The organism is Pseudomonas sp. JAI120, from assembly GCF_014207255.1.
Classification (GTDB): Bacteria; Pseudomonadota; Gammaproteobacteria; order Pseudomonadales; family Pseudomonadaceae; genus Aquipseudomonas.
On sequence record NZ_JACHCZ010000003.1, the window covers coordinates 1 to 57,671 of the forward strand.

The following is a 57,671-nucleotide window of genomic DNA, read 5'->3' on the forward strand; positions in this document are numbered from 1 at the left end:
CAACCGAGGCGCGCATTCTACAGCAGCCTCATTTGCTGTCAAGTGATTATTTTCAGAAGCTTTCGAAGATTTCTTCAACAACTTCAACCACTTGCACTTCCGATCTCTCGTCAGCGGGAGGCGAATTCTACAGCGTTACACGCTGCTGTCAACACCTCTTTTTCTCCGCTTTCGACCGAGAAGATCGAATCGTTAATAGCGCCAAACAACACGACTCTATCAACTCCTTCTGGGCTTCGATGAACTGAAGCAACTCGCCGCCTAATCCTGCATAACTCTTTGTTTACCAAGGAGTTTTACGTTTCGACTGCGCCGGAAGTGGGGCGAATTATAGACAGATACAATTCGCCGTCAACACTTAATTTCAGGTTTATTCGGATTTGAGCGTGATACGCGCAAATGCCTTCTTCCCTGCCTGACAAACGTGGGTAGCACCCAGCTCGTACATAAAGGTGCGATCCACCACCTCACCATCTATACGCACACCGCCAGACCCCAGAAGGTCACGCGCAACCGCCGAGTTCTTCACTAGGCCCGCCTTATTAAGGACAGCAGCAATCGGCATGGCTTCAGCGGCAGTCAATTCAATCTCGGGAAGATCATCCGGCAGCTCGCCATCCTTCATGCGGTTACCCGCCGCACGGTGAGCACTGGCCGCAGCCTCTTCACCATGGAAACGCGCCACGATCTCTTCCGCCAGTTTGATCTTCACGTCCCGCGGATTGGCGCCCGCCTCTACATCCGCACGCAGCGCGCTGATCTCATCCATCGAGCGAAAGCTCAACAGCTCGAAGTAGCGCCACATCAGGGCATCCGGGATAGAGACCAGCTTGCCGTACATCACACCCGGAGCTTCCTGAATGCCGACATAGTTGCCCAGGGACTTGGACATCTTCTTGACACCATCCAATCCTTCCAACAACGGCATGGTCAGGATGCATTGAGCTTCCTGACCATAAGCACGCTGCAACTCACGCCCCATCAGCAGGTTGAATTTCTGGTCGGTACCACCCAACTCAACATCCGCGCGCAGCGCTACCGAGTCATAACCCTGAACCAGCGGATACAGGAATTCATGAATCGCGATCGGTTGATTGGTTGAATAGCGCTTGTCGAAGTCATCACGCTCAAGCATGCGCGCCACGGTGTACTGGGAAGTGAGGCGAATGAAGTCCGCCGGCCCCATCTGATCCATCCAGGTGGAGTTAAACGCCACCTCGGTCTTGGCCGGATCAAGAATCTTGAATACCTGGGTCTTATAGGTCTCGGCATTATCCAGAACCTGCTCACGGGTCAGCGGCGGGCGCGTAGCACTCTTACCGCTCGGATCGCCGATCATCCCGGTGAAATCACCGATAAGGAAGACCACCTGATGCCCCAGCTCCTGGAACTGACGCAGCTTATTAATAAGCACGGTATGCCCCAGATGAAGGTCCGGCGCGGTCGGATCGAAACCAGCCTTAATACGCAGGGGTTGGCCACGCTTGAGCTTTTCGATCAGCTCGGCCTCGACCAACAGTTCTTCCGCACCACGTTTTATCAGCGCTAGCTGCTCTTCAACCGACTTCATAACAGACCCGCAAGGCTCAGATTCAAAAGGGAACCAACCATACAAGATCAGGGACTAATTACAAGTTTTGCCCTGCGCACGGACACCGTTCAGCAAGCCCAGCGTTCGCGAGCTTGCGTCACAGATGATTTGGTTATATTTTATACAGTTATTTCATCTTCATCATGTCATTCATCTTTTCCATTTCATCTTCAAAGTCAAAATTACCTATGACCACTGAACCGTCTAAAGCGCCGCCGCTTTACCCGAAGACCCACCTGCTCGCTGCAAGTGGTATCGCCGCCCTTCTCAGCCTGGCACTCCTGGTATTCCCTTCCAGTGACGTAGAAGCCAAACGAACATCCCTGAGCCTTGACTTGGAGAGTCCGGTTGAACAACTGACACAAGATCAAGACGCTTCCGACGCACAACAAGCCACAAATGCTCCAACTGAATCGCCGTTTGTCCAGATCGAAAACACGCCGGAAGATACCCAGCAAGCCGCTCAAGAGCAGCAAAAGCTCGTAGCAGAAACCGCCAAGAACCCTCAACACCGCGAAGTGATCGTGGCGAAAGGCGATACGCTTTCTACCCTGTTCGAGAAGGTAGGCCTTCCCGCAGCCACCGTTAACGACGTGCTGGCCAGCGATAAACAGGCCAAGCAATTCATCCAACTCAAACACGGCCAGAAACTTGAGTTCGAACTGACACCAGACGGTCAGTTGAACAACCTGCACACTAAGCTCAGCGATCTCGAAAGCATCTCCCTGACCAAGGGCGCCAAAGGCTTTGCCTTCAACCGCATCACCACCAAGCCAGTCATGCGTTCCGCCTACGCTCACGGCGTGATCAACAGCTCACTGTCACAATCTGCCGCGCGCGCCGGCTTGTCCCATAGCATGACCATGGACATGGCCAGTGTGTTTGGTTACGACATCGACTTCGCCCAGGACATCCGCCAGGGCGATGAGTTCGACGTGATCTACGAGCAGAAAGTCGCCAACGGCAAAGTGGTCGGCACCGGCAACATTCTCTCCGCACGCTTCACCAACCGCGGCAAGACCTACACTGCCGTCCGCTACACCAACAAGCAAGGCAACAGCAGCTACTACACCGCCGACGGCAACAGCATGCGCAAGGCCTTCATCCGCACCCCGGTGGATTTCGCTCGTATTAGCTCGCGTTTCTCCATGGGTCGCAAGCATCCAATTCTGAACAAAATCCGCGCCCATAAAGGCGTCGACTATGCCGCCCCACGCGGCACGCCTATCAAGGCGGCCGGCGACGGCAAGGTCCTGCTCGCAGGGCGACGCGGTGGCTACGGCAACACGGTGATCATCCAGCACGGCAACACCTACCGCACCCTGTACGGCCATATGCAAGGTTTCGCCAAGGGCGTGAAAACTGGCGGCAACGTGAAGCAGGGCCAGGTGATCGGTTATATCGGCACCACTGGCCTGTCCACCGGCCCGCACCTGCACTATGAATTCCAGGTCAATGGTGTGCACGTTGACCCATTGGGCCAGAAGCTGCCGATGGCCGACCCGATAGCCAAGGCCGAGCGCGCGCGCTTTATGCAACAGAGCCAGCCGCTGATGGCGCGCATGGACCAGGAGCGCTCCACCCTGCTTGCTTCGGCGAAGCGTTAAGGTATGCCGCTCTATATAGGCGTGATGTCCGGGACCAGTCTCGATGGCCTGGATATCGCCCTGATCGAACAGGACTCGGCGGTCAATTTGATCGCCACCCACTACACACCCATGCCGGACACCCTGCGCGCAGAGCTGTTAAGCCTGTGCGCCAGCGGCCCGGATGAGATTGCCCGCTCAGCGATTGCCCAGCAGCACTGGGTCACCCTCGCCGCCCACGGCATCCACACGTTGCTCGACCAGCAAAACCTCAAGCCTCGAGACATACGTGCGATCGGCAGCCATGGCCAGACCATCCGTCATGAACCCGCCCGCGGGTTTACCGTGCAGATCGGCAACCCGGCATTGCTTGCGGAGCTGACGGGCATCACCGTAATCAGCGACTTCCGCAGCCGCGATGTTGCCGCTGGCGGCCAGGGCGCGCCTCTGGTGCCCGCATTTCATGAAGCGTTGTTTGGCGAAAGCACCGGCAACCGTGCGGTGTTGAATATTGGGGGCTTCAGCAATCTTAGCCTGATCGAAACCGGCAAGCCCGTAGCTGGCTTCGACTGCGGCCCAGGCAATGTGCTGCTGGACGCCTGGATTCAACAGCAGCGCGGCGAACACTTTGACCGTGACGGGCAGTGGGCGGGTAGTGGCAAGGTCGAGCCTCAACTACTCGCGGCACTACTCAGCGATCCATTCTTCCTGACCAAAGGCCCGAAAAGCACCGGCCGTGAAGTGTTCAACCTCGGTTGGCTGCACCAGCACCTTAGCCGCCTGCCCGCCTTTGCCCCTCAGGACGTACAGGCCAGCCTGCTGGAACTGACCGCACTGACCATCGTCGAGGCCCTGCAAACCGCACAACCCCAGACAGAAACGCTACTCGTCTGTGGCGGCGGCGCCCATAACACCACAATGATGAACCGTCTGGCAGCGTTGTTGCCGTCCACTCAAGTCAGCAGCACCACCACCCACGGCGTAGACCCGGACTGGGTCGAAGCCATGGCCTTCGCCTGGCTGGCTCACTGCTGCCTCGAAGGCATTACCGCCAACCGGCCCAGTGTCACCGGCGCACGCGGGCCGAGGGTACTTGGCGCGATCTATCCCGCCTGACAACCACCTCGCCAGAATCGCAGAAAGCAAAACGCCGCTTGGCCGATCAAAGCCAAGCGGCGTTTTTTATTCGTTGAGGATCAGGCTGTCGATCAGATCGAGAACGAAGAGCCGCAACCACAGGTGGTGGTAGCGTTAGGGTTCTTGATCACAAAACGCGAACCCTCCAGACCTTCCTGGTAATCCACCTCAGCACCTGCCAAGTATTGGAAGCTCATCGGGTCCACGACCAGGCTTACGCCCTCGCGCTCAACGATGGTGTCATCGTCGGCCACATCTTCATCAAAGGTGAAACCGTACTGAAACCCTGAACAACCGCCGCCCGTAACGAATACGCGCAGCTTCAAACGATCATTACCCTCTTCATCGACCAGGCTCTTCACCTTGTGCGCAGCACCGTGGGTGAATTGCAAAGCCGTGGGGGTGAAGGATTCAACGCTCATGCTGATAATCTCCCGGCGTAGCGCCGCCATATGCGTAATGACGGGCATTATCCGCTTCTCCTAGAAAAGCGGTCAACTATTGTTACGGTATATCAATCTGCATCGCCGCCATTAGAAACACAAAAGGCCCGATCAACGGGCCTTTTGCACACTCTACCAATCTTCTTAAGGCAACATGCCGGCGTGGGACAGACCGAGTTTTTCGTCCAGACCAAACAGGATGTTCATATTCTGCACAGCCTGGCCCGACGCGCCCTTGACGAGATTATCGATCACCGACAACACCACCACCAGATCACCATCCTGCGGGCGGTGCACAGCAATCCTGCACACATTAGCGCCGCGCACGCTACGGGTTTCCGGATGGCTGCCCGCAGGCATTACATCGACGAACGGCTCGTTGGCATAACGTTTTTCAAACAACGCCTGCAGATCTACCGAACGATCGACCACGGTGGCATACAACGTGGAATGAATGCCACGAATCATCGGCGTCAGGTGTGGCACGAAGGTCAGGCCCACGTCCTTGCCCGCGGCGCGACGCAGCCCCTGGCGGATTTCCGGCAGGTGGCGATGCCCTTTTACTGCGTAGGCCTTCATGCTTTCCGACGTCTCGGAGTACAGCGAACCTACCGCTGCACCACGGCCCGCGCCGCTGACACCCGACTTGCAGTCTGCGATAAGGCGCGAAGCATCCGCCAGCCCGGCTTCGAGCAACGGCAGAAAGCCCAGCTGCGTCGCCGTCGGATAGCAACCCGGCACCGCGATCAGGCGCGCCTGCTTGATCTGCTCACGATTGACTTCCGGCAGGCCGTACACCGCCTCTTCCAACAGATCCGGTGCACCGTGAGGCTGGCCGTACCACTTGGCCCATTCGTCGGCGTCTTGCAGGCGGAAGTCAGCCGACAGGTCGATGACCTTGGTGCCAGCCGCCAGCAGTTCGCCAGCCAACGCATGGGCAACGCCATGCGGGGTGGCAAAAAACACCACATCGCAGGCGCCAAGGGTGTTGATGTCCGGAACGCTGAACGCGAGGCCGTCGTAGTGGCCTCGCAGGTTCGGGTACATATCGGCCACGGCCAGGCCGGCCTCGGATCGAGAGGTAATGACCACCACCTCAGCTTGCGGATGCTGAGCCAACAGACGCAGCAATTCGACACCGGTGTAACCCGTGCCGCCGACGATACCGACCTTGACCATAAACCTGCCCTCAACGAACCCACTGGAAAGCCGTCGATAATAGGGGCCGTATCGTCCTGCGACAACCGTCAGCGTGACGTATGGCTGCATGAGCCACTACTATCTTCGCTACCGTGAACCTGGGAATAACTAAAAATGCTTTATCTATGGGTCAAAGCCTTCCATATCGTCAGCATCGTCTGCTGGTTTGCCGGGCTGTTCTACCTGCCGCGCCTGTTCGTCTACCACGCTCAAAGCGAGGACACCGTCAGCAAGGAACGCTTCAGCGTCATGGAGCGCAAGCTGTACCGCGGCATCATGGGCCCGGCAATGCTGGCCAGCCTGGTGTTCGGTATCTGGCTGATCGCCCTTAACCCCGGCATCTTTCAATCGGGCGCCTGGATCCACGCCAAGTTGACCCTGGTAGTGTTCCTGATTGGTTACCACCACATGTGCGGCGCGCAGGTAAAACGTTTCGCCCGTGGCGAAAACACCCGCAGCCATGTCTTTTATCGCTGGTTCAATGAAGTCCCGGTTCTGATATTGCTGGCTATCGTAATTTTGGTCGTGGTCAAACCGTTCTAACTTCACTTACTCGGGGTACCTCCAATGTCGCTGCCCGCTCTGCTTGAACAACGTCTGCGCCTGCCCGTGGTGGCTGCGCCGATGTTCCTGATTTCCAATCCGCAATTGGTGCTGGCCTGCTGCCGCAATGGGGTAGTCGGGAGTTTCCCGGCGCTCAACCAGCGCGAGAGCAGTGGCTTCAAGGCCTGGCTGGAGGAAATCGAAGCGGGCCTGGCGCAGTTGGACAATCCCGCGCCCTACGCCGTCAACCTGATCGTGCACAACAGCAACCCTCGTCTGCAGGCGGACCTGGCGATCTGCGTCGAGCACAAGGTGCCAATCGTGATCACCAGCCTGGGCGCGGTGAAAGAACTGGTGGATGCCGTGCACAGCTACGGCGGCCTGGTATTTCATGACGTCACTACCCGGCGCCATGCCGAAAAAGCCGCCGAAGCCGGCGTGGATGGCCTGATCGCCGTGGCCGCAGGCGCCGGCGGCCATGCCGGTACCTGGAGCCCATTCTCGCTGATCGCAGAGATTCGCCAATTCTTCGACAAGACCCTGCTGCTGGCCGGCTGCCTTAACCACGGCCATGAGATACTCGCCGCCCAGTTGATGGGAGCAGATCTGGCCTATTTCGGCACACGTTTTATCGGTACCACTGAAAGCCACGCCCCGGATGCGTATAAAGAGATGCTGCTCACATCGCGCGCTGCCGACATCGTGCACACTCCCGCTGTCTCCGGCGTACCAGCAAGCTTTATGCGCCAGAGCCTGGAAAATGCCGGTTTCGACCTCGCTGCCCTGCAAGGCAAAGGCGAAGTAAACTTCGGTTCCAAGCTCAAGCCGCTGAGCGACGAAGCCAAGGCCTGGAAGACCGTATGGTCCGCCGGCCAAGGTGTCGGTGAAATTAATGATTTACCCAGCGTCGATGAACTCGTTGCCCGCCTGGATGCCGAATACCGCAAGGCGCGCGAGCGGGCGACACAGTTGCGCTGGCCACGTTGACCCAACCGCAAGGTCTGCCGATCGAGCAGTCCTGCATTACCCCCACTGATTCAGTGACAAGGATGCCCGCATGAGCGACAACCGTTTCAAGATTGTGTTTGATGGGGCCTTGCTCCCGGGTGTCGAAAGCACCACGGCCAAGCTGAACCTGGCTGAACTGTTCAAGAGCACAGTCGAGGACATCGAGAAACTCTTCACTGGCCGCCCGGTTGCACTGAAGCGCGACCTGTCGCGCCCCGACGCCGAAACCTACCTCACCGCGCTGAAAAACGCCGGGGTCGATGCCCGCATCGAAGCAGAACAACCCGTGGCCTTCAGCCTCGCCGAAACCCACGAGACAGATTCCGACGCTGCGGACCTCTCCCGCCCTGTCGCTTCACCGTACGCACCACCGCGTGCTGCCGTAGGTGAAAGCCTGCCGGAATACGCCACCCTCAAGGTCTTCACCATCAATGGCCGTATTGGTCGTCTGCGGTACCTGGCATGGACGCTGGTACTGACCGTCGCCATGCTCGTCGCAGCAGGTATCCTCAGTACTGTGGGCTTTGCCATCGCGACCGCGTCGCCGACGATAGCCATCATCCTCGGCTCGCTGCTGGGCTTCGCGCTGTTCGTCGCGGTTGTGGTCGTGAGCGTGCAGATCGGCGTGCAGCGTCTGCACGATCTGGGCTGGTCCGGCTGGTTGTACCTGCTGAACCTGGTCCCGCTGGTGAACAGTATTTTCCCGCTGCTGCTGTTGGTAGTGCCAGGTAACACCGGTGCCAACCAGTACGGCGCACCGCCACCGCGCAACTCCACCGCGGTGAAGGTCCTGGCCTCACTGTGGCTGGCATTCATTCCGCTGATGCTCATCATCGTGGTGTCGCTGGGGATGAACGGCTATCTGGATCAGCTCGAGGCCAATGTGGATAGCAGCTACGAAAGCAGCTCCATCACCTCTGACGAAGACGCGGATCAACGCGCCACCGTCGAGGAAGACGAAGCGCAAAGTGCTGACGAAGCGGCCGAACCTGTAGACTCTCCAGAACAGTAAAAAACGCCCGCCGCCTGTGATGCCTCCGTCACAGGCCCGGCGGCGTTGTGATGGAGAAAGGCATGACCCGTTACGCTCTGATCACCGGCGCCTCCAGCGGCATCGGCCTGGCTTTGGCCGAAGCCCTGGCACGTCGCGGCCGCAGCTTGATTCTGGTGGCCCGCCAGCGTGATCAGTTGGAAAGCATTGCAATCGAATTGACCCAGCGCTTCGGCGTCGAAGTGCTGTTTCGAGCGTGCGACCTGGGCGAGCCATTGCGCTTGTCCGGGTTCCTGCTGGAGCTTGAAGAAGGCGAACGGCAGATAGATTTACTGGTGAACTGTGCCGGCATTGGCACCAGCGGGCCATTCCTGGCCCAGGACTGGATGACCGAGCAGGACCTCATCGAAGTCAACATCCTCGCCCTCACCCGCATGTGTCACGCCCTGGGCAATAGCATGGCGCTGCACGGCGGCGGGCAGATTCTCAACGTCGCCTCGGTCGCCGCGTTCCAACCCGGTCCCTGGATGAGCAGCTACTACGCCAGCAAAGCCTATGTACTGCACTTCTCCGAAGGCTTGCGCGAAGAACTGAAGACCTGTGGTATCAAGGTCTCGGTGCTTTGCCCCGGCCCTACGCGCACCGCCTTCTTCGGTACAGCGCAAATGGACACAGCCAAACTCGACCGCAGCGAGCAATTGATGAGCCCGGAAGAAGTGGCGCTCTATACCGTGCGCGCACTGGAAAAGAACAAAGCCATCATCATTCCTGGACGACGTAATCGCTGGCTGGCCTTCAGCCCGCGTTTCAGCCCGCGCTGGCTGACCCGCAAGATCGCCGGCGCCATCAACAAGGCCTATTGCCCACGCTGATCGCCTGAGTACACTCACCTTGCACTTTCATAATGGAGAAACAGCTGTGGATACTCTGTTCACCAAGATCATCAACAGAGAAATACCCGCGAAGATTATCTACGAAGATGATCAAGTCCTCGCCTTCCACGATATTGCCCCACAGGCGCCGGTACATTTTCTGGTTATCCCGAAGAAGCCCATCCGCACATTGAATGACCTGACCGAGGACGATAAGGCCCTGGCCGGCCATATTCTGTTCACCGCCCAGCGTTTGGCGGTGGAGCAAGGCTGTGAGAAAGGTTTCCGTGTGGTGATGAACTGCAATGAAGACGGCGGGCAGACTGTTTACCACATCCATATGCATGTACTGGGTCAGCGCCAGATGAATTGGCCACCGGGCTGAACTAGCCCGCAACAAGGGGCGCAGTCCGAGGCTGCGACCCCATGCCCTTGACTCGGGGCAAACGCGTTCCTCTCTCTTGCGGTAAACTGGCCGCCGAGATTCCTCCCGGAGGTCAGCATGACTACCCAACGTCACTACTCGCCGATAGACCGTCTGTTGCTGCAAGCCGACACGGCCATGCGCACGTTGCTGCCCTTCAGCGGCCAACCTTACCGTCCATCACCCGCCATCGTGCAGCCTGATGCGCAGATGAGCGTGACCGAAACCCGTCATGTGGCCGGCCTCATGCGCATCAACCATACCGGCGAAGTCTGCGCCCAGGCGCTGTACCAGGGCCAGGCCCTGACCGCCAAGCTGCCACAGGTACGTGCAGCCATGGAGCACGCGGCCGAAGAAGAAATCGACCATCTTGCCTGGTGTGAACAACGTATCCGTCAGTTGGGTAGCCATCCCAGTGTGCTCAATCCTCTATTTTACGGATTGTCATTCGGCATCGGCGCGGCTGCCGGCCTGATCAGCGACAAGGTCAGCCTCGGTTTTGTCGCCGCGACTGAACATCAAGTCTGCAAGCACCTGGATGAACACCTGGAACAATTGCCGGCCGACGACGAAAAGTCCCGGGCAATTCTTGAGCAGATGCGTATCGATGAAGCGCACCACGCCGAGAGTGCATTGGATGCCGGCGGTTTCCGCTTCCCGGCGCCAGTGCGATTTGGCATGAGCCTGCTGGCCAAGGTCATGACCAAAAGCACCTACCGCATCTGACGAAACCTGCAGCTGCAAAAAAGGGCGCTATCGAAGCGCCCTTTTCTTTTGCCGATTGGCGGTCAACCCAACTCGATGATCTCGTAGTCATGGGTGATGGCCACACCCGCCGCGCCGAGCATGATTGACGCCGAGCAGTATTTCTCGGCCGACAACTCGATAGCCCGCTTAACCTGAGCTTCTTTCAACGCCCGGCCCTTCACCACGAAATGCATGTGGATCTTGGTAAACACCTTGGGATCTTCAGTGGCGCGCTCGGCTTCCAGGAAGGCTTCGCAGCTTTCCACGGCCTGGCGAGATTTTTTCAGGATGCTGACCACGTCGAAATTGCTGCAACCGCCCACGCCAAGCAGGAGCATTTCCATCGGGCGTACGCCCAGGTTACGGCCACCGGCTTCCGGCGGGCCATCCATGACCACCACATGGCCGCTGCCCGATTCACCGAGGAACATGGCTTCGCCCGCCCATTGGATGCGTGCCTTCATCGCCCAGACTCCACTGCTAAAAAAGGGTCGCCAGCTTAGCACAGGGCCCGGGCGCAACCGCGCTTCTCATCAAAGCGATCAATAACCGGGCTGACTCGGTAAATTCGCTAATCGAGTCAGAATGTGTCTGTTAAGCTGGCGCCAAATGAGTGGCGTATTGCCACCCTTTATACAACGTGTATCAATGCCGATACCGCTGAGTACAACAAATCCAACCACCTCGCGCTGCCTTTCGGGATACAACCATGGTTGCTCTTACGCCCATACCCAAGATCAAGAATCTCGACAAGTTGCTGATGCACTGCCAGCGCCGGCGTCATCCCGCCAAGCACAACATCATCTGCGCCGGTGAGCGCTCCGAAACCCTGTTTTTCATTATCAAGGGGTCAGTCACCATCCTGATCGAGGATGAAGACGGTCGCGAAATGATCATCGCCTACCTGAACACAGGGGATTTTTTCGGCGAGCTGGGACTGTTTGAACAAGCAGGGAAGGAGCAGGAGCGCAGCGCCTGGGTGCGGACCAAGGTCGAGTGCGAAGTGGCCGAGATCAGTTACGCAAAGTTTCGCGAACTTGCCCAGCAGGACCCCGACATCCTCTACGCCCTCAGCGGTCAAATCGCTCAGCGCCTGCGGGATACCACCCGCAAAGTCGGCGACCTGGCGTTCTTCGACGTCACCGGGCGTGTGGCCCGTTGCCTGCTGGAACTGTGCAAGCAGCCCGATGCAATGACTCACCCCGACGGCATGCAGATCAAGATCACCCGCCAGGAAATCGGGCGCATTGTCGGCTGTTCACGGGAGATGGTCGGCCGCGTGCTCAAGGATCTGGAAGAGCGCAACCTGGTGCACGTCAAAGGCAAGACGATGGTGGTGTTCGGTACCCGTTAACCCGGCAGGAAGCTGGCCAGCATCTGACGGTACAAGGTGTCCAGCCGGCTGATTGCATCCGACGCGGGGAAAGCTTCGTGCAGCGCGATATGGCTGTCGGCACGAACCCGCTGCTCCAGGCCGCAGGCTTCGTTGAACCGATTGACCGCCGCGATCAGTTCTTCGCGATCGTTATCCAGCAACAACGCACCGTGCACCAACCCCACCGGGCGGCCCCCGCTTTGCCGCCAGCGCTGGGCAGTGCCGACCATTTTGCGCCCGTTGAGGTTGACGTTGTAACGACCGTCGCAGAATGCACCTTCGATTTCCCCGACAGAGGCATCGCCGCCCAACTCGATCAGCAAGTCGCAGATGGGTTGGCACAAGCGCAAGTAGCCAGTTTCGATACGATTGTGATCACCTTCACTGCGCGGCGGTGCGTAGACCAAGGCGATATTGACCGTAGCGCTGGACTGCGGCACTGGTTCGCCGCCAGTTTCGCGCAAGAGCACCGGCCAGCCGGCATCCGCAGACACGCGGCTGGCGACATCGAAAGCAGGCAATCGGCTCAAGCGGCGTGGCATCACCAATGCCTGATCGCTGGGCTGCCAGAACAACAACCCAAACACCTGCTCACCCGCGCAAACGGCGGCCAACAAGGCTTGCTCGGCGGCAAGGCCTGCTTCAACACGCATCGATACTGGCTGGATCAATCGGCACCTACCTATCTGAATAAACACAAACCCAAATGTGGAAGGGGGCTTGCCCCCGATAGCGGTGTGTCAGTCAAGGATGCTCCAACTGAACCGCCGCCATCGGGGCAAGCCCCCCACATTTTGATCGCATTTCAAATCAATCGAGAGTGGAACCGCTGACCGCCACGCCACGCTCCGGGAAGAACAGACGCTGCAGTTCCGCCCCTGGGTTCTCGGCGCGCATGAAGGTCTCCCCCACCAGGAACGAATAAACGTCACTGATTTCCATCAGTTCCACATCGGCACGGTTGACGATGCCACTTTCGGTAATCACCAGGCGGTCGCGCGGAATACGCGGCAGCAGGTCGAGGGTGTTTTCCAGGCTGACTTCGAAGGTGTGCAGGTTACGGTTATTGACCCCCACCAACGGTGTGTCGAGGGTTTTCAGTGCGCGCTCCAGTTCATCGCCGTCGTGCACCTCCACCAGCACATCCAGGCCGACACTTTTGGCAACGGCCGCCAGCTCAGCCATCTTCACATCATCCAGTGCGGAGACGATCAACAACACACAATCGGCGCCCAAAGCACGGGCTTCAACGATCTGGTACGGATCGACCATGAAATCCTTGCGGATCACCGGCAACTTGCACGCCGCACGGGCCTGCTGCAGGAACAGGTCGGAACCCTGGAAAAAATCGATATCGGTGAGTACCGACAGGCAAGTCGCCCCACCCTTCTCGTAACTGACAGCGATTTCCGCCGGTACAAAGTTTTCGCGAATCACGCCCTTGCTCGGCGAAGCTTTCTTGATCTCGGCAATCACGGCCGGCTGCTTGAGCTTAGCCTGTGCAATCAGTGCCTTGGCAAATCCACGCGGTGCGTCAGCGGCTTTCGCTTGGGCTTCCAATTCAGCCAGGCTCACACGGGCACGGCGTTCGGCAACTTCTTCAGCCTTGCGGGCCAGGATTTTTTCCAGAACGGTCGGCACACTCATCCTTCATTCTCCATCTTGAATACAGCGGTGAATGCTCCCAGCTCTTCGAGCTTTTCACGAGCCAGACCGGTGTGCAGTGCATCGTGGGCCAATTCGACACCTTCCTTAAGACTATAGGCATGATCGGCTGCGTAAAGTGCCGCGCCAGCATTCAGAACAATCATTTCTGCAGCTTTTTGACCGTTCTCAGTCTTGCGACGCCCCAGGGCATCGCGAATCAGTTCCAGCGACGCCGCCGGGCTTTCCACCGCCAGGCCGTGCAGGCTCTGGCTCTTCATGCCGAGGTCTTCCGGCTCGACCCAGTATTCGGTGATCTGGTCATTCTTCAGCTCAGCCACAAACGTTGGCGCCGCCAGGCTGAACTCGTCCAGGCCGTCTTTGGAATGCACCACCAGCACATGCTTGCTGCCCATGCGTTGCAGCACTTCAGCCAATGGCCGGCACAGCGCCTGGCTGAACACGCCCACCACCTGATGCTTCACACCGGCCGGATTCGTAAGCGGGCCGAGCATGTTGAACAGGGTACGCAGGCCAAGGTCTTTGCGCGGGCCGGCGGCGTGCTTCATCGCACCATGATGGGACTGGGCAAACATAAAGCCGATGCCGACGTTGTCGATGCAGCGCGCCACTTGTACCGGTGTCAGGTTCAGGTAGATGCCGGCCGCTTCCAGCAGGTCGGCACTGCCGCTCTTGCCGGATACCGCACGGTTACCGTGCTTGGCCACGGTGCAACCCGCCGCCGCGACCACAAAGGAAGAGGCCGTCGAGACGTTGAAGATGTTCGCACCGTCACCGCCGGTGCCGACCACGTCGACCACGCCGTCGAGGGTCTTGAGCTCGACCTTGTCCGCCAGCTCACGCATCACCGAGACGGCGCCGACGATCTCGTCGATGCTTTCGCTCTTCATGCGCATCGCCATCATGAACGCGCCGATCTGCGCGTCGGTGCATTGACCGGTCATGATTTCGCGCATCACATCGCTCATTTCAGCGGTGCTCAGGTCCAGATGGCCGACGATACGGCTCAGGGCAGTCTTGATATCCATGGAAAGTCCTTAGCGCGTGCCGCCGCTCTGCTTGAGAAAGTTGGCGAACAGCTCGTAGCCCTGCTCGGTCAGGATCGATTCGGGGTGAAACTGCACCCCTTCGATGTTCAGTGTCTTGTGACGCAGGCCCATGATCTCGTCGACGGAGCCGTCTTCCAGTTGGGTCCAGGCGGTCAGTTCCAGGCATTCCGGCAAGGTTTCGCGCTTGACCACCAGCGAGTGGTAGCGGGTTACGGTCACCGGGTTGTTGAGCGCCTGGAATACGCCCAGGTCCTTATGGAATACCGGGCTGGTCTTGCCGTGCATCACCTGGCGCGCGCGTACCACGTCACCACCAAAGGCCTGGCCGATGGATTGGTGGCCCAGACAGACGCCCAGGATCGGCAGCTTGCCGGCGAAGTACTTGATGGCTTCAAGGGAAATACCCGCCTCGGTCGGCGTGCAGGGGCCCGGCGAAACCACGATGCGCTCCGGGTTGAGGGCGGCGATTTCGGCCACGGTCAGTTCGTCATTGCGAACCACCTTGACCTCGGCGCCCAGCTCCCCCAAGTACTGCACAACGTTGTAGGTAAAGGAATCGTAGTTATCAATCATCAGTAACATGGGGAAACCTCAAGAATTGGGGGTCTGTTCAGCCAGCGCTACGGCGCGGAACATCGCGCGGCGCTTGTTCAGGGTTTCTTCCCATTCGAGGGCCGGCACCGAGTCGGCGACAATCCCGCCACCGGCCTGCACATGCAGCTCCCCGTCCTTGATCACCGCCGTGCGAATCGCAATGGCGGTGTCCATGTTGCCGTTCCAGGCGAAATACCCCACGGCGCCGCCATAGACACCCCGCTTGACCGGTTCCAGCTCGTCGATGATTTCCATCGCACGGATCTTCGGCGCGCCCGACAAGGTGCCCGCCGGCAGAATCGCCCGCAATGCGTCCATCGCAGTCAGCCCGGCTTTTAACTCGCCGGTGACGTTGGACACGATGTGCATCACGTTGGAGTAGCGCTCAATCACCATCTTTTCGGTGAGTTTCACCGAGCCGATTTCCGAAACTCGCCCGGTATCGTTACGGCCCAGGTCGATCAGCATCAGGTGTTCGGCAATTTCCTTGTCGTCGCTGAGCAGGTCTTCTTCGAGCGCCAGATCCGCTTCTTCGGTCGCGCCACGCGGGCGTGTGCCGGCAATCGGGCGCACGGTGATCAGGTTGTCCTCGACACGCACCAGCACTTCCGGCGAGCTGCCCACTACGTGGAAGTCGCCAAAGTTGAAGAAGTACATGTACGGCGTCGGGTTGAAGCAGCGCAGCGCCCGGTACAGGTCAATGGGCGCAGCCTTGAAGTCGATGGACATGCGTTGCGACGGCACCACCTGCATGCAGTCACCGGCGAGGATGTATTCCTTGATGGTGTCGACCGCACGCTCGTAGTCATCCTGGGTAAAGCTGGAGCGGAACACCGGGTCGGCTGCCGGTGGACGGGTAAGGTCCAGGCCGCGACGCGGGGTGATCGGCTGGCGCAGTTTTTCCAACAGCGCTTCGAGGCTGGCCTGGCCTTGCTCGAAGGCGTCGGCCTGGGACGGGTCGGCGAGCACGATCGCGTGCATCTTGCCGGCGAGGTTGTCGAACACCACCACCGCGTCGGAGACCATCAGCAGAATGTCCGGCACACCCAGCGGGTCCGGGTTCGGGCATTTGCCCAGGCGTTTTTCCACATAGCGCACGCAGTCGTAGCCGAAGTACCCCACCAGGCCGCCGTTGAAGCGCGGCAGGCCAGGGATGGTCGGCACGTTGTAGCGCGCCTTGAAGGCTTCGACGAAGGCAAGCGGGTCTTCGACGTCATGACTTTCGATCTCGACGCCATCATGGGTGATGCTTACATGATGGTCATGCACACGCATGACGGTGCGGCATGGCAGGCCGATGATCGAGTAACGGCCCCACTTCTCCCCGCCCTGTACCGATTCCAGCAGGTAGGAGTTGGGCTCGTCAGCCAGCTTCAGGTAGATCGACAGCGGCGTGTCGAAGTCGGCCAGGGTTTCGCAGGCCAGGGGGATACGGTTATAGCCGGCAGCGGCCAAACGCAGGAATTCTTCGCGGATCATGAGGTGCCTCGTGGCGTGAGGGTCTAACAGTCAGGTATGCAAACGTGCCGCAGGGTGCGGCCAGGATCAGTCAGGCGCGCCAACGCCAGCGGGCCAGGGCCTTGATGACTTTCATCCAGAGTTTGCGAGTGACCACCACGATGGAATTTCCAGAAGAGGACGGATCGATGTCGGGCAACGTTATCTCAGCGCCAGCTCCCAAGCAACCGGGGATTAGCAGTCTCAGGTCATCAATCACCAGCGACGGCGACTCTTCGGCGATCGGACGGCCATGGTTGTAGCCGTAACTCAGGGCCACGCACTGCACGCCGGCCGCTTTCGCCGCCAGCACGTCACTGCGCGAATCGCCGACAAACAACGACTGGGACGCCGGAATATTGGCCATTTTCATCACGAAAAACAGCGCCGCCGGGTCGGGTTTCTTCTGCGGCAAGGTATCGCCCCCGATGATCCAGCGGAAATAACGGCCAATTTTCATCTGGTCCAACAGCGGCGCGACGAAGCGCTCCGGCTTGTTGGTGATCAGGGCCATTTCCACGCCCTGCTTGCTCAGCCATTTGAGGGTGTCGCGCACGCCAGGGTAAACCACGGTCAGTTCGTGGCTGCGCTCATAGGCTGCGTTGAACAGCTCCAGGGCGTGCTCGGCCTCAACCTCATCGACACCTTCGGCATCGATCTGATTGGCCAGGGCCCGGCGCACCAGCATCGGCGCACCATTGCCGACCCATTCGCGTACTGACGCAAGCCCCGCCGGCTTGCGCCCCAGCTTGAGCAGCATCTCGTCCACCGCCGCCGCCAGGTCTGGCACCGAGTCGATCAAGGTACCGTCCAGATCGAACATCACCAGCCGTGGCAGTTTGCCGGGGAACAGCTGCTCAAAGCCGCTCATGGACGCGCCAGCGCCAGTTCGGCGCGCATCTTGGCGATGACTTCCTGATAGTCCGGGGCGTTGAAGATCGCCGAGCCGGCCACGAAGGTGTCGGCACCGGCAGCCGCGATTTCACGGATATTGTTGACGTTGACCCCACCGTCGATTTCCAGGCGGATGTCGCGGCCGGACGCATCGATCAGCGCACGGGCTTCGCGCAGCTTGTCGAGGGTGCCGGGGATGAACTTCTGCCCGCCGAAGCCTGGGTTGACGCTCATCAGCAGCACCATGTCGACCTTGTCCATCACGTACTTGAGCACGTCCAGCGGGGTGGCCGGGTTGAACACCAGGCCGGCCTTGCAACCGCCTTCACGGATCAGTTGCAAGGTGCGGTCGACGTGCAGCGAGGCTTCCGGGTGGAAGGTGATGTAGGTCGCGCCGGCTTCAACGAAGTCACCGATGATGCGATCCACCGGGCTGACCATCAGGTGCGCATCGATCGGCGCGGTGACGCCGTACTTGCGCAGCGCCGCGCAGACCATCGGGCCGATGGTCAGGTTGGGCACGTAGTGGTTGTCCATGACATCGAAGTGCACGAAGTCGGCACCGGCGGCCAACACCTTGTCCACTTCCTCACCCAGGCGGGCGAAATCGGCGGAGAGAATCGATGGAGCAATAACGAAGGGCTGCATGACGCACCTTTTTTGAGCTAAATCACGATGGCGCGCATTGTATACCTCATGCTTTGCCCTGCGCACCGTGACCTAACTCAACGGCTAGTACGCCGCCCGATAGATTTTCTCGATATCGGCCGCGCTGAGCTTGCGCGGGTTGTTACGCATCAAGCGCTCGATACCCGCCGCTTCCGTGGCCATCGCCGGGATGGCGTCCTCGGGAACCCCGAAACTGCGCAGGCCGGAAGGAATCTCCACGGCGGCACACAATCGCGTCATCGCCTCGACGGCCTGGTCGGCGGCATCGTTGACACTCAGGCCGCTGACATTCACGCCCATGGCCTGGGCGATGTCCTGCATGCGCTCGACACAGGCCAGTTTGTTCCAGTGCATCACATACGGCAGCAACAGCGCATTGCTCACGCCATGGGCGATATTGAACCGTCCTCCCAGCGGATACGCCAGCGCATGCACCGCGCCCACCCCGGCATTCCCGAACGCCATGCCAGCCATCAGGCTGGCGGTGGCCATATCATCGCGGGCCTGCAGGTTGGCCGGGTTGGCGTAGGCTTTGGGCAGCGCCTTGGCGATCAGCTTGATCGCACCGATGGCCAAGGCATCCGTGATCGGCGAGGCGTTCAGGGATAGGTAGGACTCAATGGCATGCACCAGCGCATCCACGCCACTGGCGGCGGTGACACTGCGTGGGCAGGTCAGGGTCATTTGCGGGCTGATCAGCGCGACGTCCGGCAGCAGGTAGTCGCTGACGATGCCTTTCTTCAACTGCGCGACCTTGTCGGAGAGGATCGCCACATTGGTCACTTCCGAGCCGGTACCGGCCGTGGTCGGGATGGCGATCAGCGGCGGGCCTTTGCGCGGCACCTGGTCGACGCCGAATAAGTCCGCCAGGGCGCCGTGGTAACCGGCATAGGCGGCAACGCTTTTGGCAATATCGATGGCACTGCCGCCACCCAGGCCGATCAGGCCGTCGTGGCCACCGTCGCGGTACGCCTGCATGCAGTCTTCGACGATGGAGATTTCCGGGTCGGGCAGCACGCGGTCGAAAATCTCGTAAGGGCGTTCACCCAGGTGTTCGAGCGCCAGCGCTACCGTGCCGGACTTGACCAGCGCCGCGTCGGTGACAATCAACGGGTTATCCACATCCAGGCGCGTCAGTTCAGCAGCGAGTTGCTCAATGGCGCCAGCGCCAGTCAGCAGTTTGTGGGCGATCTTGAATGAGGAAGTACTCATGTGCGCGGCCTCTTATCGGTGATGGGCTGGCACAAGAGTAGCTGACTGGATCGGGTTGTCTTCCATTCAGGCGCTGAATGGTCACAGCCCCCCTGTGGGAGGGGGCTGTGCTGGGCTTTAGACCTGGGCTGTGCGCAGTTTCTCGCTACGCCCACGTAGCCACTCCAGGGTCAGCAACAGCAACACCGAGAAGGCAATCAGCAAGGTCGCCGCCGCCGCAATCGTCGGACTGAGGTTTTCGCGGATGCCGCTGAACATCTGGCGCGGCAGGGTCGCTTGCTCGGGGCCGGCGAGGAACAGCGTCACTACTACCTCATCGAACGAGGTGGCGAAGGCAAACAGCGCGCCGGAGATGACCCCCGGTGCAATCAGCGGCAAGGTCACCCGACGAAACGCCGTCAATGGCGAGGCGCCCAGGCTGGCGGCGGCCCGTACCAGGTTATGGTTGAAACCCTGCAGGGTCGCAGACACGGTGATGATCACAAACGGCACCCCAAGCACGGCGTGCACCACGATCAGCGAGAAGAAACTGTTGCCCAGGCCCAGCGGCGCAAAAAACAGGTAGCTGGCCACACCGATAATCACCACCGGCACCACCATCGGCGAAATCACCAGGGCCATCACCAGCGCCTTGCCGGGGAAATTGCCGCGGGTCAGGCCGATCGCCGCCAGGGTGCCGAACACCATGGCCAGCACCGTGGCCGCCGGGGCGACGATGATGCTGTTCTTCAACGCACGCATCCATTCCGCCGAGGCGAAGAAATCCTGGTACCAGTGCAGCGAGAAACCTTGCAACGGATACACCAGGAAACTGCCGCTGTTGAACGACAGCGGGATGATGACCAGCACAGGCAATATCAGGAACAACAGGATCAAGCCGCAGAGGATCCGCAAGCTGTAGAACCACACCCGTTCTACTGGTGACATATAAGGGCTCAGCATCGCAAGGTCTCCTCAGCTCAGGCGCAGGCGGCTGGCGCCCACCAGCCAGTTGTAGATCAGGTACAGCACCACGGTCGCCAGCAGCAGCAAACCGCCCAACGCCGTCGCCATACCCCAGTTGATGCTGGTGTTGGTGTAGAAAGCCACGAAGTAGCTGACCATCTGGTCGTTCGGGCTGCCCAGCAGCGCCGGGGTGATGTAGTAACCAATGGCCAGGATGAACACCAACAGGCAGCCGGCGCCGACACCGGCATACGTCTGAGGGAAGTACACGCGCCAGAAGCTGGCGAACGGGTGACAGCCCAGGGAGATGGCCGCACGCATGTAAGTGGGCGAGATGCCTTTCATTACGCTGTAGATCGGCAAAATCATGAACGGCAGCAGGATATGCACCATGGAGATGTAGACCCCGGTGCGGTTGAACACCAGCTCCAGGGGTTTGTCGATCAGGCCGATGCCCATCAGCGCGCTGTTGATCAGCCCGCCGGATTGCAGCAGCACGATCCACGCCGCCACACGCACCAGGATCGAGGTCCAGAACGGCAGCAGCACCAGAATCATCAGCAGGTTACTTTTGCGCGCCGGCAGGTTAGCCAGCAAATACGCCAGCGGATAAGCCAGTAACAGGCAGATGGTGGTGATCACCAGGCCCATCCAGAAGGTGCGGGCGAAGATGTCCAGGTAGATCGCCTGGTCCGGGGTGGCCGGGGCCACTTCACCAAGGTCGTCGATGCGGTGATCGACGGCCGCCAGCAGGTAGAACGGTGTCAGGCTGCTGGTATTGCGCCGGATCGCCTGCCAGTACGCCGGGTCGCCCCAGCGTTCGTCGAGGTTTTCCAGCGCTGCTTTATAAGAGGCAGGCGCTTCGGTAAACGGCAGCGCCCGCGCGGTTTTGGTCAGCAGGCTGCGATAGCCGGCCAGTTCCATGTTCAAGCGTTTGGACAGATCGCCCAGGGTCTGGTTTTTGCGCGCCTCGCCCAGGTCCTCACTCAGAGCCTGATACACCGGTTCACCCGGCAGACCACGACCGTCCCAGGCCGTCACCGCCACCACGGTGCGCGGCAGACCGCCCACCACTTCCGGGTTGCCGACGCTTTTAAACAGCAGCGCAACAATCGGCACCAGGAACACCAGCAGCAAAAACAGCACCAGCGGCGCAATCAAGGCCTGGGCCTTCCAGCGATTGAGCCGCTCGGCACGCGCCAGGCGCTGCTTGAGGGTGGGGCTGTTGACCTCGTTCGAGGGAACGGCGATGGCCATGGCTGACTCCGAAACTTGAAAATGAATGCAATCTTTCACACGCAAGAAATCCCCTGTGGGAGGAGGTGGCCCCCCACAGGGTTATGCGGTGTTACTTGGCAGCCCAGGAGTTGAAGCGCTGCTCCAGTTGCTCGCCGTTATCGGCCCAGAAGCTCACATCGATCTGTACCTGATTGGCGATGTTCTCTGGCGTAGTCGGCATATCCTTGAGGATGTCCTTGGCCAGCAGCGGGACGGCTTGGGTGTTGGCCGGCCCGTAGGCGATGTTTTCCGAGTAGGTCTTCTGCTGCTGCGGCTGCACCGAGAAGGCGATGAATTTCTTCGCCGCTTCGGCACGGTCCTTGGCCAGGCCTTTAGGGATGGCCCAAGCGTCGAAGTCGTAAATGCCGCCGTTCCACACCACTTTCAGGTTGCTTTCTTTTTGCACGGCGGCGATGCGGCCGTTGTAGGCCGAGCTCATCACCACGTCACCCGAGGCAAGGTATTGCGGCGGTTGTGCGCCGGCTTCCCACCATTGGATCGACGGCTTGAGTTCGTCGAGCTTCTTGAACGCACGGTCCTGGCCATCTTTGCCGGCCAGCACTTTGTACACGTCCTTCGGCGCCACGCCGTCGGCCATCAAGGCGAATTCCAGGGTGTACTTGGCGCCCTTGCGCAGGCCGCGCTTGCCCGGGAATTTCTTGGTGTCCCAGAAATCCGCCCAACTGGTTGGCGCAGAAGCCAGTTTGTCCGCGTTGTAGGCCAGAACGGTCGACCATACGAAGAAGCCCACGCCGCACGGCTGAATCGCACCCTTCACATAGTCGGCGCTGTTACCGAACAGTTTCGGGTCCAGCGGCTCGAACATGTCTTCGTCACAGCCGCGGGACAATTCCGGCGATTCCACTTCCACCAAGTCCCAGGACACGCTCTTGGTGTCGACCATGGCTTTGACCTTGGCCATCTCACCGTTGTACTCACCGGCGATAATCTTGCCGTTGCCCGCGCTTTCCCACGGTGCATAGAAAGCCTTGACCTGTGCAGCCTTGTTCGCGCCACCAAAGGATACGACGGTCAGGTCCGGACCGGCCATGGCCTGTGTCGCGCCCATCAAGCTCAGGGCCAGGACGGAATATTTCAGGGATCTCAACATTGTTGTTCTCTCCACGTGCAGGGTTGGTGAAGCCATGGGGGCGATCAATTCGCCTCTAGAAGTGGGTCGAGTGCGCGAACGTGCTCGACTTGCCAGCCAATCGGTACCACGTCGCCGACCGTCAGGGCCGGGTCCAGCTCGGCGATCGGTTGTTTCACAAAAAAATCGGCCTTGCCGCAGACTTCCAGGCGCACACGCACGTGGTCGCCCAGGTAGATAAATTCCGCCACCCGTCCGGAGAAACGGTTGACGCAGCTTTCGCTGGAGCCATTGAGGCTGACACGCTCGGGGCGCACCGACAGGGTCACCGGGCCGCCGATCTGGCCGACGTTCACCGCCAGCGCCTCGACCCTCTCGCCGCGCGCCAGCTCTACCACGCAGCGCTCGCCGGTATGGCTGTGCAGGCGGCCATTGAGGCGGTTGTTTTCACCGATGAAGTTGGCGACGAAGGTGTTTTTCGGCTCTTCATACAATGTGCGCGGCGCGGCGATCTGCTGGATCTCGCCCTGATGGAACACGGCCACACGGTCGGACATGGTCAAGGCTTCGCCCTGGTCGTGGGTCACGTACACCACGGTCACGCCGAGGCGCTGGTGCAGGTGCTTGATCTCCATCTGCATGTGTTCGCGCAATTGCTTGTCGAGGGCGCCGAGGGGTTCGTCCATCAGCACCAACTGCGGCTCGAACACCAGTGCCCGGGCCAAGGCCACACGCTGCTGCTGGCCGCCGGACAGTTGCGCCGGATAGCGCTGGGCGAAGGCGTCGAGCTGGACCATGCTCAGCACGCGTTTGACCCGCTCGCTGATATCGGTCTTGCTCAAGCCCCGCACCGACAGCGGGAACGCGAGGTTCTCGGCAACCGTCATGTGCGGGAACAGTGCGTAGTTCTGGAACACCATGCCGATGTCGCGCTTGTGCGGCGGCACGTTGTTGATCGAGCGCCCGGCCAGCTGGATTTCGCCGGCGGTCGGCGTTTCGAAGCCAGCCAGCATCATCAGGCTGGTGGTCTTGCCCGAACCGGAAGGCCCGAGCAAGGTGAGGAACTCGCCCTTGCGAATCTCCAGGTTGAGGTCTTTGACGATCAGGTTCTCGCCGTCGTAGCTCTTCTGCACGCCACGAAAGCTGACCAGCACATCATTTGAATCCGCCTCGCTCATACCCGCACCTTTGTGTTTTGGACTGCTGTGGCACAAGCGTAGTCCAGGCGCGAGCCCCCGAAAATCGGGGGCCAGGAGAGAATCGCATCAGCCGGATGGAAGGTTTGGGGTAGGGATCGCCCTACACGGATGGCGGGGATTGAACAGTGCCCCGGCGGCGTACGCCGAGAATGGCTTTACCGGGGCTCAAGGCCTGTCGCAAACAGGCATGGCGTCACAACAGCTTGTGTTCCATCGCGTACTTCACCAGCTCCGCCAGGGACGTGATATTGAGCTTCTGCATCAGCCGCGCTTTGTGAGTGCTGATGGTCTTGCTGCTCAGCGCCAGTTGCTGGGCGATGTCATTGACGTTGGCGCCCTGGGCCAGGCGCTCGAACACTGAGAATTCACGCTCGGACAGCAGCGAATGCAAGGGCCTCGAGTCGGTCAGGCCGACCTCGAAGACCATGCGGTCTGCCAGGTCCGGGTCGATGTAGCGCCCGCCGGCCGCGACCTTGCGAATCGCCATCAGCAGCAGCGCCGGGTCGCTGTCCTTGGTGGCGTAACCAGCCGCGCCCACCTTCAAGGCGCGGGCGGCCATTTGCGCCTCATCGTGCATCGACAGCACCAGGATTGCCGGCGGATTGCTCAAGGCGCGAATGCGCGCAATCGCTTCCAGGCCATTGACGCCGGGCATCGAGATGTCCAGCAACACCACCTCGCAAGGCACATGGCGCAAGGTCTCCAGCAACTGCTCGCCATTACTCGCCTCGCCCACCACCAGCAGGTCTTTGGCCAGGCCGATCAATTGCTTGATGCCTTCACGAACAATGGTGTGGTCTTCGGCTACCAGTACACGGATCACAAGGGCGTCCTCTTATCGTTATGCATCCAAAGGCACCGTGACACTCAAGGTGGTGCCCTCGCCCAATTGACTGTCCAGGCTCAGTTGCCCGCCCATGATCAGCACCCGCTCGCGCATCCCCACCAGGCCAAACGATACCGGGCGCCCCTGGGCCTGGACGAAACCGACGCCATCGTCGCTGATGGTCAGCCGCAGGTCGTTGCCTTCCAACGCCAGGGTCAGCTCGACAGTATGCGCCTGGGCATGGCGCATCACATTGGTCAGCGCCTCTTGCAGGATACGGAACAGGCCGATGGCCTTGGCATCACTCAAGGTCGGCAGGTTATCCGGTACCTGCACCAGGCAGGGGATTTGCGTGCGCGCTTCGAAACGCCGCGCTTGCCATTCAATCGCCGAGGCAATACCGGCATCGAGAATCGGTGGGCGCTGCGCCGTCGCCACGTCCCGCACCAACTGGAACAGTTGGGCGATCAGGCGCTTCATGCTGTTCAAGCGCTCGTGCAGGCCAGGATCCAGTTGCGCGTAGGACAGCTCGCACATGGAGGTTTCCAGTTTTAGCACCGTGAGCATTTGCCCGAGTTCGTCGTGCACTTCCCGGGCGATGCGGGCCTTTTCTTCCTCGCGCACGGTTTCCAGGTGAGCGGACAACTCGCGCAGTTGCGCTTCACTTTGCATCAACGCGGCCAGGGTGCGGCGCAGTTCGGTGACATCGTTCAGGTAGACCACCAGGTACTCGGCCTCGGCAAATCGCAGAAAGCTCAAGGACACGTTGGCCGGCAGGATGCTGCCATCGGCGCGCAAACAATCGGTGGCGAAATTCTGCGGCCCCTCTTCGCTGGCCCGTGCGCACTTCCACAGGTTGAGCCAACGGTCCATATCCAGGGTCGGGTCGAGGTCGACCAGCGGTCGTTCGATCAGTGCGCCGGGCTCGTAACCGAGCATGCTTTCGGCCGCACGATTGGCGTAGCGCACATGGCTATCCCAATTGACCCACAGGATGCCGACGGTGCTTTGGTCGATGGAAAACTGCGTCAAGCGCAGCGCTTCGGCACCGGCGGCACGGGCCGCGCTTTCTTCGCGGGCAGCCAGCAGGTCATGCTCCAGCACGCGTTGCTGGCGGCGCAGCCAGAACACCACGGCCAGGCTGGCGAGCAGAAACAGGCCGAGGAGCAGGCTGAGGTTCTGCCAAAGGCCCTTGGATTCGGATAAACGTGGATATTTGGGTTGCAGCCAGCGACTGTGCAGTTGATCCAGGTCGCGGGCCGGGATGGCGCTCAGGGCACTTTCCATGATGCTGGCCAGTTCAGGCCAATCCCGGCGAGTAGCCACCCGCAGCAATTGCGGCAGGCCGATGTCCCCCACCACCGCCAGCCCGCTGAACTCCGCCTCTGCGGACAAGCGGCTTAATTGCGCTTCATCCACAACGGCATAACGCGCCTGCTGGCTGACCAACAATTGCAAGGCCTGGCGCTCCATGGGCACGCCTTGCAGATTGAGGCCGGGGTAGGTACTGCGCAGGTAATCGGCCACGGCGCTGGGCATGCGCACGGCAACACGGGATTGATCGTCGAGCTTCTCCAGGTCCACGGCACCACCGCCCTCGCGAATGCCGACAATATGTTGAGGCACACGCATATACGGGTCGGTGAACTGCCACAGGCGCAAACCGGCCGGGGTTTGCTGCAGGCCAGGGGCAATGTCCACCTCGTCATCGCGTACGGCCGCCTCCAACTGCTCCTGATCAGGGAAGTTGCGCCAGGTCAGCTCGATATTCAGCGCCTTGGCCAGCCACTGCATCAATTCGACATTCGCCCCGGACAAGCGCTGCAGACGCCGGTCGTATTGCGCGTAAGGCGCCTGCAACACCACGCCCACCCGCAACTCCGGGTGCCGGGCCAGCCATTCGCGCTGCTGCGCATTAAGCTGCGCCTGCGGTGCGGCAGGCGCGGGGGAAGCGTTTGCCATCAAGGCAAGGCACAAACAGCCGATAACCAGCAGACAGCGAAAACCCATGATCCACGTCTCACATCACTGACAAATACTGACCAACCCATTAGGCTGCTGGAATCACTTCTGGCCGGAAATCAACGATGCCCTATCGAAACCGTTCGGCACTGCCAGCATTGTGCCTGTCACTGCTGTTTACCAGTGCCTTTTCTGCGCAGGCCGCTGAGGCCCCCGCGCCAGCCGCCGAAAAACCCGTCGAACGCCAGCCCCTGCCCGAGCGTAGCCAGGAAGAGGCCAGCGCGCTGGAACGCAAAATTCCGCAGCAGGAACAACAACAGTTGCAGGCCGGCAGTGATTCATTCCTTGCCCTGTGGAAACCGGCCAACAGCGCCGAGCCCGAAGGTGTGGTGATTATCGTACCGGGCGCCGGCGAAAATGCTGACTGGCCGCAAGCAATCGGTCCGTTGCGACAGAAATTGCCGGATGCCAATTGGGGCAGTCTCAGTCTTTCGCTACCGGACGTGAGCGTAGACACCCTGCCGCCGCGCGTCATGGAAGCGCCCAACGCCACCGTCGACACCAGCAGTAAAGAAGCGAGCACCGCCGACAAACCGATCGAGCAAGCTGCCAGCGCCGAGGCGGAAGGCACCGACCCGGCGGTGGTGCCGGGCGCCGACGAGCAGGACAAGACCGACGCCTCGCGCATCTTTGCGCGCATCGATGCCGCCGTGGCCTTTGCCCAGACCCAGAGCGCACGCACTGTGGTGCTGGTGGGCCATGGCACCGGCGCCTGGTGGGCGGCGCGTTACCTGAGTGAAAAACAACCCTCCCAGGTGCAGAAGCTCGTGATGGTCGCGGCCAAGACGCCCACCGGGCGCCATCCCGACGTGCAGCAACTGGCCCCCGGCCTGAAACTGCCGACGGCCGACGTCTTCTATCAAGACAACGCTCAAGCACGCAAAAACGCCCTGGCACGCGCCCAGGCCGCGAAGCGTTTGAAGAATGATGGTTATAAGCAGGTGTCATTGAAGACCCTGCCCGGCAACAACGCCGCCGAGCAGGAACAGTTGTATCGCCGGATTCGCGGCTGGTTGAGCCCGCAGGCCAGCGCCGACTGAGGATCAGCGCAAAACCAATGTGGTTATCCGTGAAAGAGTGGCCTCTAACGGAAATCCCGGCGCTCGCGAATCAACGCATAGGCGTTGTGCAGTTCACGGGTGCGCTCGGTCGCCTCACGCACTTGCGCAGGGCTGGCACCACTGCCGGCCACCTTGTCCGGATGGTGACGGCTCAGCAGACGGCGATAGGCACGCTTGATGGCCGAGGGCTCTGTGGTAGCTGTCACACCGAGCAAGCGCAACGCTTCCTGATAGGTCGTACCGCGATTGACCAGCGGCTTGCGCTCAGGAGTGTAGTCGGCCGCCAATGCCTGGAGCTGTTGCGGTGTCCAGCCCAACCACTTACCCCACAGGTCGATCAAATCGCGCTCGGCGGCGTCCGCCTTGCCGTCCGCCCAGACCATCCGCCAGCAGGCCCGCAATACCCCTTCCGCCGCATGGGGTTGGGCCTTGAGCACACGCAGGTAGCGGCGTACCCGGTCGGAACCGGATTTGCCTCGGTTGAACGCCGCAATCGCGCGGCGCTGGGCCGACTCGGTCATGTCCAGCGAGCGCATTTCTTGCCGCGCCTGCTGGATATGCCCATCCACCACACGCCCATTGCTTTTAGCCAGGCGCCCGAGCAACACAAACAATAACTCGTCATTGCGTAACGCCGGACGCCCGCCCAAGCGCTCGCGCAACTGTGCCCAACTGTGCAGTTGCATGCGGCGATCCAGCGCCTGCCCCAACAGCGCACCCAACAAGGCCCCCGGAATACTGGCTATGGCAAAACCAGCCCCGGCGCCGATCAGCGTCCCTGGCCACAACATGCTACTGCCCCGCTGTGAGCAGGGTTTCGACGTGCGCCAGGCGCTCCAACGTGCCGACATCAATCCAGCGTCCCGCCATGTGTTCCCCCGTTACCAAACCTTTTGCCATGGCCGCACGCAGCAGCGGCGCCAGCTTGAAGGCACCGGCGCTGCAACCCTCGAACAGCCGGGGGTCTAGCACTGAAATGCCACTGAAGGTCAGGTTATCGGCACCGGGCGCCGCATCATGAAGCAAGCCCTGATCAAGGTAGAAATCACCGCCCGAGGGATGATGTGCCGGGTTATCGACCATCACCAAATGGGCCAGGCCTTGGAGCGGTTGCTTGAGCCGGTTGAGGTCGTAGTCGGTCCAGATATCGCCGTTGACCACCAGGAACGGCTCATCCCCCAGCAACGGCAGCGCCTGGAAAATCCCGCCACCGGTTTCCAGCGGTTCGCCCTCCGGGGAGTAGCGAATGCGCAGGCCGAACTGCGCACCATCGCCCAGATAGCTTTCGATCTGCTGGCCGAGCCAGGCATGGTTGATAACGATATCGGTGAAACCGGCCTTGGCCAGCGCCTCCAGGTGGTACTCGATCAGGCGCTTGCCGCCGGCCTGCACCAGCGGCTTAGGGGTGTGCAACGTCAGCGGGCGCATCCGCTCGCCTTTGCCGGCGGCCAGGATCATGGCCTTCATACGCTGGCCTCAACGGGTTGGCGCAGGCTGGTCAGCAACTCGCCCAATTCGCTCAACTCCGCACGATCCGCGAGCACCGCCTCTATATAAGCAAAGAAGCGCGGTACATCGGCCAGATAGCGTGGCTTGCCGTCACGATGGCAAATGCGTGCAAAGATGCCGATGACCTTGAGATGGCGCTGCACGCCCATGAGATCGCTGGCGCGCAGGAAGTCTTCGAAATCCGGCTGTACCGGAATGCCGACCTGGGCCGCACGCTCCCAATAGCTGCGTTGCCATTCGCGTACGCGGGCCTGGGGCCAACTGAGGAAGGCGTCCTTGAACAGGCAGGTGATGTCGTAGGTGACCGGACCATACACTGCATCCTGGAAATCCAGCACGCCAGGGTTCAGCTCGCTGATCATCAGGTTGCGTGGCATATAGTCGCGGTGCACCAGCACTTTGGGTTGCGCCAGGGCGCTGTCGATCAAGTGATCGCTGACACGCTGCCAAAGTGCCTGCTGCTGAGTATCCAGCTCGATACCCAAGTGTCGGCGCACGTACCATTCAGGAAACAATTCGAGCTCGCGTCGCAGCAAGGCGACGTCATAGCTGGGCAGTGGCGCGTCCATCGGCAACTGCTGATAAGCCAGCAAGGCGTCGATGGCATCAGCAAACAACTGATCGGCGTTTTCGTCGTTTATCACGTCCAGATAGGTTTTTCTGCCCAGGTCATTGAGCAAAAGAAAGCCTCGGGGCAAGTCTTGCGCATAAATTTTCGGAACATTTATTCCCGAAGTGGATAGCAAATACGCGATATCGACGAAAGGTTTGCAGTTTTCCTGGGGGGGTGGCGCGTCCATTATCACGAAAGTTCGACCGCCGCCGTCCCAACGGAAATAGCGCCTGAAACTCGCGTCGCTGCTGGCCGCAGTCAATGTGGCCGGGGGTACGGCACCCCAGCCTTGAGCGTTGAAAAGGATCGGCAACTGCTCATCCAGCCAGACTTCCAGCTGTTGTAAACGTAGATCTTGCTCGGGCATTACAAGGGTCTCCGACGGCGCTAGCCGTCAAGCGGGGCATGCTTTATTATCACGCATCTTGTGCGACACGCGTAGCGTGTCTCCAGGTTGGCGGTGAGACGTCATCGTCAAGGGTTTTCCGCAAGGAAACCGATAGCCCGGTAGCCAATCCGGGAAACAAAACAGCCCAGGGGTCCCACTGCTTAGAAGGACTCGTTGTCGCTGCGGCGACAATAGCGAACCCCAAAGCCGCTTAGCACTCAGAAGCGCGGCTATGGTCCGATTTTCGGACTGGGAGTGCCTACTTCACTACTGATGAGGTCGTTATGCATAAACGTCTGGCTCAAAAAGCAGATGTATCTGCAGTTCAGGTAGAAATGCGGAAATTCATTTCAGATACTCTGAACAGAATGACCTGGAACTTCGGCTTGATGACGCTGGTTTCAACCATCGTCATGGTTACTGCCATGTTCCTAATCAGATAGTGCATCCACATAGGTCTCACGACCTACCCATGCGGGAAGAATCCCCGCAGGGATTCCTCCTGCCTTAAACAGGAGGAAATACTCTTTGAGCGTGCTGCCTTGCAGTCCCCCGCTCATATCAAACCGGAGACACGAGCGAAAACTCTGTCTGTCATTGTCCAACTATCTTGCTCTGAGATAGCAGCGGACTCGTTGTGCGACCAACGATAGCCTAGGAAAACATGCGTCACTGGTAACGGTGGGGTGTGAAGCTTTTCCGACAATGTAGTCCCCATCAGGGTGTGCTTTTGCCGTGAGGCAAAGTACAGACGCTCGGAGCAGTACCGGGTCGAGACGCTAGGCTGGTTGGCATGGGTAACGTAAGTGAACTGCTGATAAACGCCGTAATGATAAACATGCCAAAACTGCTGTTAGGCATGGACCAAAAGGTATGGGGCCAGATATTCCTGTGGGATGTGGGAATACGTCGCTACAAGGCCTCCGGTGAAAAGGCAGACCCTAAACCAATCGTGTGACAGGCAGGGAACGTGGTAAGCCCGTATGGCTGCCTTCGGGCAGGTGAACCGCAAGGGGATCTATTGGCTGTGCGGGTATGGGATCGCAGAAAAAGCGAACGCCGGGCTGTAATGGCGCGGATAGGGGTTGGAACATTACCCCACGGGAAACCGGGCAGACTTCTGCGTGGTCTTTTATCGCATGAACGCTGAGTAAACCTGTCTCAATCATCTTCGAAGTCCGGCAGTAATGGGCTTCTTATTCATCCACTCCTGACGGGAGCGTCCATTCCCGTCAGGGGATGCGTACGTCTTCTGCTCGGGGAAACTTGAGAGGAAGGCAGCATGTTAGTACCTAGCCAACTGGCCGGGTCTGCGCCTTCTGGCGTTCCGCAGCATTGGCATGACATCGATTGGTGTCGTGTGCAGCAGAACGTACGGGCGATGCAGATTCGGATTGCGAAGGCTTGTCGGGAAGGCAATTGGCGCCGGGTGAAAGCCCTGCAACGGATGCTGACCCGCTCTCGTTCGGCCAGATATTTGGCCATACGGAGAGTCACTGAAAACCAGGGCAAGCGCACGGCGGGAGTCGACCGCGTGCTCTGGGATACACCCGATGCCAAGTGGAAGGCGGCAAATGGGTTGAAGCGCCACGGGTATAAACCACGGCCATTACGGCGTGTGTTTATCCCGAAGTCGAATGGAAAGGAACGCCCTCTGGGCATTCCAACCATGACTGACAGAGCCATGCAGGCGCTATACCTGCTAGCCCTGGCGCCTATCGCTGAAACCACCGGCGATCCAAACAGCTACGGCTTTCGGATCGAGCGCTCCACGGCTGATGCGATGGGACAGTTGTTCGTTTGTCTATCCAAGAAGGCTTCGGCCCAATGGGTCTTGGAAGCGGACATCAAAGGCTGCTTTGACCACATCAACCATGACTGGCTGATCGAAAATGTCCCAACGGACAAAGAAATCCTCCGAAAATGGTTGAAAGCTGGAGTGATTCACAAAGGCCAGCTACAGGCAACGAATGCCGGTACACCACAGGGCGGGATTATCTCGCCCACCTTGGCGAATTTGGTGCTGGATGGACTGGAATCACAGCTCAAGCAACACCTGGGCGTGACGAAGGCGAAGAAGCTGAAAATTAACGTGGTGCGATATGCGGATGATTTTGTGATTACCGGTAGCTCGAAAGAGATGCTCGAAAATGAGATCAAACCTTGGGTTGAGCGGTTTCTCGCGGTGCGAGGATTGCAGCTGTCGCTTGAGAAAACCCACGTCGTCCACATAGATGAAGGTTTCGACTTCCTTGGTTGGAATTTCCGCAAATACGGAGGGAAACTCCTGATCAAACCTGCCAAAAAGAACGTGAAAGCGTTCTATAGGAAGGTAAAAGAAGTCATCAGTACTAACAAAGCGGTGAAACAGGAGGAGTTGATCCGCCTGCTTAATCCGATACTGCGAGGCTGGGCGCTGTATCACCAGCCTGTGGTCGCCAAGAAGGCTTACAGCCGCATGGACCACCAAATATTCCAAGCGCTTTGGCGTTGGGCGAAAAGGCGGCATCCAAACAAAAGTCTCGACTGGGTAAGGGAGAAGTATTTCCAAACCTATGAAAGTCGAAGCTGGGTGTTCGCCACCACGGTCATAACGGAGTCAGGAGGCAAAGAGGCAATTCGGTTATACGCCCTAGAGGCCACGCCGATTGAGAGGCACAGGAAGATCAGCGGGGATTTCAATCCGTTTGATCCCTCTATGGAGGAAATGGGAGAGGCATTGCGGATGTCCCGGATGCTCGGGAAATTGAAGTACCGCAAACAAATTCTTCATCTATTTCAATCCCAAAAAGGACTGTGCGTACTATGCAAAAGCCCAATATCTAGGGAGACTGGGTGGCACGACCACCACATCATTTATCGCTCACAAGGCGGTGGTGACTCGCTGGACAACCGGGTACTATTGCATCCCATTTGCCACCAGCAGCTTCACGCTCGTGGACTAACAGTGTACAAACCGGCTCCCCCAAGGGGGGGCTTCGTAAAGACTTGAGCCGTATGCGCTGAAAGGCGCACGTACGGTTTTTAGGGGGGAGCAGACCAGAAATGGTCTGTTCCTACCCAACTTTCAGACCATCGAGAGGCGTGCGGCCCAAACCGCGGGCAGATGGCACGCAGGAAGCCCGGACTAATAAGATGGCATTGAAATCCCCCGCGTTTCGTAGAAAATTTCCGTTGCTGGTAACCGGCAGTCTGCTGGTCATGCAACCCTTCGCCACCTCATTCGTGGTCGCCGCGGAACAGTATGACTGCTCAGTCTCTGCTTCGGGTGCCTGGGACTGCGCGCCGAAGACCGCCGCCGCCCCATTGCCACCGCGCCCGGTGCATGACGGCGCGGCCGTCAGCTCGGCCAACAGCACGGCGCAGGCCGACGCTGGCGGCAGTGCCGAAGCCGAGCCGAAGACCGCACTGGTCACCGAGTCCAAGGGCCGTGGCCTGCGTTCGCGCAGCGCCGACTACAGCCACTTGGACTGGGTGCCTCGCGAAAAGTTGACCGCAGCCCAGCTGGCAGAAACCGGTCCTTACTGCGGCGGTGCGTACATCGAGCCAACTCGTCCTGGCATGAACGACAAGACGAACAAAAGCGATGCGCCCACCTTCATCGGTGCCAAGGCCTCTCGTTACGAGCAGGAACAACAAGTCGCAACCCTGGCCGGTGACGTCGTCATGCGCCAGGGCAGCATGCAGCTGGAGTCGGAAGAAGCCAGCCTGTATCAGGCCGAGAACCGTGGTGAGCTGAACGGTAACGTGCGACTGCGCGACAACGGTGCCTTGATCGTCGGCGACCACGCCCAGGTTCAGCTGGACACCGGCGCGGCGCAGATCGACAACGCCGAATACGTGATGCACAAGTCGCGTATCCGCGGTAACGCGCTGTACGCCAAGCGCGCCGAAAACGCGATCATCCGTCTCAAGGACGGTACGTACACCACCTGCGAGCCGGACAGCAACGCCTGGCAGCTCAAGGGCAACAACATAACGTTGAACCCGGCCACCGGTTTCGGTACGGCCACCAACGCGACGTTGCGGATCAAGAACATCCCGATCCTGTACACCCCTTACATCTATTTCCCGATCGACGACCGTCGTCAGTCCGGCTTCCTGCCACCGAGCTTCAGCACCGGCAGCGAAACCGGCTTCACCCTGGTCACGCCGTACTACTTCAACCTGGCGCCAAACTACGATGCCACGTTGTACCCGCAATACATGACCAAGCGCGGCATGATGATGGAAGGCGAATTCCGCTACCTCACCAAGTCCAGCGAAGGTCAGTTCGGCGGCGCGTACCTGAACGACGACAGCGACGAACGCAAGCTGCAGACCGATTACGACAAAACCCGCTACATGCTCAATTGGCAGCACAAAGGTGGCTTGGATTCGCGTGTACTGACCCAGGTCGACTACACCAAGATCAGTGACCCTTACTACTTCCAAGACCTCAAGTCCTATCAGGAGGGTGTTGAGAGCCGGACCTTCGTCAACCAACAGGGCTCCGTGGCCTATCGCGGCGACTCCTTCCAGGCGCGCTTGAATGTCCAGGCTTATCAGCTGGCGACGATTTCCCAGATCACACCGTATGACCGGCTGCCACAGATCACCTTCAATGGTGCCCTACCTTACAGCCCGGGGGGCTTGCAGTTCGCTTATGAAACCGAAGCTGTAAGATTTGATCGGGATCTTGAGAACGGCGACTTCACCGATAAAGACGGTGTCACCAGCGCTCGACTGGATACCAACGTGAGGGGCCTGACCCGCGCAAATGGCACGCGCCTGAACCTGGCACCGAGCATTTCGCTTCCGCTTAATACGACGTACGGTTTCATCACGCCGAAGCTGAAATACGTTTACACCAAGTACGACCTCGATCTCGATACCATCGGCAAGAACTCGCTGGCTGCTGGGGACGAATTCAAAAGCTCTCAAAGCCGCGCCGTTCCAATTGCCAGCGTCGACAGCGGCCTGTACTTCGACCGCAACACCAACTGGTTCGGCAAGGAATATCGCCAGACCCTGGAGCCGCGTGCGTTCTACCTTTACGTTCCAAACAAAGACCAGAGCGATATTCCTGTCTTTGATACCAGCGAGTACTCGTTCAGCTACGCCTCGCTTTTCCGTGACAACCGCTTCAGTGGTTCCGACCGCATCGGCGATGAGAACAAACTGTCGCTCGGCCTGACCAACCGCTGGATCGAAGAAAACGGCTTCGAACGTCAACGCGTCAGCGTCGGCCAGGCTGTGTATTTCAAGGACCGCGAAGTTCAACTGCCGGGCGTGCTGGCAGCCGACCGTGCCGATGCGCAGTCCGATGTATCGCCTGTTGCGCTGGACTACGAGTTCCGCTTCAACCGCGACTGGCGCGCCACTGCCGACTACAACTGGGACACCGAGGAGCACAGCCCTCGTTCCGGTAGCGCGATGCTTCACTACCAGCCGGAAGACAACCCGAACAAGATCATCAACGTCGGTTATCGCTATCGTAACGACCAGGTCGTCTACAACCAGCTGACCGGCAAATGGCAGTTCGGCGGTGACTACGGACAGCCAGGCGATCCGAACTTCGTGAAGGATTACTACAAAATCCAACAACACGACTTCTCGATGATGTGGCCGATCATTCCCCAGTGGAACCTGATCACCCGCTGGCAGTATGACTACGCTCGCAACCGTACCCTGGAAGCCTTCGGTGGTTTCGAGTACGACAACTGCTGCTGGAAACTGCGCGTCATCAACCGTTACTGGGTTTCCAACGACGAATACAGCCAGATCGCCCCGCTTAACGAAAAGGGTGACCACGGGCTCTTCCTGCAGATCGTCCTCAAAGGACTCGGCGGCCTGACCGGCGCCAAGGTAGAGAGCTTCCTCGACAAAGGCATTGAAGGTTATCGTGAACGTGAAGACCAAGCTTTCTGATTGTCTGCGCCCGCTAGTGCTGGGCGCGCTGTTCCTGGGCACCGTATCGGCTCACGCTGCGGTTCAGCAACTGGATAAAGTAGTGGCCATCGTCGATAACGACGTGATCATGCAGAGCCAACTGGACCAGCGCGTCAAGGAAGTGCAGCAAACCATCGCCAAGCGTGGCGGTGGCGTGCCACCTACCAGCGTGCTGGACCAACAGGTACTGGAGCGCCTGATCGTCGAAAACCTGCAACTGCAGATCGGCGAGCGTTCCGGCATCCGTATTTCGGACGAAGAATTGAACCAGGCGGTCGGCACCATCGCTCAACGCAACAACATGAGCATTGATCAATTCCGCGCAGCCCTGGCCCACGACGGTCTTTCATATGAAGACGCCCGTGACCAGATCCGCCGCGAAATGATCATCAGCCGTGTGCGTCAGCGTCGCGTTGCCGAGCGAGTTCAGGTGTCCGAGCAGGAAGTGAAGAACTTCCTGGCCTCAGATTTGGGCAAGATGCAGCTTTCCGAAGAACTGCACCTGGCCAATATCCTGATCCCGACCCCGGACAGCGCCAACTCCGAGCAACTGAACGCGGCAGCGGCGAAAACCCAGGCTATCTATGATCGCCTGAAAGCCGGTGCTGACTTTGCCCAGATGGCCATTGCCCAGTCCGGCAGCGACAACGCCCTTGAAGGTGGCGATATGGGCTGGCGTAAAGCTGCTCAACTGCCACCTCCGTTCGACCGTGAACTGAGTGCCATGGAAGTGGGTGGCATCACCCAGCCAGCCCGCACCCCAGGCGGCTTCATCATCCTGAAGTTGCTGGAACGTCGCGGTGGCGAGACCTCGCTGAAAGACGAAGTGCATGTTCGTCATATTCTGGTCAAACCAAGCGAAATTCGCACCGAAGCACAAACCAAGGAACTGGCCCAGAAGATCTATGACCGCATCGAAAGCGGTGAAGACTTTGCCACCCTGGCCAAGAGCTTCTCGGAAGACCCGGGTTCCGCCCTCAACGGCGGCGACCTGAACTGGATCGACCCGAAAGCCTTGGTGCCCGAGTTCCAGCAGGTGATGGCCGATACTCCGCAAGGCGTACTGTCCAAGCCGTTCAAAACCCAATATGGCTGGCATGTGCTGGAAGTCCTTGGCCGTCGCGCCACCGACAACACCAGCCAAGCCCGCGAGCAGCAGGCCCTGAACGTACTGCGTAACCGCAAATACGACGAAGAGCTGCAAACTTGGCTGCGTCAGATCCGTGACGAAGCCTACGTGGAAAACAAGCTGCCAGGCGCCGAGCAAACAGGCACCGACCAGGCAGCTCCGTGAAACCCCAGTGTTTCGCCGTGACACCCGGCGAGCCGGCCGGCATTGGTCCAGACCTGTGCCTGCTGCTCGCCTCGCAGCCCCAGCCTCACCCCCTGATTGCCATTACCAGCCGCGACCTCCTCCTTGAGCGGGCCGCGCAGCTGGGTGTGGTCGTCAATCTGCTGGACGTGGCACCGGGCAACTGGCCCGACCTGCCGGCAGCCGCTGGCAGCTTGTATGTGTGGAACACCCCGCTGCACGCCAAGGTCGTTGCCGGAAAACTCGACAAGGCCAACGCGGCGTTCGTCCTGGAAACCTTGACCCGCGCGGGGCAAGGCTGCATCGACGGCGACTTCGCCGGCATGATCACCGCGCCAGTCCACAAGGGCGTGATCAACGAATCGGGCATTGCGTTTTCCGGCCATACCGAATTCCTGGCCGAGCTGACCAACACCGCTCAAGTCGTCATGATGCTGGCCACACGCGGCCTGCGGGTCGCGCTGGTGACCACGCACCTGCCATTGCGCGACATTGCCGACGCCATCACCGCCGAGCGTGTGGAGCGCGTTACGCGCATCCTGCATGCCGACCTGCAACAAAAATTCGGCATCGCCCAACCGCGCATTCTGGTATGCGGGCTCAACCCCCACGCCGGCGAAGGCGGACACTTGGGCCATGAAGAAATAGACATCATTGAACCAACCCTGGAGCGTCTGCGCCAAGAAGGCATGGACCTGCGCGGCCCACTGCCAGCAGACACTCTGTTTACCCCAAAATATCTGGAGCACTGCGACGCAGTGCTGGCGATGTACCATGACCAGGGGCTGCCGGTGCTGAAGTACAAAGGTTTCGGCGCCGCGGTCAACGTGACGCTGGGCCTGCCGATCATCCGCACCTCCGTCGACCATGGCACCGCCCTGGACCTGGCGGGCAGCGGCAAGATCGATACCGGCAGCCTGCACGTGGCCCTGGAAACCGCCTATCAGATGGCCGAGACCCGTATATGACCGAGCATTACCAACACCGGGCGCGTAAGCGCTTCGGGCAAAACTTCCTGCACGACGCTGGCGTGATCGACCGTATCCTGCGCTCCATCCATGCCAAGCCAGAAGACCGTCTGCTGGAAATCGGCCCGGGCCAGGGCGCGCTGACCCAAGGCTTGCTCGCCAGCGGCGGCCAACTGGACGTGGTTGAACTGGACAAGGACCTGATCCCCATCCTCAACCAGCAGTTCGCCAACAAGCCCAACTTCAACCTGCATCAGGGCGATGCACTGAAGTTCGACTTCAATACCCTCAACGCCGCGCCCAACAGCCTGCGTGTGGTGGGTAACCTGCCGTACAACATCTCCACGCCGCTGATTTTCCACCTGCTGAACAACGCCGGGATCATCCGCGACATGCACTTCATGCTGCAGAAAGAAGTGGTGGAACGCCTGGCCGCCGGCCCTGGTGGTGGTGATTGGGGTCGCCTGTCGATCATGGTTCAGTACCACTGCCGCGTCGAACACCTGTTCAATGTCGGCCCGGGTGCGTTCAACCCACCGCCGAAGGTCGATTCGGCCATCGTGCGCCTGGTGCCTCACGCCGTACTGCCGCACCCGGCCAAGGATCACAAATTGCTGGAACGCGTGGTACGTGAAGCGTTCAACCAACGCCGCAAGACCCTGCGCAACACGCTCAAGGCGCTGCTGAGCAACGCCGAGATCGAAGCCGCCGGCGTCGACGGCAGCCTGCGCCCCGAGCAACTGGACCTGGCCGCGTTCGTGCGTCTGGCCGACCAGCTTGCCATCCAGCCTGCGCCGTCCGCCGACTGAAGCACCCAGGCATGGCCAGACACATGTCTGGCCTAGTGCCCACCTCTTGGCCTAGACTGATCCGCATCTGCTGTCCTCCGCTTTTGCTTTTAAGGCCTCTTGCATGTCCGATCCTCGCTACCAGATCGACGTCAGCGTCGTCACCCGCTTCCTGGCGGACCAATCGCAACCTGAACAGAACCGCTTCGCCTTTGCCTACACCATCACGGTGAAAAACAACGGCCAGGTGCCGGCCAAGCTGCTGTCACGCCACTGGGTGATCACCGACGGTGACGGTCAGGTCGAGGAAGTTCGCGGCGCAGGCGTTGTCGGCCAACAACCGTTGATCGACATCGGCGCCAGCCACACCTACAGCAGCGGCACGGTAATGACCTCCAAGGTCGGCACCATGCAAGGCTCGTATCAGATGAAAGCCACTGACGGCAAACTGTTCGACGCCATCATCAAGCCTTTTCGCCTCGCCGTACCAGGGTCCCTGCACTGATGGCAACGTACGCGGTCGGCGACCTGCAAGGCTGCCTGGAGCCCCTCAAGTGCCTGCTTGAACGGGTGGCCTTCGACCCGGCGAATGATCGCCTGTGGCTGGTAGGCGACTTGGTCAATCGCGGCCCCGAGTCCCTGGAAACGCTACGTTACCTGTATAGCGTGCGCGATTCCCTGGTGTGCGTACTGGGCAACCATGACCTGCACCTGCTGGCGGCCGGCAGTAACATCGAGCGCCTGAAAAAGGGCGATACCTTGCGCGAAATCCTCGAAGCGCCAGATCGCGCGCAACTGCTTGACTGGCTGCGTCGGCAAAAGATCATGCATTACGACGAAAGCCGCAATATGGCCTTGGTCCATGCGGGTATCCCGCCGCAGTGGACGCTGAAAAAAGCCCTCAAGTGCGCCGCCGAAGTCGAAAACGCCCTGGCCGATGACAGCCTGTACACCGCCTACCTCGACGGCATGTATGGCAACGAGCCAGTGAAGTGGGACAACGACCTCACTGGCGCGGCCCGCCTACGGGTGATTACCAACTATTTCACACGCATGCGCTTCTGCACTGCCGAGGGCAAGCTGGACCTCAAGAGCAAGGAAGGCGCCGACACGGCGCTGCCCGGCTACAAACCGTGGTTTGCCCACAAGGAACGCAAGACCCGCGACACCAGGATCATCTTTGGTCACTGGGCGGCCCTTGAAGGCAAGTGCGACGAACCTGGCGTGTTTGCCCTCGACACCGGCTGCGTGTGGGGCGGCGCCATGACCTTGATGAACATCGACACCGGCGAGCGCCTGAGCTGCCAGTGCGAATCTCCCCTTCCCGTTACACTGCCAGCTGCCGCCAAACGCTAGTCCCCGCAGCCATGCACAAGGAGCCCACCATGAGCGAATTCAAACGTATCCCTCCCGAACAAGCCCAAGCCCTGCGCGAGCAAGGTGCGGTGGTGGTCGATATCCGCGACCAGCCTACTTACGCCGCCGCTCACATCGCCGGCGCCCAGCACCTGGACAACGTCAACATCGCCGATTTCATCCGCGCCGCCGACCTTGACGCGCCGGTGATCGTGGCCTGCTACCACGGCAATTCCAGCCAAAGCGCCGCCGCCTACCTGATCAGCCAGGGCTTCTCCGACGTCTATAGCCTGGACGGCGGCTTTGAGCTATGGCGTACGACCTATCCTGCAGAAATTTCATCCGGCGATTCGCAATAATTTTTTTCACACACTGCTACCCCGCGTGACGCTTGGGCTCGCGCCGTTTCTGACGAACGGCGCAGGCAAACTAATTGCTCATCGTCCCTTGCCCTCTCCGATTCCGACTATCCTTAAGCGCAGGCCATCCGAATCAGGGGAGAGCCGGTACACCGGCGTGCGGGTCATCGGTAGCGTTTAGGGTGTTCTGGGGGGAAAACGGCCATTGGCGTTCGTCAATGACTGCCAGCATCGACTGATAGATCCGGCGTCGGCTCCACGTATCGAGCGAGGTGACGACGTCATGAGTATTTTTAGCCACTTCCAACAACGCTTCGCATCCACACAGCAGGAAGAACTCACGCTTCAGGAGTATCTCGAGCTGTGCAAACAGGATCGCAGCACCTACGCGTCTGCCGCCGAACGCCTGCTATTGGCGATTGGCGAGCCGGAGCTGGTGGAAACCGCCAATAATTCGCGCCTGTCGCGAATATTTTCCAACAAGGTGATCCGCCGCTATCCGGCCTTTGAAGACTTCCACGGGATGGAAGAATGCATCGACCAGATCGTCTCCTACTTCCGCCACGCCGCTCAGGGCCTGGAAGAGAAGAAACAGATCCTCTACCTGCTCGGCCCCGTTGGCGGTGGTAAATCGTCCCTGGCCGAAAAACTCAAGCAACTGATCGAGAAGGTGCCCTTCTACGCCATCAAGGGCTCACCGGTCTTCGAGTCGCCCCTGGGCCTGTTCAACGCCACGGAAGATGGCGCGATCCTCGAAGAAGACTTCGGCATCCCACGACGTTACCTCAACACCATCATGTCGCCCTGGGCCACCAAGCGCCTGGCCGAGTTCGGCGGCGACATCAGCCAGTTCCGCGTGGTGAAACTCTACCCGTCGATCCTCAACCAGATCGGCGTGGCCAAGACCGAACCGGGCGATGAGAACAACCAGGACATTTCGGCGCTGGTGGGCAAGGTCGATATCCGTAAACTGGAGGAATTCCCGCAGAACGACGCCGACGCCTACAGCTACTCGGGTGCACTGTGCCGGGCCAACCAGGGCCTGATGGAATTCGTGGAAATGTTCAAGGCGCCGATCAAGGTGCTGCACCCACTGCTCACCGCCACCCAGGAAGGCAACTACAACAGTACTGAAGGCCTGGGCGCGATTCCGTTCACAGGGATCCTGCTGGCTCACTCCAACGAATCGGAATGGCACACCTTCCGCAACAACAAGAACAACGAAGCCTTCATCGACCGGATCTATATCGTCAAGGTGCCGTACTGCCTGCGGGTCAGCGATGAAATCAAGATCTACGACAAGCTGCTGTTCAATAGCTCACTGGCCAAGGCCCACTGCGCACCCGACACCCTGAAGATGCTCGCCCAGTTCACCGTGCTGTCGCGTCTCAAGGAGCCGGAAAACTCGAATATCTATTCGAAGATGCGTGTGTACGACGGCGAAAACCTCAAGGACACCGATCCCAAGGCCAAGTCGATCCAGGAATACCGCGACACAGCGGGCGTGGATGAAGGCATGAACGGCCTGTCGACGCGCTTTGCGTTCAAGATCCTGTCCAAGGTCTTCAACTTCGACCCCCACGAGATCGCCGCCAACCCGGTGCACCTGCTGTATGTGCTGGAGCAGCAGATCGAACAGGAACAATTCCAGGCGGAAACCCGCGAACGCTACCTGCGCTTCCTCAAGGAATACCTCGCGCCGCGCTACATCGAGTTTATCGGCAAGGAAATCCAGACCGCGTACCTGGAGTCCTACAGCGAGTACGGCCAGAACATCTTCGACCGCTACGTGCTGTATGCGGACTTCTGGATCCAGGACCAGGAATACCGCGACCCGGAAACCGGCGAAATCCTCAACCGCGTAGCCCTAAACGAAGAATTGGAGAAGATCGAAAAACCCGCCGGCATCAGCAATCCGAAGGATTTCCGCAACGAAATCGTCAACTTCGTACTGCGCGCCCGCGCCAACAACAACGGCAAGAATCCCACCTGGCTCAGCTACGAGAAGCTGCGGGTGGTCATCGAGAAAAAAATGTTCTCCAACACCGAGGATCTGCTGCCGGTCATCAGCTTCAACGCCAAGGCCAGCAAGGAGGACCAGCAAAAACACAACGACTTCGTCACACGAATGGTCGAGCGCGGCTACACCGACAAACAGGTACGACTGCTCTCCGAGTGGTACCTGCGGGTTCGCAAATCGCAGTAAGGCAGCGATAGGCGTGCACTGCCAGGTCATGGGCCTGGCAGTTGACCGCTTGTCTCTAAGCTTCCAGCTCGCCGCTTGAAGCTTGTAACGTGAAGCTGCCCGGAGGGCTCCTCATGAGCTATGTGATCGACCGACGCCTCAATGGCAAGAACAAGAGCACGGTAAACCGCCAGCGTTTCCTGCGGCGTTACCGTGACCACATCAAAAAGGCCGTTGAAGAGGCCGTCAGCCGCCGCTCCATTACAGACATGGAGCATGGCGAACAAATCAGCATTCCCGGACGCGACATCGACGAACCGGTGCTGCACCACGGCCGGGGCGGCAAACAGACTGTCGTGCACCCCGGCAACAAGGAATTCACCACCGGCGAGCATATCCAGCGCCCGCAGGGCGGCGGCGGTGGCAAAGGCCCGGGCAAGGCCGGTAACTCCGGCGAGGGCATGGACGAATTCGTGTTCCAGATCACCCAGGAAGAGTTCCTCGAATTCATGTTCGAGGACCTGGAGTTGCCCAACCTGGTCAAGCGGAACCTGACCGGCACCGATACTTTCAAGACCGTACGGGCGGGGATCAGCAACGAAGGCAACCCCTCTCGAATCAACATCATCCGCACGCTGCGCTCGGCCCATGCGCGGCGTATCGCCCTGTCGGGCAGCAGCCGCGCCAAATTGAGGACGGCGAAGGAAGAGTTGGTGCGTTTGAAGCGCGAAGAGCCGGATAACTTCGGCGATATCCAGGAAATCGAGGCAGAAATAGAGAAACTCAGCGCGCGCATCCACCGCGTGCCGTTCCTCGATACTTTCGACTTGAAGTACAACCTGCTGGTCAAGCAGCCTAATCCCAGCTCCAAGGCGGTAATGTTCTGCCTGATGGACGTGTCCGGTTCCATGACCCAAGCCACCAAGGACATCGCCAAGCGATTCTTCATCCTGCTGTACCTGTTCCTGAAGCGGAACTACGACAAGATAGACGTGGTATTCATCCGCCATCACACCAGTGCCAGGGAAGTCGACGAAGAAGAGTTCTTCTACTCGCGGGAAACCGGCGGCACCATCGTCTCCAGCGCCTTGAAGCTAATGCAGGAAATCATGGCCGAACGCTACCCGGCCAACGAGTGGAATATCTACGCAGCCCAGGCCTCTGACGGCGACAACTGGAACGACGATTCGCCGATCTGCCGCGATATCCTGATCAACCAGATCATGCCGTTTGTGCAGTACTACACTTACGTCGAAATCACCCCCCGTGAGCACCAGGCCCTGTGGTTCGAATACGAGCGCATCGGCGAAGCCTTTGCCGACACGTTCGCCCAGCAGCAACTGGTCTCGGCCGGCGATATCTATCCGGTCTTCCGTGAACTCTTCCAGCGCAGGTTAGTGACATGACCGCCAAAAAAGAGACTAAGCGCCAACCCATTTCCACCGGCTCCGAGTGGACCTTTGAACTGATCCAGGCTTATGACCGGGAAATCAGCCGCATCGCGGCAGGTTATGCCCTGGACACCTACCCCAACCAGATCGAAGTGATCACGGCCGAACAAATGATGGATGCCTACGCCTCCGTCGGCATGCCCTTGGGTTACCACCATTGGTCCTACGGCAAACATTTCCTCAGCACCGAGAAGTCCTACACCCGGGGCCAGATGGGCCTGGCCTACGAGATTGTGATCAACTCCGACCCATGCATCGCCTACCTGATGGAAGAAAACACCATCTGCATGCAGGCATTGGTGGTGGCTCATGCCTGCTATGGGCACAACAGCTTCTTCAAAGGCAACTACCTGTTCCGCACCTGGACAGACGCCAGCTCGATCATCGATTACCTGGTGTTCGCCAAGCAGTACATCATGCAGTGCGAGGAGCGCCACGGTATCGACGCCGTGGAAGACTTACTCGACTCCTGCCACGCCCTGATGAACTATGGCGTCGACCGGTACAAGCGCCCGTACCCTATTTCTGCCGAGGAGGAGCGCCTGCGCCAGAAGGAGCGCGAAGAGCACCTGCAGAAGCAGATCAACGACCTGTGGCGCACCATTCCCAAACGCGCCGGCAAGAACAGCGACAAGGACAACGCGCGCTTCCCCTCCGAACCCCAGGAAAACATCCTGTACTTCCTGGAAAAGCACGCACCGCTGCTGGAGCCGTGGCAACGGGAAATCGTGCGCATTGTGCGCAAGATCGCCCAGTACTTTTACCCACAGCGCCAGACCCAGGTGATGAACGAAGGTTGGGCGACGTTCTGGCACTACACGCTGATGAACGACCTGTACGACGAAGGCCTGGTCACCGACGGTTTCATGATGGAGTTCCTGACGTCCCACACCAGCGTGGTGTTCCAACCCGGCTTCGACAGCCCGTATTACAGCGGGATAAACCCTTACGCGCTGGGTTTTGCCATGTACCGCGATATCCGGCGCATGTGCGAACACCCCACCGATGAGGACCGCCGCTGGTTCCCGGAAATCGCCGGCAGCGATTGGCTGTCGACGATCAAGTTCGCCATGAGCAGTTTCAAGGATGAGAGCTTTATCCTGCAGTACCTCTCACCCCAGGTTATTCGGGATCTCAAGCTGTTCAGTATTCTCGATGATGACCTCAAGGACGACCTGGTTGTACCGGCCATCCATGATGAGCCCGGCTACCGCATCATTCGTGAGACGTTGGCCGCGCAGTACAACCTGGGCAACCGTGAGCCCAATGTGCAGATCTACAGCATCGATGTGCGCGGCGACCGCTCGCTGACCCTGCGCCACCAGCAGCACGACCGTAAACCCCTGGGGGAATCCACCGAGGAAGTGCTCAAGCACCTGCATCGGCTATGGGGCTTCGACATCCATCTGGAAACCCTGCAGGGCGACCAAGTGATGAAGACCCACCATGTGCCACCGCGCAACGATCATAACGACAACGACTACGGCCGCCTGGACCTGGCTGTCGTTCATCTCTGAAACAGCAAAGCCTCCATTGGTCAGGTACAGGCGGTATCCTGTGCCGCTAATGGAGGCTTTTTCATGAAAATCTACAAAGTCGGCGGCGCCGTGCGTGACCGCTTGCTGGGCATCAAGGTCACTGATATCGACCGTGTGGTTGTCGGCGCCACTACCGAGCAGATGCTTGCCAAGGGCTTCAAACCGGTCGGCGCTGACTTCCCGGTGTTCCTGGACCCGAAGAACGGCGACGAATATGCCCTGGCCCGCACCGAGCGCAAAAGTGGTCGGGGTTATGGCGGGTTTGTATTTCACGCCAGCCCCGAGGTTACGCTGGAAGAAGACCTGATCCGTCGTGATCTGACCATCAACGCGATGGCCGAAGACGACGATGGCAATCTGACCGATCCTTACAATGGTCAGCGCGATCTCAAAGCACGCACTCTTCGTCACGTTTCCCCCGCGTTCGCCGAAGATCCCCTGCGAGTTCTCCGTGTTGCGCGCTTTTCTGCACGCTATGCGCACCTGGGTTTTACAGTGGCACCGGAAACGCTGGAGCTGATGCGGCAACTCGGCGAGTCCGGCGAATTGGAAGCCCTGACACCGGAGCGCAGCTGGAAAGAAATCTCCCGGGCGCTGATGGAAGATCAGCCCCAGGTGTTTATCCAGGTACTTCGGGACTGTAATGCGCTGAAGATCTTGATGCCGGAAGTGGACGCACTCTTTGGTGTGCCACAACCCGAGGCCCATCACCCCGAGATAGATACTGGCGTGCACACCTTGAGCGTGCTGGAACAAGCTGCCTTGCACAAACAGCCACTGACCGTGCGCTGGGCCTGCCTGCTGCACGACCTGGGCAAGGGCCTGACGCCTGTGGATAAGTTACCGCAGCACATTGCTCATGAGCATCGAGGCTTGAAGCTGATCAAGGCCGTCAATGAACGCTTCAAGGTGCCGAGGGATTGCCAGGAATTAGCGCTGTTGGCGGGCCAGTATCACACCCACGGTCATCGTGCGCTGGAGCTGAAAGCCTCGACGCTGCTGGAGTTGCTGCAAAGTTTTGACGTATACCGCAGGCCACAGCGCTTTGAGGAGTTTGTGGTCGCCTGCGAAATGGATGCCCGGGGCCGCAAGGGGCTGGAGCAAAGAAGTTATCCACAGGCGGATTACTTGCGCGGCGCGGCGAAGGCAGCGCGCGAGGTTGCCGTTGCGCCACTGCTCGAGAAAGGCTTCAAAGGCCCGGAGTTGGGCGAGGCACTCAAGCGCGAACGGCTCAATGCACTTAAAGCCTACAAGGAACAACACAAACCCTTGTAGGAGCCGAGCTTGCTCGCGAAGAGCGTCAACGATAACGCAGCGCTCTCAGTTTTTCGCGAGCAAGCGCGCCCCTACAAGAGCGAGTCCGGGGTGAGTTGCTGGCCCTGCCATTCAAACCCGACAGGCGCCAGCACCTGATCAATCTGAGCATCACTCCACAGCGCAGCCATCGTCTTGCCCGCTTCGGGGTGCAAGCGATCCGGTGCCATCATCGACAACGGCCACAACACAAAGGCATTTTTCAGGATCTCTGCCCGCGGCAGGATCAAACCATCGAAGTTGCCCACCAACTCGCCGTAAAGCAGCACGTCGATATCCAGCGGCAAGCCTTTGCGGTCCGGCGCATAGCGACCGTTTTCGGCCTCGATGAATTTCAACCGGCGATCCAACTCCATCAATGGCAGGTCGGTATAGGCCGACACCACCAGATTGAAGAACGGCCCGCTTTTGATGCCCACCGGTTGGCTTTCGAACACCGCCGAGCAGCGCATATCCGTCAGAAAACTCGCCAACGCGTCGAGCCCGGCGCACAGATGGAGCTCGCGCTCGATATTGCTACCGAGGCCAAGGTAAACCTGAGTCAGCGACATCCGCGCTCAATCTCCACGCCCACACCCTTGGCAGCCGGCACTGCGCCGGGCTTGGTCAGTTTGAGGTGCAGCCAGGGAATCTGGAACTCGCTCATCAGCACTTCGGCCAGGCGCTCGGCAAAGGTCTCCACCAGTTGGTACTGGGACTGCTCGGCAAAGGCCTGGATACGCGCGGACACGCTGGCGTAATCCAGCGCCAGGGTCAGGTCGTCGCCGGCCGCAGCCGGGCGGTTATCCCACGCGAAGCTCAGGTCCAGGCGCAGGCATTGGCGGATCCCGCGCTCCCAGTCGTAGGCCCCGATCACGGTGTCGACTTCCAGGCCTTCGATAAACACTCTGTCCAAGCTCTTCTCCGCAGCACGACAAGGGCGCGATGCCCCGTTAGAATCAGGGCGTCCTCGCCCGGAATAGTTAGCATGTTTTGGTCACTGGCGATTCTCGCCTACCTGCTCGGCTCGCTGTCCTTCGCCATTTTGCTCAGCCGCCTGACGGGAAATCCCGACCCGCGAATGAGTGGCTCTGGCAATGCCGGCGCCACCAATATGTTGCGCCTGGCCGGCAAGAAGCTCGCCGTACTGACGCTGCTGGGTGACGTGTGCAAGGGCCTGTTGCCCGTACTGATCGCCAACCTCGCCGGCCTTACCCTGCAACAGCAGGCCTGGGTGGGCGTGTGCGCCGTCCTCGGCCATCTGTTTCCCCTGTACTTCCGCTTTCGCGGCGGCAAAGGTGTCGCCACGGCAGCCGGCATGCTGCTGGGGATCTACCCGCCGGCGGCGTTGCTCGCCGTACTCGCCTGGCTATTGACGTTCTACCTGACCCGCACCAGCTCGCTGGCTGCGCTGATCGCCACACCGCTCACCCTGCCGTTGCTCGCCTGGCAGGAACCGGCGGCGCTGCTGCCGATGAGCGTGCTGACACTGCTGATCGTCTGGCGACACCGGGGCAATTTACGCGACCTGTTTGCCGGGCGCGAACGGCATTTTTAAATACCGTCAATGAGCACGGCTCACGTTGCGCATTTACAAGGGCGGCAACTGCTCCATCGGCCAGCGCGCCTGCACGCTGATCGCCAGGCTTTCGTGCTGCCCGGCCTGCAGGCGCTGACACCCGGCATAGGCGATCATCGCGCCATTGTCGGTGCAGAACTCAGGGCGGGCGTAGAACACATCTCCCTTCATATCACCGAGCATCTTTTCCAATGAGCTGCGCAACGCCTTGTTGGCGCTGACGCCACCAGCGATCACCAGGCGCTTCATGCCTGCCTGTTTCAGGGCGCGTTTGCACTTGATGGTCAAAGTCTCCACCACGGCCTGCTGGAACGCCAGCGCGATGTCGCAACGGGCTTGCTCACTGTCGTCCCCGGCGCTTACGCTGTGCTGCCAGGTATTCAGCGCGGAGGTTTTCAAGCCGCTGAAGCTGAACATCAGGCCAGGGCGATCGCACATCGGGCGCGGGAAGGTGTAGCGGCCGATAACGCCTTTTTCGGCGAGGCGGGCGATTTCCGGGCCGCCCGGATAATTGAGGCCCATCATCTTCGCAGTCTTATCGAAAGCTTCACCGGCGGCGTCATCCAAGGACTCGCCCAAAAGCGTGTATTGACCGATTCCGTCGACCTGAACCAGCTGCGTATGCCCGCCCGAAACCAACAAAGCGACGAACGGGAACTGCGGCGGGTTTTCTTCCAGCATCGGCGCCAGTAAATGGCCTTCCATATGGTGCACGCCGAGGGCCGGAATACCCCAGGCAAAAGCCAGCGCTTGGGCGCAAGAGGCGCCAACCAGAAGGGCTCCGACCAATCCGGGGCCCGCCGTATAGGCAATCGCATCGATCTCGGTCGGCACGCAACCGGACTCGTCCAACACCTGGCGAATCAACGGCAGCATACGTTTGACGTGATCACGACTGGCCAGCTCCGGCACAACGCCGCCATAGGCCCGATGCAAGTCGATCTGACTGAACAGTGCATCGGCCAAAAGCCCGCGTTCACTGTCGTAAAGTGCGACACCGGTTTCGTCGCAGGAGGTTTCAAGTCCCAGTACTAGCATGGGTTTGCGCCTTGTAGAGGCTGAATTCGAAGCCGCGCATAATAGTCGCCACTCCCCCTCCCGACTAGCGGTTTTCGATCAGAGGCTTTGCATTCCTGCCAATGAGGGGTTAACATCCGCAACCCTTAAAAACCGACGACCTCAGCCGCGAATTTTTTGCGACGAGAACGTTGATTCCCGGTAATGAAAGAAGGTAGCTCTGGATGCCAGCCGTCAAAGTAAAAGAGAACGAACCCTTCGACGTAGCTCTGCGTCGTTTCAAGCGCTCCTGCGAAAAAGCCGGTGTTCTGGCTGAAGTTCGTAGCCGCGAATTTTATGAGAAGCCAACTTCTGAGCGTAAGCGTAAAGCAGCAGCCGCTGTTAAGCGTCACGCCAAGAAAGTTCAGCGCGAACAGCGCCGCGCCGTTCGTCTGTACTAATACACAGACGTTCGTAGCAAGCTTCTGCCAAGCCCGGCCCTCAGCCGGGCTGTTGGCATTTGCGGATATCGCTTGATGCTTCATCGTTGAGGCCGCACACGCGACTGATACACCTGCTTCAAACGTCAGGACTGGCTCTTTTGCCAGCGGTGCACGTCTCTTCTGACGAGCCTAACAAGGCTACTGACGAGCACACTCATTTATAAGCAGGCGATCAACTGTATCGACTGTGCCCACCGATGAGCATCCGAGGCCACCATTGGTCAACGCCGGACTCCAGGGCAACATTTCTACGCCGAAAAACTGATTGAAACTAACGTCAGTGATTGTTCGGCAGATACACTTCCTGACAGCCCAAGCAGACGATCGATGGTCGAGCCATTCGATACGTGCACTTGAGCACTTCACGGGCACTCATTTACACGCAGTGATGACGAGAACGCCATGGCCGGGCTGATTCCCCAGAGCTTTATTGACGACCTTCTGAACCGCACCGACATCGTCGATGTTGTCAGCTCACGCGTGCAATTGAAGAAAGCCGGCAAAAACTACACAGCCTGCTGCCCGTTCCACAAGGAAAAGACCCCGTCATTCAGCGTCAGCCCCGACAAGCAGTTCTATTACTGCTTCGGCTGCGGCGCAGGCGGCAACGCCCTCGGCTTCCTGATGGACCACGACAACCTGGACTTCCCCCAGGCGATCGAGGACCTGGCGAAAGCCGCCGGCATGGAAGTCCCCCGCGAAGAAAGTGGCCGCCCACATAAACCACGGCAGCCCACCGACTCGCCGCTGTACCCGCTGCTGACTGCCGCTGCCGACTTTTACCGTCAGGCACTTAAAAGCCATCCGCAGCGAAAGGCCGCCGTCGACTACCTGAAGGGGCGCGGCCTGACCGGCGAAATCGCCCGCGACTTCGGCCTCGGCTTCGCTCCACCCGGGTGGGACAATCTGTACAAACACCTGAGCAGCGACACCCTGCAGCAAAAAGCCATGATCGACGCCGGCCTCCTGGTTGAGAACGCCGAGACCGGCAAGCGCTACGACCGCTTCCGCGACCGTGTGATGTTCCCGATCCGCGACAGCCGTGGCCGCATCATCGCCTTCGGCGGCCGGGTGCTGGGGGATGACAAGCCCAAGTACCTGAACTCCCCGGAAACCCCGGTATTCCACAAGGGCCAGGAACTCTACGGCCTGTTCGAAGCGCGCAAGAACAATCGAAACCTCGATGAAATCATCGTGGTTGAAGGCTATATGGACGTGATCGCCCTGGCCCAGCAAGGTCTGCGCAACGCTGTGGCCACCCTAGGTACCGCCACCAGCGAAGAACACTTGAAGCGCCTGTTTCGTGTAGTACCCAGCGTGCTGTTCTGTTTCGACGGTGACCAGGCCGGCCGCAACGCCGCCTGGCGCGCACTCGAAGCCACGCTGCCGAGCCTGCAAGACGGGCGCCGCGCGCGCTTCCTGTTCCTGCCCGAAGGTGAAGACCCGGATACCCTGGTGCGCTCGGAAGGCACCGACGCATTCCGCGCACGCATCAATCAACACGCGCAGCCGCTGGCGGATTATTTCTTCCAGCAACTGACCGAGGAGGCCGACCCGCGCTCCCTCGAAGGCAAGGCGCATATGGCCACCCTTGCGGCGCCATTGATCGACAAGGTTCCAGGCGCGAACCTGCGCACCCTGATGCGCCAACGCCTGCTGGAAATTACAGGGCTGAGTGGCGAAGCCGTCAGCCAGCTGGTACACAGCGCACCGCAGGACGCGCCACCTGCCTACGACCCAGGCATGGATTATGACGCCATGCCGGACTATGCCGACTTCCATCAACCCCAGGATGCGTACGCGCCCCAACAGGAATGGACGCCGAAGAAACCCGGTGCCGGCGGCAAGAAATGGGATAAGAAACCCTGGAGCAAGAATGGCAAACGCGGCGATCGCGATGAGGGTTACGCCCCGCGTACGCCGGTCGCTGTAGAAGCGCCTACATTGATTGCCCTGCGCACGCTTATCCACCACCCGCAATTAGCGAGCAAGGTCGAAAGCGCTGACCATTTTGCCAACGCGAGCAATACCTACGCTCAGGTGCTCATCGCACTGATCGAGGCCGTGCAGAAAAATCCTAAGCTAAACTCCATTCAGCTGATGGCTCGCTGGCATGGCACAGAACAGGGTCGTCTGTTGAAGGCACTCGCGGAAAAGGAGTGGCTAATTGACGGCGATAACCTTGAACAACAGTTTTTAGACACCATTACTAGGTTATCCGCGGGTCAGCACACGCAGACCCTCGATGAACTCATCAAGAGAGCAAGACAGCCGGGATTATCGGCTGAAGAGCAAATTCAGATAGCAAAACAGATGCGCGACCTCTTAAAACAGAATGTTTCCGCATCAAACCCGACCTCAGCTGGCGTGTGAGGTCATAGCTCGGGTATAATCCTCGGCTTGTTTTTTGCCCGCCAAGACCTTCAGTGGATAGGGTGTTATGTCCGGAAAAGCGCAACAGCAGTCTCGTATCAAAGAGTTGATCACCCTTGGTCGTGAGCAGAAGTATCTGACTTACGCAGAGGTCAACGATCACCTGCCTGAGGATATTTCAGATCCTGAGCAGGTGGAAGACATCATCCGCATGATTAATGACATGGGGATCCCCGTACACGAGAGTGCTCCGGATGCGGACGCCCTTATGTTGGCCGACGCCGATACCGACGAGGCAGCCGCTGAAGAAGCCGCTGCCGCGTTGGCCGCGGTGGAGACCGACATCGGTCGCACGACTGACCCAGTGCGCATGTATATGCGTGAAATGGGTACCGTCGAGTTGCTGACGCGCGAAGGCGAGATCGAAATCGCCAAGCGTATCGAAGAGGGTATCCGTGAAGTGATGGGCGCAATCGCGCACTTCCCTGGCACGGTTGACCACATTCTCTCCGAGTACACTCGCGTCACCACCGAAGGTGGCCGCCTGTCCGACGTCCTGAGCGGTTATATCGACCCGGACGACGGCATCGCGCCGCCTGCTGCCGAAGTACCGCCGCCTGTCGATGCCAAAGCCGCGAAAGCGGACGATGACACCGAAGACGACGAGGCTGAAGCCAGCACCGACGACGAAGACGAAGTCGAAAGCGGCCCAGACCCGATCATTGCTGCCCAGCGTTTCGGCGCGGTTTCCGATCAAATGGAAATCACCCGCAAGGCCCTGAAAAAGCACGGTCGCTCCAACAAGCTGGCAATTGCCGAGCTGTTGGCGCTGGCAGAGCTGTTCATGCCGATCAAGCTGGTACCGAAGCAGTTCGAAGGCCTGGTGGAACGTGTTCGTAGCGCCCTTGAGCGTCTGCGTGCACAAGAGCGTGCGATCATGCAGCTCTGTGTCCGTGATGCGCGCATGCCGCGTACCGACTTCCTGCGCCAGTTCCCGGGCCACGAAGTTGACGAAAGCTGGAGCGACGCTCTGGCCAAAGGCAAGGCGAAGTACGCTGAAGCCATTGGTCGCTTGCAGCCGGACATCATCCGTTGCCAGCAGAAGCTGACCGCACTTGAGACCGAAACCGGTCTGACGATTGCCGAGATCAAGGACATCAACCGTCGCATGTCGATCGGTGAGGCCAAGGCCCGCCGCGCGAAGAAAGAGATGGTTGAAGCGAACTTGCGTCTGGTGATCTCCATCGCCAAGAAGTACACCAACCGTGGCCTGCAATTCCTCGATCTGATTCAGGAAGGCAACATCGGCTTGATGAAGGCTGTGGACAAGTTCGAATACCGTCGCGGCTACAAATTCTCGACTTATGCCACCTGGTGGATCCGTCAGGCGATCACCCGCTCGATCGCCGACCAGGCCCGCACCATCCGTATTCCGGTGCACATGATCGAGACGATCAACAAGCTCAACCGTATTTCCCGGCAGATGTTGCAGGAAATGGGTCGCGAACCGACCCCGGAAGAGCTGGGCGAACGCATGGAAATGCCTGAGGATAAAATCCGCAAGGTATTGAAGATCGCTAAAGAGCCGATCTCCATGGAAACCCCGATCGGTGATGACGAAGACTCCCACCTGGGTGACTTCATCGAAGACTCGACCATGCAGTCGCCAATCGATGTCGCCACTGTTGAGAGCCTTAAAGAAGCGACCCGCGACGTACTGTCCGGCCTCACTGCCCGTGAAGCCAAGGTACTGCGCATGCGTTTCGGCATCGACATGAATACCGACCACACCCTTGAGGAAGTCGGTAAGCAGTTTGATGTGACCCGCGAGCGGATCCGTCAGATCGAAGCTAAGGCGTTGCGCAAGTTGCGCCACCCGACGCGAAGCGAGCATCTGCGCTCCTTCCTCGACGAGTGACACCAGAACCCCCGGCCCAGGCCGGGGGTTTTGCTTTGTATCGATAAAATTCCCCGCTACGCCCCTCCCCCGCAATGCCCGTCTACACTCGAAACATTCCCCGTGCCATAACGAGACCGTTATGCCCAGATTGCCGACTGTGTTACTCCTGTCGCTGCTGACCTGGACCGCAACGGCTGACGCGTTGACTCTTAGCGATGATGAGCGCGGCTGGCTGGCGGACCATCAGGAGTTGCGCGTGGGCGTGGACGCCTCCTGGCCACCCTTCGAATACCGTGATGAAGATGGCCGCTACCAAGGCTTGGCGGCGGATTACGTTCGCCTGATCCAGGAACGCCTGGGTGCCAGGATCAAACTGATCGAGCCGGTCAATTGGAGTGCCTTGCTGGAGCAGGCACGCCACAACCAACTCGACCTGCTGCCGGGCATCATGTCTACCCCCGAGCGCCAGGGCTTTATGGCATTCACACGGCCTTACCTGGACTTCCCCATTGTCATCCTTGCCCATGAAGGCGGCGCCCGACCACGCAACCTCAATGATCTTTATGGGTTGAAGATTGCCGTGGTGGAAAATTATGCGCCCCATGAACTGCTACGCACCCACCATCCAGATATCAACCTGGTGGCCATGCCAAATGTCAGTTCGACGCTGCAGGCCTTGGCCACCGACGAAGTCGACGCCGTGGTAGGCGACCTCGCATCGAGCGTCTGGAGCCTGCGCCAGCTCAAGCTTGATGGCCTGTACGTAAGTGGCGAAACGCCATACCGCTATCAATTGGCGATGGGGGCACCACGCGACAACAAAATACTGGTGGGCATCCTGGACAAGGTTCTTGCTGACCTCAGCCCGGCCGAAACCGAAGCCATCCAGCAACGCTGGGTGGGCAGCCTCACCGACCACCGTACGTTCTGGACCGACCTGCTGATGTACGGCTTGCCCGCTGTGCTGTTGTTGAGCACCGTATTGGCCATCGTCATTCGGATCAATCGCCGGCTCAGCTCGGAAATTTCCCGCCGTGTCGCCCTTGAACAGGAACTGCGCAGCAGCGAATACCACTATCGCGGCCTGGTGGAGAGCTTGTCCGCCATCGCCTGGGAAGCCAGCGTTACCGATTTCACCTACAGCTATGTATCACCTCATGCAGAGGAACTACTCGGCTATCCACGCGCCCACTGGCTGATTCCAGGCTTCTGGCGCAACATCATTCACCCCGCCGACCTGCTCCGTACAGAAACGTACTGCTACCGCGAAACCCGTGCCAACCGCGATCACAGCGTTGATTATCGCGTGATCACCGCCGACGGCCGCTGCCTGTGGGTGCGTGACATTGTCAGCCTCATCGAGCACGGCCATGAGCCGGTGCTGCGGGGCTTGATGATCGACATCAGCGAAGCCAAACGCACTGAAGAGGCGCTGCAGCTTTCCGAGCAAAAGTTTGCTTCCGTGTTTCAACAATGCCCGGACATCCTGGTGATCGCGCGGCTGTCCGATGGCTGCCTGCTGGAGGTCAATAAAGCGTTTGAGGATCAAGTAGGCCTGAAGGCCGCAGACGTGATCGGAAAAACCGCCACCGCCCTGAATATCTGGGACATCCCAGGCATTGGCCCGGACCTGTTGCAACGGGTGCAGACCACCAGCATTCGCAACCTGGAAATGCCTTTTCTGCGTAGCAACGGCCAGGCCTTTACCGGGCTGGTTTCCGCCGAGCCGTTTCAACTCGACACCACGGAAGCCATCGTGGTGGTGGTACGTGACATCACCCAGCTCAAGGAAACCCAGCAGCAACTGCAAACCTCCGAGGAAAAATTCGCCAAGGCCTTCCATGCCTCTCCCGACGGCTTGCTGTTGAGCCGCCAGAGTGATGGCCTGCTGATTGAAGTGAACGATGGTTTCAGTCGCATCACCGGCTTCGCCAGTGCGACATCCATCGACCAATCAACCCTGGACCTGGGCATCTGGGTCGACCTCAACGAACGCAAACACATGCTGGAATTGATGCAGCGAGACGGGTTTGTGCGTGATTTCATCTGCCATATACGGCGCAGCGACGGCCAGATTCGACTGTGTGAAGTCTCCAGCCGCCCACTGCCAATCGCCGGTGAAGAGTGCATGCTCACCATCGCCCGGGACATCACCGAGCGCCAGTTGATGCAGGAAAAGCTGCAACAGGCCGCGACGGTATTCGAGAGTACCGCCGAGGGCGTATTGATCACCGATACCCGCCAGAACATCAGCGCCGTCAACCGCGCCTTCAGCGAAATCACCGGCTACAGCGAAACCGAAGCCCTTGGCCAGACACCGCGCCTGCTCGCCTCCGGCCTGCATGACAGCGCCTTCTACGCCGCAATGTGGCACCAGCTGACGGCCCAAGGTCATTGGCAGGGCGAGATCTCCAACCGCCGCAAGAACGGCGAGTTGTACCCCAGTTGGCTGACCATCAGCGCCGTGCGCAACCGCGATCAGTTGATCACGCATTTTGTCGCGGTGTTTGCCGACATCTCCAGCCTCAAGCTGGCCCAGGCGCGCCTCGACTATCAGGCGCACCACGACCCACTGACCGGCCTGCCGAACCGCACGCTGTTTGAAAGTCGGTTGCAGGCGGCCCTCAACGGCCATCAGGAAACCGGTAAACAAGGCGCGGTGCTGTTTCTCGACCTGGACCGCTTCAAACACATCAACGACAGCCTCGGCC

Annotated in this window: 53 protein-coding genes (1 of these 53 running past the window's edge); 29 read left to right on the forward strand and 24 right to left on the reverse strand. The window is 59.6% G+C overall.

The genetic code is table 11. The features are described 5' to 3' along the window. Window positions 1-248, forward strand: a 248-nt coding sequence (locus HDC32_RS31865) for a hypothetical protein (protein WP_221461990.1), incomplete at its 5' end; no start/stop codon positions are given. Window positions 249-370: 122 nt separating this feature from the next. Here the strand turns inward: HDC32_RS31865 and tyrS are convergent. Further along, window positions 371-1,570, reverse strand: coding sequence for a tyrosine--tRNA ligase (gene tyrS, locus HDC32_RS17535; protein ID WP_131699147.1), 1,200 nt, complete (start codon window positions 1,568-1,570; stop codon window positions 371-373). A 209-nt stretch (window positions 1,571-1,779) separates the two neighbouring features. Between tyrS and HDC32_RS17540 the strand changes: the two genes are divergently transcribed. Then, the gene (locus HDC32_RS17540; RefSeq protein ID WP_184744949.1) at window positions 1,780-3,198 is read left to right on the forward strand and encodes a peptidoglycan DD-metalloendopeptidase family protein; all 1,419 of its coding nucleotides are present in this window, start codon (window positions 1,780-1,782) and stop codon (window positions 3,196-3,198) included. 3 nt (window positions 3,199-3,201) lie between these two features. Further along, the gene (locus tag HDC32_RS17545; protein WP_184744951.1) at window positions 3,202-4,293 is read left to right on the forward strand and encodes an anhydro-N-acetylmuramic acid kinase; all 1,092 of its coding nucleotides are present in this window, start codon (window positions 3,202-3,204) and stop codon (window positions 4,291-4,293) included. A 92-nt stretch (window positions 4,294-4,385) separates the two neighbouring features. Here HDC32_RS17545 and erpA read toward each other — a convergent pair whose 3' ends face one another. Continuing rightward, window positions 4,386-4,736 (reverse strand): iron-sulfur cluster insertion protein ErpA, encoded by a 351-nt coding sequence (gene erpA, locus HDC32_RS17550; protein WP_003176443.1) that lies wholly within the window; start codon window positions 4,734-4,736, stop codon window positions 4,386-4,388. 165 nt (window positions 4,737-4,901) lie between these two features. After that, window positions 4,902-5,936, reverse strand: a complete 1,035-nt coding sequence (gene argC / locus HDC32_RS17555; RefSeq protein WP_167656223.1) for an N-acetyl-gamma-glutamyl-phosphate reductase — start codon at window positions 5,934-5,936, stop codon at window positions 4,902-4,904. Between the two features lie 135 nt (window positions 5,937-6,071). Here argC and hemJ point away from each other — a divergent pair, with 135 nt between their 5' ends. From hemJ to coq7, 6 genes are all read left to right on the forward strand, one after another. Further along, window positions 6,072-6,500: a protoporphyrinogen oxidase HemJ gene (hemJ, locus tag HDC32_RS17560; RefSeq protein ID WP_027605887.1), complete on the forward strand. Its 429-nt coding sequence runs from the start codon at window positions 6,072-6,074 to the stop codon at window positions 6,498-6,500. A gap of 24 nt (window positions 6,501-6,524) precedes the next feature. Beyond that, on the forward strand, window positions 6,525-7,487 hold the full coding sequence (locus tag HDC32_RS17565; protein WP_131699143.1) for an NAD(P)H-dependent flavin oxidoreductase: 963 nt from the start codon (window positions 6,525-6,527) through the stop codon (window positions 7,485-7,487). Window positions 7,488-7,557: 70 nt separating this feature from the next. Beyond that, window positions 7,558-8,520 (forward strand): DUF805 domain-containing protein, encoded by a 963-nt coding sequence (locus tag HDC32_RS17570; protein WP_167656224.1) that lies wholly within the window; start codon window positions 7,558-7,560, stop codon window positions 8,518-8,520. 62 nt (window positions 8,521-8,582) lie between these two features. After that, on the forward strand, window positions 8,583-9,371 hold the full coding sequence (locus tag HDC32_RS17575) for an SDR family oxidoreductase (protein ID WP_131699141.1): 789 nt from the start codon (window positions 8,583-8,585) through the stop codon (window positions 9,369-9,371). Between the two features lie 46 nt (window positions 9,372-9,417). Next, window positions 9,418-9,756: a histidine triad nucleotide-binding protein gene (locus HDC32_RS17580; RefSeq protein ID WP_003194682.1), complete on the forward strand. Its 339-nt coding sequence runs from the start codon at window positions 9,418-9,420 to the stop codon at window positions 9,754-9,756. Window positions 9,757-9,873: 117 nt separating this feature from the next. After that, window positions 9,874-10,521 (forward strand): 2-polyprenyl-3-methyl-6-methoxy-1,4-benzoquinone monooxygenase, encoded by a 648-nt coding sequence (gene coq7 / locus HDC32_RS17585; protein WP_145336825.1) that lies wholly within the window; start codon window positions 9,874-9,876, stop codon window positions 10,519-10,521. 62 nt (window positions 10,522-10,583) lie between these two features. Here coq7 and HDC32_RS17590 read toward each other — a convergent pair whose 3' ends face one another. Next, the gene (locus HDC32_RS17590; RefSeq protein WP_005792019.1) at window positions 10,584-11,006 is read right to left on the reverse strand and encodes an OsmC family protein; all 423 of its coding nucleotides are present in this window, start codon (window positions 11,004-11,006) and stop codon (window positions 10,584-10,586) included. A gap of 245 nt (window positions 11,007-11,251) precedes the next feature. On the opposite strand from HDC32_RS17590, the gene crp reads away from it, so the two are divergent. Next, window positions 11,252-11,896, forward strand: a complete 645-nt coding sequence (gene crp, locus HDC32_RS17595; RefSeq protein WP_027605892.1) for a cAMP-activated global transcriptional regulator CRP — start codon at window positions 11,252-11,254, stop codon at window positions 11,894-11,896. On the opposite strand, the gene HDC32_RS17600 is transcribed toward crp, so the two are convergent. The 14 genes from HDC32_RS17600 to HDC32_RS17665 form a co-directional block, all read right to left on the reverse strand. Further along, window positions 11,893-12,588, reverse strand: coding sequence for a lipoate--protein ligase family protein (locus HDC32_RS17600; RefSeq protein WP_131699140.1), 696 nt, complete (start codon window positions 12,586-12,588; stop codon window positions 11,893-11,895). The genes crp and HDC32_RS17600 overlap by 4 nt on opposite strands. Before the next feature lie 139 nt (window positions 12,589-12,727). Beyond that, window positions 12,728-13,564: an indole-3-glycerol phosphate synthase TrpC gene (gene trpC / locus HDC32_RS17605; RefSeq protein WP_131699139.1), complete on the reverse strand. Its 837-nt coding sequence runs from the start codon at window positions 13,562-13,564 to the stop codon at window positions 12,728-12,730. Next, window positions 13,561-14,610 carry an anthranilate phosphoribosyltransferase gene (trpD, locus tag HDC32_RS17610; protein WP_065938244.1) on the reverse strand — a complete coding sequence of 350 codons (1,050 nt, stop codon included), beginning with the start codon at window positions 14,608-14,610 and terminating at the stop codon, window positions 13,561-13,563. The genes trpC and trpD overlap by 4 nt, the downstream gene beginning before the upstream one ends. Before the next feature lie 9 nt (window positions 14,611-14,619). Continuing rightward, the gene (locus tag HDC32_RS17615) at window positions 14,620-15,213 is read right to left on the reverse strand and encodes an aminodeoxychorismate/anthranilate synthase component II (RefSeq protein ID WP_024077700.1); all 594 of its coding nucleotides are present in this window, start codon (window positions 15,211-15,213) and stop codon (window positions 14,620-14,622) included. A gap of 9 nt (window positions 15,214-15,222) precedes the next feature. Further along, window positions 15,223-16,704: an anthranilate synthase component I gene (trpE, locus tag HDC32_RS17620; RefSeq protein WP_184744953.1), complete on the reverse strand. Its 1,482-nt coding sequence runs from the start codon at window positions 16,702-16,704 to the stop codon at window positions 15,223-15,225. 70 nt (window positions 16,705-16,774) lie between these two features. Further along, window positions 16,775-17,593, reverse strand: coding sequence for a phosphoglycolate phosphatase (locus HDC32_RS17625; protein ID WP_131699137.1), 819 nt, complete (start codon window positions 17,591-17,593; stop codon window positions 16,775-16,777). Next, window positions 17,590-18,264, reverse strand: coding sequence for a ribulose-phosphate 3-epimerase (gene rpe, locus HDC32_RS17630; protein ID WP_131699136.1), 675 nt, complete (start codon window positions 18,262-18,264; stop codon window positions 17,590-17,592). Before rpe ends, HDC32_RS17625 begins: the two co-directional genes overlap by 4 nt. 84 nt (window positions 18,265-18,348) lie before the next feature. After that, window positions 18,349-19,497 carry an iron-containing alcohol dehydrogenase gene (locus HDC32_RS17635; protein ID WP_065925379.1) on the reverse strand — a complete coding sequence of 383 codons (1,149 nt, stop codon included), beginning with the start codon at window positions 19,495-19,497 and terminating at the stop codon, window positions 18,349-18,351. Window positions 19,498-19,614: 117 nt separating this feature from the next. Next, complete coding sequence (locus HDC32_RS17640) at window positions 19,615-20,439, reverse strand: ABC transporter permease (RefSeq protein ID WP_017739612.1); 825 nt, start codon at window positions 20,437-20,439, stop codon at window positions 19,615-19,617. A gap of 12 nt (window positions 20,440-20,451) precedes the next feature. Next, the gene (locus HDC32_RS17645) at window positions 20,452-21,699 is read right to left on the reverse strand and encodes an ABC transporter permease (protein WP_131699134.1); all 1,248 of its coding nucleotides are present in this window, start codon (window positions 21,697-21,699) and stop codon (window positions 20,452-20,454) included. A 91-nt stretch (window positions 21,700-21,790) separates the two neighbouring features. After that, complete coding sequence (locus HDC32_RS17650) at window positions 21,791-22,831, reverse strand: ABC transporter substrate-binding protein (RefSeq protein ID WP_131699133.1); 1,041 nt, start codon at window positions 22,829-22,831, stop codon at window positions 21,791-21,793. Window positions 22,832-22,875: 44 nt separating this feature from the next. Beyond that, complete coding sequence (locus tag HDC32_RS17655) at window positions 22,876-23,988, reverse strand: ABC transporter ATP-binding protein (protein ID WP_184744955.1); 1,113 nt, start codon at window positions 23,986-23,988, stop codon at window positions 22,876-22,878. Between the two features lie 214 nt (window positions 23,989-24,202). Then, window positions 24,203-24,832 (reverse strand): response regulator transcription factor, encoded by a 630-nt coding sequence (locus tag HDC32_RS17660; RefSeq protein WP_027605903.1) that lies wholly within the window; start codon window positions 24,830-24,832, stop codon window positions 24,203-24,205. Between the two features lie 18 nt (window positions 24,833-24,850). After that, complete coding sequence (locus HDC32_RS17665; protein ID WP_184744957.1) at window positions 24,851-26,845, reverse strand: ATP-binding protein; 1,995 nt, start codon at window positions 26,843-26,845, stop codon at window positions 24,851-24,853. Between the two features lie 77 nt (window positions 26,846-26,922). On the opposite strand from HDC32_RS17665, the gene HDC32_RS17670 reads away from it, so the two are divergent. Next, window positions 26,923-27,897: an alpha/beta hydrolase family protein gene (locus tag HDC32_RS17670; protein ID WP_184744959.1), complete on the forward strand. Its 975-nt coding sequence runs from the start codon at window positions 26,923-26,925 to the stop codon at window positions 27,895-27,897. A gap of 44 nt (window positions 27,898-27,941) precedes the next feature. Here HDC32_RS17670 and HDC32_RS17675 read toward each other — a convergent pair whose 3' ends face one another. From HDC32_RS17675 to HDC32_RS17685, 3 genes are read right to left on the reverse strand one after another with little or no spacing between them, the layout of a single operon-like run. Further along, complete coding sequence (locus HDC32_RS17675; RefSeq protein WP_145336831.1) at window positions 27,942-28,709, reverse strand: TerB family tellurite resistance protein; 768 nt, start codon at window positions 28,707-28,709, stop codon at window positions 27,942-27,944. Between the two features lies 1 nt (window position 28,710). Next, on the reverse strand, window positions 28,711-29,385 hold the full coding sequence (murU, locus tag HDC32_RS17680; protein ID WP_184744961.1) for an N-acetylmuramate alpha-1-phosphate uridylyltransferase MurU: 675 nt from the start codon (window positions 29,383-29,385) through the stop codon (window positions 28,711-28,713). After that, window positions 29,382-30,407: an aminoglycoside phosphotransferase family protein gene (locus HDC32_RS17685; protein WP_184744963.1), complete on the reverse strand. Its 1,026-nt coding sequence runs from the start codon at window positions 30,405-30,407 to the stop codon at window positions 29,382-29,384. Before HDC32_RS17685 ends, murU begins: the two co-directional genes overlap by 4 nt. A gap of 305 nt (window positions 30,408-30,712) precedes the next feature. On the opposite strand from HDC32_RS17685, the gene HDC32_RS17690 reads away from it, so the two are divergent. The 13 genes from HDC32_RS17690 (at window position 30,713) to HDC32_RS17750 (ending at window position 47,591) form a co-directional block, all read left to right on the forward strand. Further along, entirely contained in the window at window positions 30,713-30,871 is a 159-nt protein-coding gene (locus tag HDC32_RS17690) for a hypothetical protein (protein WP_159440257.1), read from the forward strand. An 839-nt stretch (window positions 30,872-31,710) separates the two neighbouring features. After that, complete coding sequence (gene ltrA / locus HDC32_RS17695; RefSeq protein ID WP_184744965.1) at window positions 31,711-33,420, forward strand: group II intron reverse transcriptase/maturase; 1,710 nt, start codon at window positions 31,711-31,713, stop codon at window positions 33,418-33,420. Window positions 33,421-33,563: 143 nt separating this feature from the next. Next, on the forward strand, window positions 33,564-36,338 hold the full coding sequence (locus HDC32_RS17700; RefSeq protein WP_184744967.1) for an LPS-assembly protein LptD: 2,775 nt from the start codon (window positions 33,564-33,566) through the stop codon (window positions 36,336-36,338). Further along, on the forward strand, window positions 36,313-37,653 hold the full coding sequence (locus tag HDC32_RS17705; RefSeq protein ID WP_027605910.1) for a peptidylprolyl isomerase: 1,341 nt from the start codon (window positions 36,313-36,315) through the stop codon (window positions 37,651-37,653). Before HDC32_RS17700 ends, HDC32_RS17705 begins: the two co-directional genes overlap by 26 nt. Continuing rightward, the gene (pdxA, locus tag HDC32_RS17710; RefSeq protein WP_184744969.1) at window positions 37,650-38,639 is read left to right on the forward strand and encodes a 4-hydroxythreonine-4-phosphate dehydrogenase PdxA; all 990 of its coding nucleotides are present in this window, start codon (window positions 37,650-37,652) and stop codon (window positions 38,637-38,639) included. The genes HDC32_RS17705 and pdxA overlap by 4 nt, the downstream gene beginning before the upstream one ends. Further along, window positions 38,636-39,448, forward strand: a complete 813-nt coding sequence (gene rsmA / locus HDC32_RS17715) for a 16S rRNA (adenine(1518)-N(6)/adenine(1519)-N(6))-dimethyltransferase RsmA (RefSeq protein ID WP_184744971.1) — start codon at window positions 38,636-38,638, stop codon at window positions 39,446-39,448. Before pdxA ends, rsmA begins: the two co-directional genes overlap by 4 nt. 103 nt (window positions 39,449-39,551) lie before the next feature. After that, window positions 39,552-39,932, forward strand: coding sequence for a Co2+/Mg2+ efflux protein ApaG (gene apaG, locus HDC32_RS17720; protein WP_145336835.1), 381 nt, complete (start codon window positions 39,552-39,554; stop codon window positions 39,930-39,932). Next, window positions 39,932-40,783: a symmetrical bis(5'-nucleosyl)-tetraphosphatase gene (locus HDC32_RS17725; protein ID WP_131699123.1), complete on the forward strand. Its 852-nt coding sequence runs from the start codon at window positions 39,932-39,934 to the stop codon at window positions 40,781-40,783. Before apaG ends, HDC32_RS17725 begins: the two co-directional genes overlap by 1 nt. Before the next feature lie 29 nt (window positions 40,784-40,812). Then, window positions 40,813-41,142 (forward strand): thiosulfate sulfurtransferase GlpE, encoded by a 330-nt coding sequence (glpE, locus tag HDC32_RS17730; protein WP_131699122.1) that lies wholly within the window; start codon window positions 40,813-40,815, stop codon window positions 41,140-41,142. Between the two features lie 283 nt (window positions 41,143-41,425). After that, a complete protein-coding gene (locus HDC32_RS17735; protein ID WP_003194732.1) occupies window positions 41,426-43,348 on the forward strand; it encodes a PrkA family serine protein kinase in 1,923 nt (640 codons plus the stop codon). Between the two features lie 113 nt (window positions 43,349-43,461). Next, the gene (locus tag HDC32_RS17740) at window positions 43,462-44,733 is read left to right on the forward strand and encodes a YeaH/YhbH family protein (RefSeq protein ID WP_167656232.1); all 1,272 of its coding nucleotides are present in this window, start codon (window positions 43,462-43,464) and stop codon (window positions 44,731-44,733) included. Next, entirely contained in the window at window positions 44,730-46,295 is a 1,566-nt protein-coding gene (locus HDC32_RS17745; RefSeq protein ID WP_145336837.1) for a SpoVR family protein, read from the forward strand. The genes HDC32_RS17740 and HDC32_RS17745 overlap by 4 nt, the downstream gene beginning before the upstream one ends. A gap of 63 nt (window positions 46,296-46,358) precedes the next feature. After that, window positions 46,359-47,591 (forward strand): multifunctional CCA addition/repair protein, encoded by a 1,233-nt coding sequence (locus HDC32_RS17750; RefSeq protein WP_131699120.1) that lies wholly within the window; start codon window positions 46,359-46,361, stop codon window positions 47,589-47,591. A gap of 71 nt (window positions 47,592-47,662) precedes the next feature. Here the strand turns inward: HDC32_RS17750 and folK are convergent, their stop codons facing one another. Both folK and folB read right to left on the reverse strand, forming a co-directional pair. Further along, window positions 47,663-48,181, reverse strand: a complete 519-nt coding sequence (folK, locus tag HDC32_RS17755) for a 2-amino-4-hydroxy-6-hydroxymethyldihydropteridine diphosphokinase (protein WP_184744973.1) — start codon at window positions 48,179-48,181, stop codon at window positions 47,663-47,665. After that, window positions 48,172-48,525: a dihydroneopterin aldolase gene (gene folB, locus HDC32_RS17760; RefSeq protein WP_015886183.1), complete on the reverse strand. Its 354-nt coding sequence runs from the start codon at window positions 48,523-48,525 to the stop codon at window positions 48,172-48,174. Before folB ends, folK begins: the two co-directional genes overlap by 10 nt. Before the next feature lie 72 nt (window positions 48,526-48,597). On the opposite strand from folB, the gene plsY reads away from it, so the two are divergent. Next, window positions 48,598-49,167, forward strand: a complete 570-nt coding sequence (gene plsY / locus HDC32_RS17765; RefSeq protein ID WP_053131126.1) for a glycerol-3-phosphate 1-O-acyltransferase PlsY — start codon at window positions 48,598-48,600, stop codon at window positions 49,165-49,167. A 33-nt stretch (window positions 49,168-49,200) separates the two neighbouring features. Here plsY and tsaD read toward each other — a convergent pair whose 3' ends face one another. Continuing rightward, complete coding sequence (gene tsaD, locus HDC32_RS17770; RefSeq protein ID WP_184744975.1) at window positions 49,201-50,226, reverse strand: tRNA (adenosine(37)-N6)-threonylcarbamoyltransferase complex transferase subunit TsaD; 1,026 nt, start codon at window positions 50,224-50,226, stop codon at window positions 49,201-49,203. Window positions 50,227-50,429: 203 nt separating this feature from the next. Here tsaD and rpsU point away from each other — a divergent pair, with 203 nt between their 5' ends. The 4 genes from rpsU to HDC32_RS17790 form a co-directional block, all read left to right on the forward strand. After that, entirely contained in the window at window positions 50,430-50,645 is a 216-nt protein-coding gene (gene rpsU / locus HDC32_RS17775; RefSeq protein WP_002551877.1) for a 30S ribosomal protein S21, read from the forward strand. A 444-nt stretch (window positions 50,646-51,089) separates the two neighbouring features. Continuing rightward, a complete protein-coding gene (dnaG, locus tag HDC32_RS17780; RefSeq protein WP_184744977.1) occupies window positions 51,090-53,060 on the forward strand; it encodes a DNA primase in 1,971 nt (656 codons plus the stop codon). 67 nt (window positions 53,061-53,127) lie between these two features. Beyond that, on the forward strand, window positions 53,128-54,978 hold the full coding sequence (gene rpoD / locus HDC32_RS17785; RefSeq protein WP_065925398.1) for an RNA polymerase sigma factor RpoD: 1,851 nt from the start codon (window positions 53,128-53,130) through the stop codon (window positions 54,976-54,978). 121 nt (window positions 54,979-55,099) lie between these two features. Beyond that, window positions 55,100-57,671, forward strand: partial view of a bifunctional diguanylate cyclase/phosphodiesterase gene (locus HDC32_RS17790; protein ID WP_184744979.1) — the 5' portion only. The gene runs 1,172 nt beyond the window's last position; 2,572 of the gene's 3,744 nt are visible here — the first part of the coding sequence; it begins with the start codon at window positions 55,100-55,102; the stop codon falls past the right edge of the window.

Excerpts from the sequence above, each read along its gene's own strand:
- argC (WP_167656223.1), bottom strand. The coding sequence starts at position 5,936 with ATGGTCAAGGTCGGTATCGTCGGCGGCACGGGTTACACCGGTGTCGAA.
- plsY (WP_053131126.1), top strand. The coding sequence starts at position 48,598 with ATGTTTTGGTCACTGGCGATTCTCGCCTACCTGCTCGGCTCGCTGTCC.
- HDC32_RS17575 (WP_131699141.1), top strand. The coding sequence starts at position 8,583 with ATGACCCGTTACGCTCTGATCACCGGCGCCTCCAGCGGCATCGGCCTG.
- HDC32_RS17625 (WP_131699137.1), bottom strand. The coding sequence starts at position 17,593 with ATGAGCGGCTTTGAGCAGCTGTTCCCCGGCAAACTGCCACGGCTGGTG.
- trpE (WP_184744953.1), bottom strand. The coding sequence starts at position 16,704 with ATGATCCGCGAAGAATTCCTGCGTTTGGCCGCTGCCGGCTATAACCGT.
- HDC32_RS17655 (WP_184744955.1), bottom strand. The coding sequence starts at position 23,988 with ATGAGCGAGGCGGATTCAAATGATGTGCTGGTCAGCTTTCGTGGCGTG.
- HDC32_RS17725 (WP_131699123.1), top strand. The coding sequence starts at position 39,932 with ATGGCAACGTACGCGGTCGGCGACCTGCAAGGCTGCCTGGAGCCCCTC.
- HDC32_RS17750 (WP_131699120.1), top strand. The coding sequence starts at position 46,359 with ATGAAAATCTACAAAGTCGGCGGCGCCGTGCGTGACCGCTTGCTGGGC.
- HDC32_RS17700 (WP_184744967.1), top strand. The coding sequence starts at position 33,564 with ATGGCATTGAAATCCCCCGCGTTTCGTAGAAAATTTCCGTTGCTGGTA.
- murU (WP_184744961.1), bottom strand. The coding sequence starts at position 29,385 with ATGAAGGCCATGATCCTGGCCGCCGGCAAAGGCGAGCGGATGCGCCCG.
- rsmA (WP_184744971.1), top strand. The coding sequence starts at position 38,636 with ATGACCGAGCATTACCAACACCGGGCGCGTAAGCGCTTCGGGCAAAAC.
- hemJ (WP_027605887.1), top strand. The coding sequence starts at position 6,072 with ATGCTTTATCTATGGGTCAAAGCCTTCCATATCGTCAGCATCGTCTGC.
- coq7 (WP_145336825.1), top strand. The coding sequence starts at position 9,874 with ATGACTACCCAACGTCACTACTCGCCGATAGACCGTCTGTTGCTGCAA.
- HDC32_RS17545 (WP_184744951.1), top strand. The coding sequence starts at position 3,202 with ATGCCGCTCTATATAGGCGTGATGTCCGGGACCAGTCTCGATGGCCTG.
- glpE (WP_131699122.1), top strand. The coding sequence starts at position 40,813 with ATGAGCGAATTCAAACGTATCCCTCCCGAACAAGCCCAAGCCCTGCGC.
- ltrA (WP_184744965.1), top strand. The coding sequence starts at position 31,711 with ATGTTAGTACCTAGCCAACTGGCCGGGTCTGCGCCTTCTGGCGTTCCG.
- trpD (WP_065938244.1), bottom strand. The coding sequence starts at position 14,610 with ATGGATATCAAGACTGCCCTGAGCCGTATCGTCGGCCATCTGGACCTG.
- HDC32_RS17635 (WP_065925379.1), bottom strand. The coding sequence starts at position 19,497 with ATGAGTACTTCCTCATTCAAGATCGCCCACAAACTGCTGACTGGCGCT.
- HDC32_RS17650 (WP_131699133.1), bottom strand. The coding sequence starts at position 22,831 with ATGTTGAGATCCCTGAAATATTCCGTCCTGGCCCTGAGCTTGATGGGC.
- HDC32_RS17570 (WP_167656224.1), top strand. The coding sequence starts at position 7,558 with ATGAGCGACAACCGTTTCAAGATTGTGTTTGATGGGGCCTTGCTCCCG.
- rpe (WP_131699136.1), bottom strand. The coding sequence starts at position 18,264 with ATGCAGCCCTTCGTTATTGCTCCATCGATTCTCTCCGCCGATTTCGCC.
- rpoD (WP_065925398.1), top strand. The coding sequence starts at position 53,128 with ATGTCCGGAAAAGCGCAACAGCAGTCTCGTATCAAAGAGTTGATCACC.
- HDC32_RS17670 (WP_184744959.1), top strand. The coding sequence starts at position 26,923 with ATGCCCTATCGAAACCGTTCGGCACTGCCAGCATTGTGCCTGTCACTG.
- apaG (WP_145336835.1), top strand. The coding sequence starts at position 39,552 with ATGTCCGATCCTCGCTACCAGATCGACGTCAGCGTCGTCACCCGCTTC.
- HDC32_RS17590 (WP_005792019.1), bottom strand. The coding sequence starts at position 11,006 with ATGAAGGCACGCATCCAATGGGCGGGCGAAGCCATGTTCCTCGGTGAA.
- erpA (WP_003176443.1), bottom strand. The coding sequence starts at position 4,736 with ATGAGCGTTGAATCCTTCACCCCCACGGCTTTGCAATTCACCCACGGT.
- HDC32_RS17735 (WP_003194732.1), top strand. The coding sequence starts at position 41,426 with ATGAGTATTTTTAGCCACTTCCAACAACGCTTCGCATCCACACAGCAG.
- HDC32_RS17665 (WP_184744957.1), bottom strand. The coding sequence starts at position 26,845 with ATGGGTTTTCGCTGTCTGCTGGTTATCGGCTGTTTGTGCCTTGCCTTG.
- trpC (WP_131699139.1), bottom strand. The coding sequence starts at position 13,564 with ATGAGTGTGCCGACCGTTCTGGAAAAAATCCTGGCCCGCAAGGCTGAA.
- HDC32_RS17540 (WP_184744949.1), top strand. The coding sequence starts at position 1,780 with ATGACCACTGAACCGTCTAAAGCGCCGCCGCTTTACCCGAAGACCCAC.
- folK (WP_184744973.1), bottom strand. The coding sequence starts at position 48,181 with ATGTCGCTGACTCAGGTTTACCTTGGCCTCGGTAGCAATATCGAGCGC.
- HDC32_RS17685 (WP_184744963.1), bottom strand. The coding sequence starts at position 30,407 with ATGCCCGAGCAAGATCTACGTTTACAACAGCTGGAAGTCTGGCTGGAT.
- crp (WP_027605892.1), top strand. The coding sequence starts at position 11,252 with ATGGTTGCTCTTACGCCCATACCCAAGATCAAGAATCTCGACAAGTTG.
- HDC32_RS17640 (WP_017739612.1), bottom strand. The coding sequence starts at position 20,439 with ATGCTGAGCCCTTATATGTCACCAGTAGAACGGGTGTGGTTCTACAGC.
- dnaG (WP_184744977.1), top strand. The coding sequence starts at position 51,090 with ATGGCCGGGCTGATTCCCCAGAGCTTTATTGACGACCTTCTGAACCGC.
- HDC32_RS17675 (WP_145336831.1), bottom strand. The coding sequence starts at position 28,709 with ATGTTGTGGCCAGGGACGCTGATCGGCGCCGGGGCTGGTTTTGCCATA.
- HDC32_RS17690 (WP_159440257.1), top strand. The coding sequence starts at position 30,713 with ATGCATAAACGTCTGGCTCAAAAAGCAGATGTATCTGCAGTTCAGGTA.
- rpsU (WP_002551877.1), top strand. The coding sequence starts at position 50,430 with ATGCCAGCCGTCAAAGTAAAAGAGAACGAACCCTTCGACGTAGCTCTG.
- HDC32_RS17565 (WP_131699143.1), top strand. The coding sequence starts at position 6,525 with ATGTCGCTGCCCGCTCTGCTTGAACAACGTCTGCGCCTGCCCGTGGTG.
- tyrS (WP_131699147.1), bottom strand. The coding sequence starts at position 1,570 with ATGAAGTCGGTTGAAGAGCAGCTAGCGCTGATAAAACGTGGTGCGGAA.
- HDC32_RS17740 (WP_167656232.1), top strand. The coding sequence starts at position 43,462 with ATGAGCTATGTGATCGACCGACGCCTCAATGGCAAGAACAAGAGCACG.
- HDC32_RS17615 (WP_024077700.1), bottom strand. The coding sequence starts at position 15,213 with ATGTTACTGATGATTGATAACTACGATTCCTTTACCTACAACGTTGTG.
- HDC32_RS17745 (WP_145336837.1), top strand. The coding sequence starts at position 44,730 with ATGACCGCCAAAAAAGAGACTAAGCGCCAACCCATTTCCACCGGCTCC.
- HDC32_RS17645 (WP_131699134.1), bottom strand. The coding sequence starts at position 21,699 with ATGGCCATCGCCGTTCCCTCGAACGAGGTCAACAGCCCCACCCTCAAG.
- tsaD (WP_184744975.1), bottom strand. The coding sequence starts at position 50,226 with ATGCTAGTACTGGGACTTGAAACCTCCTGCGACGAAACCGGTGTCGCA.